The 57671-nt window shown below is 41.4% G+C and carries 46 protein-coding genes, 1 tRNA gene and 1 pseudogene (2 of these 48 cut by a window edge); 20 read left to right on the top strand and 28 right to left on the bottom strand.

The window, feature by feature from the left end; all coding sequences use genetic code 11:
- From BA1DRAFT_RS01125 to BA1DRAFT_RS01165, 9 genes are all read right to left on the bottom strand, one after another.
- Window positions 1–1214: the 5' portion of a YhfT family protein gene (locus BA1DRAFT_RS01125; RefSeq protein WP_036775451.1), read on the bottom strand. Its footprint begins 142 nt before the window's first position; 1214 of the gene's 1356 nt are visible here — the first part of the coding sequence; its start codon is at window positions 1212–1214; its stop codon lies off the left edge, out of view.
- A 10-nt stretch (window positions 1215–1224) separates the two neighbouring features.
- Window positions 1225–1584, bottom strand: coding sequence for a DUF2620 domain-containing protein (locus tag BA1DRAFT_RS01130; RefSeq protein ID WP_036775453.1), 360 nt, complete (start codon window positions 1582–1584; stop codon window positions 1225–1227).
- 11 nt (window positions 1585–1595) lie between these two features.
- Window positions 1596–2486, bottom strand: coding sequence for a phosphotriesterase-related protein (locus tag BA1DRAFT_RS01135; protein ID WP_036775454.1), 891 nt, complete (start codon window positions 2484–2486; stop codon window positions 1596–1598).
- A gap of 57 nt (window positions 2487–2543) precedes the next feature.
- Window positions 2544–3728 (bottom strand): YhfX family PLP-dependent enzyme, encoded by a 1185-nt coding sequence (locus tag BA1DRAFT_RS01140; protein ID WP_036775455.1) that lies wholly within the window; start codon window positions 3726–3728, stop codon window positions 2544–2546.
- 114 nt (window positions 3729–3842) lie between these two features.
- Window positions 3843–4202 (bottom strand): hypothetical protein, encoded by a 360-nt coding sequence (locus tag BA1DRAFT_RS01145; protein ID WP_036775457.1) that lies wholly within the window; start codon window positions 4200–4202, stop codon window positions 3843–3845.
- Between the two features lie 25 nt (window positions 4203–4227).
- Window positions 4228–5133, bottom strand: a complete 906-nt coding sequence (gene yhfZ, locus BA1DRAFT_RS01150; protein WP_036775458.1) for a GntR family transcriptional regulator YhfZ — start codon at window positions 5131–5133, stop codon at window positions 4228–4230.
- 153 nt (window positions 5134–5286) lie between these two features.
- Complete coding sequence (gene fruA / locus BA1DRAFT_RS01155) at window positions 5287–6972, bottom strand: PTS fructose transporter subunit IIBC (protein WP_036775460.1); 1686 nt, start codon at window positions 6970–6972, stop codon at window positions 5287–5289.
- Window positions 6973–7044: 72 nt separating this feature from the next.
- Window positions 7045–8172, bottom strand: a complete 1128-nt coding sequence (gene fruB / locus BA1DRAFT_RS01160; RefSeq protein ID WP_036775461.1) for a fused PTS fructose transporter subunit IIA/HPr protein — start codon at window positions 8170–8172, stop codon at window positions 7045–7047.
- A 557-nt stretch (window positions 8173–8729) separates the two neighbouring features.
- Window positions 8730–9350: a tyrosine-type DNA invertase gene (locus BA1DRAFT_RS01165; RefSeq protein WP_036775462.1), complete on the bottom strand. Its 621-nt coding sequence runs from the start codon at window positions 9348–9350 to the stop codon at window positions 8730–8732.
- Between the two features lie 835 nt (window positions 9351–10185).
- Here BA1DRAFT_RS01165 and BA1DRAFT_RS01170 point away from each other — a divergent pair.
- The 6 genes from BA1DRAFT_RS01170 (at window position 10186) to BA1DRAFT_RS01195 (ending at window position 16394) form a co-directional block, all read left to right on the top strand.
- Window positions 10186–11727 carry a PTS transporter subunit EIIC gene (locus tag BA1DRAFT_RS01170; RefSeq protein ID WP_036775465.1) on the top strand — a complete coding sequence of 514 codons (1542 nt, stop codon included), beginning with the start codon at window positions 10186–10188 and terminating at the stop codon, window positions 11725–11727.
- Between the two features lie 13 nt (window positions 11728–11740).
- Entirely contained in the window at window positions 11741–13099 is a 1359-nt protein-coding gene (locus BA1DRAFT_RS01175; protein ID WP_036775466.1) for a 6-phospho-alpha-glucosidase, read from the top strand.
- A 277-nt stretch (window positions 13100–13376) separates the two neighbouring features.
- Entirely contained in the window at window positions 13377–14153 is a 777-nt protein-coding gene (locus tag BA1DRAFT_RS01180; protein WP_036775467.1) for a MurR/RpiR family transcriptional regulator, read from the top strand.
- Window positions 14154–14478: 325 nt separating this feature from the next.
- Entirely contained in the window at window positions 14479–14952 is a 474-nt protein-coding gene (locus tag BA1DRAFT_RS21150) for a hypothetical protein (protein WP_051560613.1), read from the top strand.
- Between the two features lie 19 nt (window positions 14953–14971).
- Window positions 14972–15643, top strand: coding sequence for a helix-turn-helix transcriptional regulator (locus BA1DRAFT_RS01190; RefSeq protein ID WP_036775522.1), 672 nt, complete (start codon window positions 14972–14974; stop codon window positions 15641–15643).
- 55 nt (window positions 15644–15698) lie between these two features.
- Entirely contained in the window at window positions 15699–16394 is a 696-nt protein-coding gene (locus BA1DRAFT_RS01195; RefSeq protein ID WP_036775469.1) for a helix-turn-helix transcriptional regulator, read from the top strand.
- Window positions 16395–16703: 309 nt separating this feature from the next.
- On the opposite strand, the gene BA1DRAFT_RS01200 is transcribed toward BA1DRAFT_RS01195, so the two are convergent.
- From BA1DRAFT_RS01200 to BA1DRAFT_RS01210, 3 genes are read right to left on the bottom strand one after another with little or no spacing between them, the layout of a single operon-like run.
- Window positions 16704–17957, bottom strand: a complete 1254-nt coding sequence (locus BA1DRAFT_RS01200; RefSeq protein WP_036775470.1) for a PTS ascorbate transporter subunit IIC — start codon at window positions 17955–17957, stop codon at window positions 16704–16706.
- 13 nt (window positions 17958–17970) lie between these two features.
- Window positions 17971–18258: a PTS sugar transporter subunit IIB gene (locus BA1DRAFT_RS01205; protein WP_036775472.1), complete on the bottom strand. Its 288-nt coding sequence runs from the start codon at window positions 18256–18258 to the stop codon at window positions 17971–17973.
- Window positions 18259–18287: 29 nt separating this feature from the next.
- A complete protein-coding gene (locus BA1DRAFT_RS01210) occupies window positions 18288–18731 on the bottom strand; it encodes a PTS sugar transporter subunit IIA (RefSeq protein ID WP_036775473.1) in 444 nt (147 codons plus the stop codon).
- 327 nt (window positions 18732–19058) lie between these two features.
- On the opposite strand from BA1DRAFT_RS01210, the gene BA1DRAFT_RS01215 reads away from it, so the two are divergent.
- Window positions 19059–20099 carry a LacI family DNA-binding transcriptional regulator gene (locus BA1DRAFT_RS01215; protein ID WP_036775475.1) on the top strand — a complete coding sequence of 347 codons (1041 nt, stop codon included), beginning with the start codon at window positions 19059–19061 and terminating at the stop codon, window positions 20097–20099.
- 72 nt (window positions 20100–20171) lie between these two features.
- Here the strand turns inward: BA1DRAFT_RS01215 and BA1DRAFT_RS01220 are convergent, their stop codons facing one another.
- The 5 genes from BA1DRAFT_RS01220 to BA1DRAFT_RS01240 form a co-directional block, all read right to left on the bottom strand.
- A complete protein-coding gene (locus BA1DRAFT_RS01220) occupies window positions 20172–20636 on the bottom strand; it encodes an Rrf2 family transcriptional regulator (RefSeq protein ID WP_036775476.1) in 465 nt (154 codons plus the stop codon).
- Between the two features lie 205 nt (window positions 20637–20841).
- The gene (locus BA1DRAFT_RS01225) at window positions 20842–21243 is read right to left on the bottom strand and encodes a nuclear transport factor 2 family protein (RefSeq protein ID WP_036775477.1); all 402 of its coding nucleotides are present in this window, start codon (window positions 21241–21243) and stop codon (window positions 20842–20844) included.
- A 181-nt stretch (window positions 21244–21424) separates the two neighbouring features.
- Window positions 21425–22480: an alkene reductase gene (locus BA1DRAFT_RS01230; RefSeq protein ID WP_036775478.1), complete on the bottom strand. Its 1056-nt coding sequence runs from the start codon at window positions 22478–22480 to the stop codon at window positions 21425–21427.
- Window positions 22481–22862: 382 nt separating this feature from the next.
- Window positions 22863–23192, bottom strand: coding sequence for a type II toxin-antitoxin system RelE/ParE family toxin (locus tag BA1DRAFT_RS01235; protein WP_036775481.1), 330 nt, complete (start codon window positions 23190–23192; stop codon window positions 22863–22865).
- Window positions 23161–23397: a TA system antitoxin ParD family protein gene (locus BA1DRAFT_RS01240; RefSeq protein ID WP_036775482.1), complete on the bottom strand. Its 237-nt coding sequence runs from the start codon at window positions 23395–23397 to the stop codon at window positions 23161–23163. Before BA1DRAFT_RS01240 ends, BA1DRAFT_RS01235 begins: the two co-directional genes overlap by 32 nt.
- A 639-nt stretch (window positions 23398–24036) precedes the next feature.
- On the opposite strand from BA1DRAFT_RS01240, the gene BA1DRAFT_RS01250 reads away from it, so the two are divergent.
- Window positions 24037–25758 carry a phospholipase D-like domain-containing protein gene (locus BA1DRAFT_RS01250; RefSeq protein WP_036775485.1) on the top strand — a complete coding sequence of 574 codons (1722 nt, stop codon included), beginning with the start codon at window positions 24037–24039 and terminating at the stop codon, window positions 25756–25758.
- A 319-nt stretch (window positions 25759–26077) separates the two neighbouring features.
- Here the strand turns inward: BA1DRAFT_RS01250 and BA1DRAFT_RS01255 are convergent, their stop codons facing one another.
- Complete coding sequence (locus tag BA1DRAFT_RS01255; RefSeq protein ID WP_036775486.1) at window positions 26078–27409, bottom strand: D-serine ammonia-lyase; 1332 nt, start codon at window positions 27407–27409, stop codon at window positions 26078–26080.
- A gap of 296 nt (window positions 27410–27705) precedes the next feature.
- Window positions 27706–29043, bottom strand: a complete 1338-nt coding sequence (gene dsdX / locus BA1DRAFT_RS01260) for a D-serine transporter DsdX (protein ID WP_036775487.1) — start codon at window positions 29041–29043, stop codon at window positions 27706–27708.
- 241 nt (window positions 29044–29284) lie between these two features.
- Here dsdX and dsdC point away from each other — a divergent pair, with 241 nt between their 5' ends.
- The 4 genes from dsdC (at window position 29285) to BA1DRAFT_RS21585 (ending at window position 32840) form a co-directional block, all read left to right on the top strand.
- On the top strand, window positions 29285–30223 hold the full coding sequence (dsdC, locus tag BA1DRAFT_RS01265) for a DNA-binding transcriptional regulator DsdC (protein ID WP_036775488.1): 939 nt from the start codon (window positions 29285–29287) through the stop codon (window positions 30221–30223).
- Between the two features lie 641 nt (window positions 30224–30864).
- Complete coding sequence (locus BA1DRAFT_RS01270) at window positions 30865–31413, top strand: Ail/Lom family outer membrane beta-barrel protein (RefSeq protein WP_036775491.1); 549 nt, start codon at window positions 30865–30867, stop codon at window positions 31411–31413.
- A gap of 430 nt (window positions 31414–31843) precedes the next feature.
- The gene (locus BA1DRAFT_RS01275) at window positions 31844–32737 is read left to right on the top strand and encodes a gp53-like domain-containing protein (RefSeq protein ID WP_036775492.1); all 894 of its coding nucleotides are present in this window, start codon (window positions 31844–31846) and stop codon (window positions 32735–32737) included.
- Window positions 32738–32744: 7 nt separating this feature from the next.
- Complete coding sequence (locus tag BA1DRAFT_RS21585) at window positions 32745–32840, top strand: tail fiber assembly protein (protein ID WP_071647118.1); 96 nt, start codon at window positions 32745–32747, stop codon at window positions 32838–32840.
- A gap of 238 nt (window positions 32841–33078) precedes the next feature.
- Here BA1DRAFT_RS21585 and BA1DRAFT_RS01280 read toward each other — a convergent pair.
- A tRNA-Lys gene (locus BA1DRAFT_RS01280) sits at window positions 33079–33154 on the bottom strand.
- A gap of 252 nt (window positions 33155–33406) precedes the next feature.
- Between BA1DRAFT_RS01280 and cycA the strand changes: the two genes are divergently transcribed.
- From cycA to xylB, 4 genes are all read left to right on the top strand, one after another.
- Window positions 33407–34813, top strand: a complete 1407-nt coding sequence (cycA, locus tag BA1DRAFT_RS01285; protein WP_036775493.1) for a D-serine/D-alanine/glycine transporter — start codon at window positions 33407–33409, stop codon at window positions 34811–34813.
- Window positions 34814–35191: 378 nt separating this feature from the next.
- The gene (wrbA, locus tag BA1DRAFT_RS01290; RefSeq protein WP_036775494.1) at window positions 35192–35791 is read left to right on the top strand and encodes an NAD(P)H:quinone oxidoreductase; all 600 of its coding nucleotides are present in this window, start codon (window positions 35192–35194) and stop codon (window positions 35789–35791) included.
- A gap of 444 nt (window positions 35792–36235) precedes the next feature.
- Window positions 36236–37264 (top strand): NAD(P)-dependent alcohol dehydrogenase, encoded by a 1029-nt coding sequence (locus tag BA1DRAFT_RS01295; RefSeq protein ID WP_036775496.1) that lies wholly within the window; start codon window positions 36236–36238, stop codon window positions 37262–37264.
- A 3-nt stretch (window positions 37265–37267) separates the two neighbouring features.
- Window positions 37268–38779, top strand: a complete 1512-nt coding sequence (gene xylB / locus BA1DRAFT_RS01300) for a xylulokinase (RefSeq protein ID WP_036775497.1) — start codon at window positions 37268–37270, stop codon at window positions 38777–38779.
- A 170-nt stretch (window positions 38780–38949) separates the two neighbouring features.
- Here xylB and putP read toward each other — a convergent pair whose 3' ends face one another.
- Window positions 38950–40434, bottom strand: coding sequence for a sodium/proline symporter PutP (gene putP, locus BA1DRAFT_RS01305; RefSeq protein WP_036775499.1), 1485 nt, complete (start codon window positions 40432–40434; stop codon window positions 38950–38952).
- Window positions 40435–40921: 487 nt separating this feature from the next.
- On the opposite strand from putP, the gene putA reads away from it, so the two are divergent.
- Window positions 40922–44902 (top strand): trifunctional transcriptional regulator/proline dehydrogenase/L-glutamate gamma-semialdehyde dehydrogenase, encoded by a 3981-nt coding sequence (putA, locus tag BA1DRAFT_RS01310; protein WP_036775500.1) that lies wholly within the window; start codon window positions 40922–40924, stop codon window positions 44900–44902.
- Between the two features lie 108 nt (window positions 44903–45010).
- Here the strand turns inward: putA and BA1DRAFT_RS01315 are convergent, their stop codons facing one another.
- From BA1DRAFT_RS01315 to BA1DRAFT_RS01330, 4 genes are all read right to left on the bottom strand, one after another.
- Window positions 45011–45517, bottom strand: a complete 507-nt coding sequence (locus BA1DRAFT_RS01315) for a GNAT family N-acetyltransferase (protein WP_036775501.1) — start codon at window positions 45515–45517, stop codon at window positions 45011–45013.
- Window positions 45518–46167: 650 nt separating this feature from the next.
- Complete coding sequence (gene fliZ, locus BA1DRAFT_RS01320) at window positions 46168–46680, bottom strand: flagella biosynthesis regulatory protein FliZ (protein WP_011146218.1); 513 nt, start codon at window positions 46678–46680, stop codon at window positions 46168–46170.
- Between the two features lie 52 nt (window positions 46681–46732).
- Window positions 46733–47455 (bottom strand): RNA polymerase sigma factor FliA, encoded by a 723-nt coding sequence (locus BA1DRAFT_RS01325; RefSeq protein WP_036775524.1) that lies wholly within the window; start codon window positions 47453–47455, stop codon window positions 46733–46735.
- A gap of 247 nt (window positions 47456–47702) precedes the next feature.
- Window positions 47703–48770 carry a flagellin FliC gene (locus BA1DRAFT_RS01330; protein ID WP_036775503.1) on the bottom strand — a complete coding sequence of 356 codons (1068 nt, stop codon included), beginning with the start codon at window positions 48768–48770 and terminating at the stop codon, window positions 47703–47705.
- 274 nt (window positions 48771–49044) lie between these two features.
- On the opposite strand from BA1DRAFT_RS01330, the gene fliD reads away from it, so the two are divergent.
- From fliD to fliT, 3 genes are read left to right on the top strand one after another with little or no spacing between them, the layout of a single operon-like run.
- On the top strand, window positions 49045–50466 hold the full coding sequence (gene fliD, locus BA1DRAFT_RS01335; RefSeq protein WP_036775504.1) for a flagellar filament capping protein FliD: 1422 nt from the start codon (window positions 49045–49047) through the stop codon (window positions 50464–50466).
- Window positions 50467–50478: 12 nt separating this feature from the next.
- Complete coding sequence (gene fliS / locus BA1DRAFT_RS01340) at window positions 50479–50889, top strand: flagellar export chaperone FliS (protein WP_036775505.1); 411 nt, start codon at window positions 50479–50481, stop codon at window positions 50887–50889.
- On the top strand, window positions 50889–51266 hold the full coding sequence (fliT, locus tag BA1DRAFT_RS01345; protein ID WP_036775506.1) for a flagella biosynthesis regulatory protein FliT: 378 nt from the start codon (window positions 50889–50891) through the stop codon (window positions 51264–51266). The genes fliS and fliT overlap by 1 nt, the downstream gene beginning before the upstream one ends.
- A gap of 252 nt (window positions 51267–51518) precedes the next feature.
- On the opposite strand, the pseudogene BA1DRAFT_RS24765 reads toward fliT, so the two are convergent.
- The 3 genes and pseudogenes from BA1DRAFT_RS24765 to BA1DRAFT_RS01360 form a co-directional block, all read right to left on the bottom strand.
- A pseudogene (locus BA1DRAFT_RS24765) lies at window positions 51519–52351 on the bottom strand (DUF2829 domain-containing protein).
- Window positions 52352–52940: 589 nt separating this feature from the next.
- The gene (locus BA1DRAFT_RS21155; protein ID WP_072164748.1) at window positions 52941–53771 is read right to left on the bottom strand and encodes a non-ribosomal peptide synthetase; all 831 of its coding nucleotides are present in this window, start codon (window positions 53769–53771) and stop codon (window positions 52941–52943) included.
- Window positions 53772–53868: 97 nt separating this feature from the next.
- Window positions 53869–57671, bottom strand: partial view of a non-ribosomal peptide synthetase gene (locus BA1DRAFT_RS01360; RefSeq protein WP_082303611.1) — the 3' portion only. 2146 nt of this gene lie beyond the right edge of the window; the window shows 3803 of its 5949 coding nt (coding positions 2147–5949); its start codon lies off the right edge, out of view; the stop codon is at window positions 53869–53871.

Raw genomic sequence — 57671 nt, forward strand, 5'->3', positions numbered from 1 at the left:
CCCGGCAAAATGGCATTGGAAGCCATCATTCCCCCCACCAATAGGGCAACTTCCAACATGCGGGTAATAACGGTACGAATATGTTCACCACAAGCTTTAACGCCAGGGTATTTATCCAACCAGATAGCAATTCTTGCCAGTAGTTTGATTTCCATAAACATAATCACACTGCCAGCAATGAAGGCAATCCACAGATTATTGGTCACTAATCCCGCGACAAATACAAATTTCATGCCGACCGGGCTATAAACTCCAGTAGCAATGGCAGTCATACCAACCAACGGCACAAAGCTGATCGCTCTGGCAAGCGCCACCAGCATAGCGTTAGCCCCTTCCCCCTGCGCCATCAGTTGCAGTGATACCGGCCCTTCCGCCAGCAGACTAAGCGACATCGAAGCCGCTACAGCGGTCAATCCCCCACTGAATACCAGCAACCAGATGTTATTTTGAATACGCTGTATCCGCGTGGAAAATAATCCAACCAGCATCTCGTTCGCGCCCTTGGCCGAAGTAGATCCTTCGCCAGCTTTGGGCGCACGCTGTTTCATAGCGAAATAGAACATCACTATCATCGAAATCAGTAGCGCTATCCCGTTAGGGTCCAATTGCACCGGTTTGCTCAGGGCGCCGCCAAAACTCAATGATCCTACGGCTTTCGTCGCGATATACCCCACCAATGTCGCAATCAGCACCCATATTCCTTTGCCATATCCATATTGATAGGCCACCACAATCGCAGGAAACAGTGCAAAGCAGGCCACGATAGGATCGCCGACTTTACTCAGGTTGCCCATGAAATTAACCGGCAAATGGGCAAAGATATCGACAACAGATCGTAAACCAGTCATCAGGGCAATGGCATATAGCGCCCCCAAGATAGCGGAAAGTATGAAACCTTTTTTACTGTTTGCACACCAGGTACCAATAACATCGGTTCCCAATAATAAACTATGCACCAAAATAATCGGGGCGGTCAGCGAGAACGGAATACCAAAGCCGATAACCAGACCAAAACTTAGGGCAAAACTGGTGGCCGCCAGGGTCTTACGATTCATACGCCCTTCCAGATGTTCCGGCATTAAAGGACGTAGCCCATCATGAAATACCGCAATACCACGGTTAGCCATCATGGCAGATATCCCACCAATCACCGCCAACAAACCGGCTTTAAATGGATCAATTTCCATTAAACGGCTGAAAAATTCATATTCCATTTTCCTGCCCTCATAAAGAAAAAATAGCCTTGATAATCACCGGAATAACTGCATCCATATCCTGACCAGTAAAACCAAATGCGGTTTTCCCCGCGTTAACATGGGCAATAATTTCTTCATCAGGCAGGATCTTGCCTGGCATACTGATGGTCGCGCATTTATCAATACCAACAATAGCAATTACCATTGCCAAAGCTCCCCCACCTGTATTACAGGCCCCCAAATAGTAATCCGCATTACCACTCTTAAGCGCTATCGCGGCATCTATGTCGCCCATCACGGTAATGGATGAGACTTTATCCCCGGCCAGACGGCGTAAAGTTTCAGCAATTTTTTCTTTCTCAATTTGTCCTCCAATAACAAATCTCATATGTTTTTCCTTTAGTTGAAAAATAGCGTTGGGTTATCACGTAACATCAAATCAATATCGGTTTGCGTTAATCCAGCCTCTTTTAACATCGGCACAAAGGTGGTGATCAAATAGGCAAAACCATTGCCGCCATTAGCTCTTAAGTGAGAACGACGGGTAATATCCATCGATAACATGACGCGGTTAAGTAAGCCACGTTGGGCCAAGGTCTTTAACATAGCGATCCGCTTTTCATCCGGGTAGTAATCGTTTTTGCCAATCGTGTCGAACTGGATGTAGGCACCCTGCTCAATGATACGCAAAATATTGTCCAGATTATCTTTAAGATCACAGTGACCAATAACTACGCGTTCAGCATCTACACCGTGCTTTTTCAATAATTTCAGTTGTTCAAAACCCATCGTGCTTAATGTCGTATGCGTCGAAACAGGCCGCCCAGTTTCCAGATGGGCTATAGCCGCAGCATGGAATACTTTCTCTTCATCAGGTGTAATTACGCCTTTGCTGGAACCAATTTCCCCAATTACTCCGGCTTTCAACGTTGTACCATCGATACCCTGTTCAATCTCAGTGATCATTTCATCCGCCAGTTGTCGAGCGGTGGTATGTGCTACATGCTCAGGAAAAAAGGCAGATTGGTAATAGCCAGTAGAAACTATTACATTAATGCCGGAGTCCCGCATCAGATCCAGCATAAACTGTGGGTTACGTCCCATGTAACGATTGGTCATCTCCACAATATTGTGTACACCCAAGCTGACCAGTGTTTTCATCTCTGCACAAATCAGGTCGTACTGATCCAATCGGCAGTCAATGTTGTTTTTAAATGATGATAAATCGAGATGCAGGTGCTCATGCGCATAGGTATAGCCAGATGCGTCAATTCTGTTTTGCTGAGTCATAAGTAAGACGGTCCGAAGATAAAAAAGAGGATGAAGGTGAAGAGGATGGAAGTGCATCTATTCACAGGTCATTTTTTCTCCATTAATCAGAATAGGGTTTCCCTGGCTGTCATAAAGCCCTTCCAATACCGGGTGTCCTGACTGGATACCGCTAACCAACGCCACATCACTGCGAGTCGCAAATATCTGGGTGCGGAAGCACAACATAACAGCACAACCGACCGGAAATTCACCGCTCAGGGGAAAATGGTAATCAATACTGGCGTCATCCATCGGTAACAGGCGAGTGGAGGTGATCTGACCGTTTGGCAGGAATATCAGTGCATTATGCACCCGCCCACGACGATAATAACCGCCGCCATAACAGTAGCTGTTGCCGTTAAATCGGTGAGATATTTCTGTCAGATAGAGCATAGCAATGCGTTCTGGCTGTTCTCCCCGATAATTGGCAAGGATTGTTCCCGTTAGCGCATGTCCCGGCTCGGTATGGGTAACACCATACTTTGCCAGTAACGGCAGTGTGCTACAGCTTGACGCCGACGGCGCATTTATCTGCGTCACCTCAACCCCTGCCTGTCGTAAAATGTCCTTTGCTTTCAGTAAAGTAAATAAGTTTGGCGCCGGCAGTGTCTGCTGCTGGACGTCTTGCCACAACAAGCAAGGAAAATGTGTCAACCCTGTCAGTTTTACACCGGGCATTGCCATAATGCGCTGAACGACGGCGCTCAATTCAGATAAATGAAAACCCGCTTCCTGACCAGGATATAAATGATCATGGTCATCATAGATTTTCAGCATAATGCGTTGCACATTTCCCTCACGTTGCGCCAGACTGGAAATTTCCTCCGCTTTTTCTAACGAAAATACTGTGATCACTTCCGGATGTTGTTGCATCACTGAAGAGAGCATATTGCGAGGGATCTGTACCAGATGGCCTACATGAGTCACCGGGATCTTCCCGTTCATCAAGACTCTGGCTTCTTTAAAATCCACCGCAGTGACGCCCTGATAACCCAGTTCTAGCAGTTTACGTGCCAACCAGGCGTTACGACCAACCTGTTTGGTCATCAGATAGAGAGCAATACCATGATGCTCCGCTACCGCAAGTAATCGTCTGGCATTGTCTAAAACCTGATCAACGTCAATAACATAAGTATCTGGTAGTAAGGCTCCTTGCGCCCATAACATCTGGGCTGCCTCAATCAATACCGGATTTTGTTTGTTCAGCGCATGCATAAACATGCTGTACCTCCTGTACTTCCTCGGCGATCAATGCCACTATAAAAACCTAGATGTTAAATCATCATTTTTTTGAATATTTGATGGAAAAAAAAATTTCCCTCATCTCTGTTGGAGTTACCACTGCCCCTTAGCCGCCCAAAGGCTAAACAAATTTACCAGAAGGTACCCCTCCTCACAGGGATGTAATTGCACGTCAAAATGTGCCAACAGCGAAGCGTTAATCTCTTGCAAATGAGAAAAAACACTCGATTGACGCACTTCCATCAACAGCTCAATATCCATTGAACTGATTTGTTCTCCCCGGCGTGAGCGCATCAACGCATTAGCCATATGTGTTATTACTATTTCCCCTAGTGCATTTCTGACAGGGATTTTCCAATCATTTTCAAGCTGCGCCACAACCTGTAACATGCCATCATGGATATCCTGATCAATGACATTTCCTTGACAGAGTAGATTCAGTCGATTTTCCATTTCGTGAACCTCCCTACATGCCAAATTAATAACTTGGGTCCTGCTGGCCTGCCAATACACGTTGTTGATGGGACAACAACTCTGTTTTATTCACCATAGTACGTACAAGTTGTTGAATCAGAATGTCATCAGTTCTGGTTAAAACCACCGCCTCGGAAGCTTGGATAAAACATGCGCTTCCACGGAGCGGTACTGCAATAAGCTTCCTAGAACTAAGTTCAATTTCTCTGCTAACGTTCCAGATCACCGCGTCAATGTCACCTTTCGCCACTTTATACAGGCTCTCGTGGTAAGAGATATCCACCAACGTGATATCCTGCCCGGCAAAGTACACTTCAGTCATGATCTTCTGGTCGGCAGAACGATGATCCAGCCCAACACGACGAATATTATGTTCACCCCCTTTGCGATAAATCAGTTGGTGTGCGCCAACATAGGTCTGTGGCCCCAATTCAAGTACAACGCGAACATCACCCTGCTCCAGATAAGTCTGCGCCGCCAAATGTGATACCACCGCCAAGTCATAAATACCGCTACGCAAGCATTCCATCCTGGCATCTGAACCTCTCATATGGGCGAAATAAAACGGAATGCCCTCAAATTGTGCTTTCAAGCCGCTCGCCAATCCTTCATACAATCGGGTATAAGGCAGCGGCATCGCACAAACCACGTTACTAATGTCAGCATGGGCTAACAGCGCTTTGTGATCCACACTAACCAAATAGCTGCCATTGCGCCCCCGCCGTTCCACGTAAACCGCGCCAGAACTCTCCAGTTTTTTTAATGCAAACTGAACTAGCCCAACAGATAACCCATAGTCAGATGACAGCTCTTCAATCGTCTTCAACCGATTACCGCAATGCTCACCTAGCAGATAACGCGCCAGACACGCCTGAGCAACCCCCTCTTTTTTTAACAGACCGCGACTCATAATAATTCTTCATTTTTTTGAATGTATTTATATCTAATTTAAGCAGGCAAATAACAATCGGAAAATAGCAAAAATGCGAACGAGGTCACGAATAAGTAGATAATTTCCTGTAATTTCAATGAGTTTAATTCAATAACTAATAATTTCTGTTTTTTATGCTTTAGTTGTGGTCGTTTCTGTGCGCTTAGTTTCTGGACGCTTAAGCAATGCATAGATCAATCCTGCCAACAGGGTACCGACAATAATCGACATCAAATAACCCAATATTGGTGTGATGGCTCCTGGGATCAACAGCACAAACAGGCCACCGTGCGGCGCCATCAACTGCGCACTCACTGCCATAGAGATCGCTCCCGTCACCGCGCCGCCAACGATACAACATGGGAGCACCCGCATCGGATCGCGGACAGCAAAAGGAATCGCGCCTTCGGAAATAAAACACAGGCCCAACACCAATGCGGCTTTACCACTTTCCCGCTGAACGTTATCGAACTTCTGCCGGGCAATCAGGGTCGCCACCCCCATTGCCAACGGTGGAACCATCCCGGCAGCCATAATAGCAGCCATTGGCGCATAGGTTTGCGAACTAAGTAAGCCGACACCAAACGCATAGGCCGCTTTGTTTATCGCTCCCCCCATATCAGCACACATCATTCCACCCAAAATAGCCCCCAACAGGAGCGCGTTGGTTGTCCCCATATTAGAAAGCCAGTACGTTAGCCCCGCCATGATACCGGCGACGGGTTTACCAATAACGTAAATCATAATCAGACCGGTGATCAGGCTGGCAAATAGCGGAATAATCAAAATCGGTTTTAACGCTGCCATACTCTGCGGCAATTTCACCTTGGTACTGAGAAACTTCGCTACGTAACCGGCGAGGAAACCCGCAATAATACCGCCAAGAAATCCCGCGTTCGTGCTAGTTGCCAGCATGCCGCCAATCAAACCAGGCGTCAGACCTGGGCGATCAGCGATCGAGAAAGCAATGTAACCTGCCAGTACGGGGACCATCAGAGCAAAAGCTGAACCACCCCCGATTTGCATCAGAGCGGCTGCCAATGTACCCGGCTCTTTAAATGCAGTGATGCCAAAAGCAAATGAGAGCGCGATACACAGACCACCCGCCACCACCATCGGCAACATATAAGAGACGCCGGTCAACAAGTGACGATAGATGCCGTTACTCTCTTCTCCTGATCCGGTTTTAATACTATTCTGCCCTGTCGGCTGGAAAGGTTTAGCTTCGACCAAAGCTTTATCAAACTCCTGCGCTGTTTTCTTCAACGCCAGCCCGGTGGAAGTACGGTACATAAGTTTTCCTGCAAATTTCGCCAAATCTACGTCAATATCTGCAACGATAAGTACCAGATCCGCTTTTGCCACCTCTTCCGGTGTAATAACATTGCCCGCCCCTACCGAACCGCGGGTTTCCACCTTTACCCACCAGCCGCGCTTTTTGGCTTCGATTTCGATAGCTTCCGCGGCCATAAAGGTATGTGCCACACCAGTAGGACAGGCAGTAACCGCGACAATGCGTTTTATATCACCACCGCTGTCAGTTGCCGGTATCTGGTACGGTTGTGCATCGGTTTTTGCCTGCTGAAAGAAATCTTTCGGCGCATGCAATGCCTGTTCCGTATCGCCGAGATAAACAAGCTTACCGTTCAGTGCGTTATCGGTGGGAACGCAATTGCCGGTCACGACCACCAAATCGGCTTCGGCTGGATCTTCTGTTAGTATCAGTCCGTTTTCCTCCGCAGAGGCGCTGAGAATTGTTTTCACCAGATAACTTCCGGCAAGTCCGAGTGAAGGATCAATGATAAGCAATGTTTTCATCATGCTTCTCCTGCTATTAGCTAAAAGGGTTGTAGATCGACGCGCGCCATTTTCACAGCCAACTGGGGATTTTTACTTACACGCCCCCTCCCCCAAACCGGAAATAATCGCTTCACCAATGGCAGCTATCGCCTGCTGCGCATCATCGCCATTAGCAGTCACATGAAGCCGGTGCCCTTTTTTAGCGCCCAATGCCATGATTTTCATCAAACTGCGGCCGTTTACCGGTTGACCGGCGCCATCAAGATTGATGATGGTAATTTCACTGGAAAATTGCCGGATAACATTAACCAACACGGCGCCAGGGCGAGTATGTAAGCCATGTTCATTGCATAGGACAAATTCTCCACTGGATATCGCGCTCCGCGCCTGTACGCCACTGGTCAGTAATGCCAGCACTGTCGGCGCATCAGCTTTCAGCAAACATTCCGCTTTTTGTGCTAATAACAAGTTACTCAGGTGATGTAACACGTTTAGCGGCTGGTCGTCGGCAACCGCAACGGTCAATAACATCACCACCGGTTCGTTGTCCCGCGTGAACAATCGGCTCACTGCCACAGCGCTGGTTAAATTACCGTCGGGACTATCGCTCAACCAAATGCCCTGCCCAAGATCCAATGGCTTACTGTTAATCACTTTGCTGACAAAAGTCGTATCCACCGCCCCCACTTGCTGTAACCGCCCGGCATTTAATGCCTGTAGCGTCATCAAATCGCGGGCGTTAACATCTAGCGTAATCAGGCTGGTATCGAATTTAAACTCAGCTTGCTGAACTTCACCCATCAGCAAGCGATGCAGCGCCTGCGCCGACTTAACAGTTTTTAACTGTTCAGCAATACGATCATCGCTCAGTAGGTGTGTTAACTGACGCAGTAGTGCCAAATGCTCATCGGAACGTGCGGCGATACCAATAACCACATAACACATCGCCCCTTGATCCCATTCAACACCCTGTGAAAAGTGAAATACCTGTACATCGGTTTTCATGACCAGATCGCGAGTATCTAGCGTGCCATGTGGAATGGCGATACCGTTGCCAAGGTAGGTAGAAATTTGATTTTCACGTTGCAACATGCCGTCAACATAGGCATCGCTGACATTACCATTAGCGGCTAGCATAGCCGCTACCTGACGAATGGCATCCTCTTTACTGGTTGCAATTGCGTCAGTATGGATATTTTGCAGAGCCAACTGGAACATAATTTTCTCCCTATTACCAAAAATAGAATCGTTTCAGTTTACGCAGAGAAAAAAGCATTAAGTCCATAAAAAGAAAAAGAGATAAAAAACTGAAACGTTTCAACGAGTGTGAAACATGAATAATTTTCATTCAATACTTATGTGAAATAAAATCGCAATTTTTTGAGATTACTCACATTTTTCCTGCCATCGTTTTTTGCCTACCTCCCCTAAGGGATTTGGTACACCAATAACTTTGCCATTCACCCCCCCCTAAATTGGTACAGACCTACGTCAACACGGGTAGTTAAAGAAATAAGTTATTAAACCAAAATCGATAAGATATTAGGGAACGACTAGCAGAATGAGTTACGCCGGAGAAATATCATTTTTTCCAAGATCAGGAACAATTATTTGAAAAAACGCTGCATGAAAGGTCTGATATTATGTCAGAAATTCGTCAACACGATGCTTTATTTTTAAAGACAGAGCTTGTCATCCCTATTCTCTAGATACAATCACGCTGTTTAAGAGGGTTTTTATGTATGCGCCTTAACAGGCGCATACATCAGAATCGCTTATTCAGTTGAACAAGCATTTTCCTGTGGGACATAATCAAAGTGTAATTCTCGTTGCCGATTCCTTTTTACACCCCAAACACCGTGGAAACGCTCCGCATTACTGGCGGTATATCGTACAGTATGGCGAATATTACTGTGCCCAAGATAATCTTGTATCAACCGAGTATCTATCCCTCTATCTGCCAGCGCAAAACCACAGGCATGGCGCAACATGTGCGGATGCGAATCTATGGAAATCTTAGCCAATCGTCCGAATTGGTTAATAAGTTGATAAACGCGCTGGCGAGTCAGTGCGTTTCCGCTGCGTGACAGAAACAACCAATCACTTTCTGCCCCTCGGAAGGTTTTACGGACTTTTAACCACTCCTTGATCGCTTGGATCTCATAACCCAAAAGAGGATGAATAGTAGAAAATCCGCCTTTTAAACGCCGGATATACAAACTGCCATCATCCAAATCCAGATCAGATAACCGTAGATATCTGGCTTCACTAACACGTAAGCCATGAACAAAGCTCATGTATACCAGACAATAGTCGCGCGCCCCATTAGGACTCTTTTTCGCCACTTCCAGTATTCTTTCCACTTCGTATTGCGTTAGATGTCTTCGTTGACCCATTATGGTCTATCCCAAATATTCTTTATTTTAACGCATGTAACACACTGCGTTATCTGTAACTGATTGAGACCCAGAACCAACCCTAAATCCCCCATAATAAATAAACCTGCGCCGGAATGGCGGCAGATTATTGTATGAAACCTCTGTTTCTGTACTTGATCTATGTTCAAGCTGCGTAACGGATAGATATTCAATGTCTGTTCTCCGGTAATCCCCCCTATTCTTACCATCCCTAGGTTAAAAGAAAAATAGTGATTCAATTAACCGATTCCCACCAAATAAGGCTTTTTGGCTAGAATTACCAACAAAAATCACTGCAATAAGTTCAATAACCATTTTAACAAAAGGACGTATCAGTCGATTAATTTCTGGTTCAAATCACTAAGGAAGGATGTTGATGCAGCGATATTTGTCGGCTTTCGATAAACATTCAATCTCTCTATCTTGCCGAAGAAAACCCAGCCGACAGTAAATTTAACAAACTGGTAACATGAGTAGATGATCCTCTATGTAGAATGATTTGGTATATCAGCTAGATACAATATTCAGCTTTCCAAATCACCTCCAGATTTCAGCCATGTCACCACAATGATGTTATTTACTATCTAAACCCCGAACATTATGACTCATTATTGTCCTCTTCCGCCAATCCTTTGTAACAAAAATTGATTTGCGAATGCACTCACACGTTTAAAAGTTACATGTTACTTTTTCAGTCATTTGTTATTTAAAACAATCGGATAAGTGTCATTTTACCTTCCTGAGCTGTTATTCTTAATCTGTATCTTTAGTTTTATGTAACCAAATAATATTTCTAGCAAGGAACAGAAGTTTAATGAAAAGGATCATTAATGCGTTGCAAAACCTTGGCAAATCTTTGTACGGCCCGGTGCTAATTCTCCCTATCGTCGGGCTATTTATTGCTTTTGGCAATGTATTGGGAAACGGTAATCTTGCAGAATATTTTCCATTTTTAAGCCATTGGTTAGTTCAGCAATCTGGGAAATTGATCTCCCAATCTGCTGTTTCAATATTGAGCAATCTGGCGTTGATTTTTGCTGTTGGAATCCCTATCGGGCTGGCAAAACGCAATAAAGGTTATGCCGCATTGATCGGTCTGGTCACTTTCGTCATTTTTATCAACGCTATGCACGTTACTTTAGCATTACAGGGAAAATTGGCGCCAGAAACGCAAATGCGCAATGTTGGCCAAGGCATGGTTCTGGGTGTGCAAGTGTTGGAAATGGGCGCTTTTGCCGGGATACTGATCGGTGCATTGGCTGGTTATTGCTATAACCGCTATTCGTCAAAACAGTTTAATGGTGTGATGGCAATTTATTCCGGGCACTGTTTTGTCGCCATTCTGATGATCCCTCTGGCCGTTATATCGGGTTACTTAATGAGCGATATTTGGCCCTACGCACAACGGGGCATCGGCGCCCTTGCTCACGGTATTCATGAGTCCGGGCCATTTGGCGTCGCCATATACGGCTTTCTGGAACGCATTCTGATCCCATTAGGCTTACATCATCTGGTTTATACGCCCTTTTTGTATACCGAATTAGGGGGCGTTGCAGAGGTATGCGGCACTGTACATCAAGGAGCACGCAATATCTATTTCGCTGAAATGGCCTGCCCAACTGTACATCAACTCAGTAACAGTGTGGTATGGGATGCGCGAGGGATCAGTAAGATGTTTGGCCTGACTGCCGCTGCGCTGGCAATGTATGTGACTGCCCACCCAGCAAAGAAAAGTGCGGCAAAAGCTGTTCTCATCCCTGCCGCTATGACCACTTTTTTGTTAGGCGTAACCGAACCACTTGAATTTTCTTTCCTGTTTGTTGCTCCGCTACTGTTTGGCGTTCATGCCCTGTTAACTGGTTTAGGTTTTATGCTGTTCTATCTACTCGGCGTACATGCTATCGGCGCTAACGGTATAATCGACTTCATACTATATAACTTACCGCTCGGCACCGAAAAATCTAACTGGCCAATGTATATCGCCTTAGGGCTAATCATGTCGGTGATTTATTTTTTCGCATTCCGTTTCCTGATTTTACATTACGACCTGAAAACCCCTGGACGAGAAAGTGACGATCAAGAAACACGCCTCTATAGCAAGAAAGAGTATCAAGTTGCCGATGATGACAAACCAGGACAACAAATCATCTGCGGATTAGGCGGTACAGCGAATATTGTCGCTATCGACAACTGCTATACCCGATTGCGCATAACGGTACATGACACCACGCTCATTGACGAAAACAGGCTTAAATCGACCGGCGCAAAAGGTGTCATCTGTCAGGGAAATAACGTTCAGGTAATTTACGGTCTGCACGTCAAAAAGATACGTGAAGCTGTAGAAGAAGCACTTTAACAGGAGCATAAATATGGCTAGCGCCCCTTTCGTTTTAACTATCGCCGGCGGCGGTAGTACCTATACGCCAGGTATCGTAAAAAGCCTGATGGTACGACTAAACGACTTCCCACTAGCGGAAATTCGTTTGTATGACATCGATACTCACCGGCAAGACACCATTGCGCCGGTAGTGGAAAAAGTGATACGTGAGCATAGCCAGACGATTCGCTTTGTCGTAACAAACGAGGCAAAAACCGCTTTTAGCGGCGCCCATTTTGTCTTTGCCCAAATACGCGTTGGTCAGTACAAAATGCGAGAACAGGACGAAAAGATCCCCTTACGTCACGGCGTAATTGGTCAGGAAACCTGTGGTCTTGGCGGATTGGCTTACGGCCTGCGTACTATCATGCCAATGGTGGAACTGATCGATTTGGTGGAGCGCTATGCAGATAACGCTTGGATCGTAAATTACTCTAACCCCGCCTCTATCGTCGCTGAAGGAATACGCCGTCTACGTCCACAAGCCAGAGTACTCAACATCTGTGATATGCCAGTGGCCGCTATGCGCAATATGGCAGCAATTTTAGGTGTGGATCGTCACGATATCACCGTCGATTACTTTGGTCTGAACCATTTCGGCTGGTTTACCAAAGTGTGGGTGAACGGAAAAGATAATTTGCCTGAATTACGTCGTCATATCGCTCAGCATGGCCTGCTGACTGCTGATGCAGCACAGACAGACCCGCAACATGCTGATCCAGCATGGGTTAAAACCTGGCGTAATATCAAGCCGATCATGGACCATTTTCCTGATTATGTGCCTAATCCCTATTTACAATACTATCTGATGCCAAACCACATTGTTGAGCACCAAAATCCTGACCATACCCGTGCCAACGAAGTGATGGACGGTCGGGAAAAGAAGTTGTTTAAAGCAGCGGCTGAGTTTAAACGCACAGGCATTTTACCCGATGCTTTCCATGTCGGGGTGCACGGCGCTTTTATTGTTGACGTAGCATGCTCACTGGCTTTTGATTTGCGTCAGCGCCATCTGGTGATTACCGAGAATAGGGGCGCTATCGCTAACTTACCTTACGATGCAATGGTGGAAATACCCGCTTACATTACCGCTCAAGGTCCTGAACCGGTACGTATAGGGAACGTACCACTGTTTCATCAGGCGCTGCTAGCGCAACAACTGGCTTCAGAACAGTTGTTAGTGGAAGCCGCATTAGAAGGTAGCTATGAGAAAGTGCTGCAAGCCTTCACACTGAATCGTACCGTACCTACTATGCAACAAGCCAAAGCGATTCTCGATGAAATGATCGAAGCTAACCAAGGTTATTGGCCTACACTCAACCGAGCCTGGCACCAAGGTGAAGCAATTTAACCAATATTTAACCTATAATCTGCCTTTTTTACATAAAAAAGAAGATTTTTATGCGAGCGGGCTCACTGTCCGGCAATCATTATCTTGAGGAGATTGAGAAAATTCACCACAATTCGATTACCAAACAATAGCGGAGATATTTGATAAGCCTCTCTATTACCTTTAACTGATCGGCAAAATCAATTTTTAAGTTATTGATGCTATAAGAATCAGCAAGATCAAAAACACTTATTATATGGATATGGCAGTTTACCTGCCTGTTATCACTGGATAAATAATGGATAATCGGTTAGCACCTCTATTACAGCGCAGCGAAAGAATAACTCGCGCGGAATACCGCGTGTTATCCCATTTGACCGCACATCCATTGTTGATTGGGCAGATTACGGTACGTGAACTGGCAAAAGCCACGTTCATCTCTCCCGCCACTATTATGCGTTTATGCCAGAAACTAGGGTTCAGTGGTTATAGTGAATTTATTTGGTATTGCAAACAATTGCTATCCAGTGGAACGTCTATTTTCGAGAATGCTCAACCCCAACATAATGAGATCATTCCTGATGCATTTGAACACTTCGTGACTAATTACCGTAAAACTTTCACTTTGGTCACACCAGAAAGAATGTCGTGTTTTAGCACGCTGCTACGTGAGAAAGAGAGTTTTTTTCTCTATGGTGCTGGTTTTTCCGGGCTATTTGTCAATTATTTGACGCAAAAATTGCAAGTGCTAGGGAAAACAGCTTTTAGATCCGACCCAGGAGATAGCCGTAAAATCTTCCTAAGTAATGCGATGAAATATGAAGTTTTTATCGCTATCTCTCGCAGCGGTCAGACAGAACAGGTGTTGGATAAAGTACGCATTGCTCATAATATTGGTATGACAGTCATTGCATTCACCCGCTCATCTGCCAATCCATTGGCTTCACTGGCTGATGTGCACTTTGCATTATATGACGAGGCAATTTATTTTGATGCGGAAATCAACGAGATCACTTCATTCGAGTCTAATCTGATCATGCTCATTGATTTATTATTATTACAGGCAACGTCTTAATTCACAGAACAAAAACCATACAATATGATCTCGACAGCCAAGGAAAATAAAAATACAGGAAGGGATGTTAACTATTAAATCAAACTGGCATGAAATGATTTAAATAATTTTAGTACTAAACAATACTGATGTTTATATATTCTCATATAGAGGTATTTTTACATAAAATAATAAACTATTTGATTAACGGATTTAGGTAAAAATCGATAAATTTTATCTTTATACGAATTAATTATTGCAATCTGTTATATAATCAGGTTATTTTAGATGGAATCAATAGAAAAACTCTTCAGATAATGATTAAAATACTCATTAAGGAGTTGTCATGTTAAATATAAAAAACAAACAAAATAATATCACTCCGCAATTAGTTTACCTGAGAGAAAAAAACTATAATCTTTGGGAAGCTAAACATTGCCAGCCAAAATTTATCTATGCCAATCCGTTTTTTTACCAACAACTCAACTTATCTAAAAACTCTGATATTACCGAACTTTCAGCAAGTGAATTACCTGCACCGATTACAGAAGATAAGGATTCACAGCACTGTCTTGGTACTCTCTTTCATGTAAATAAAGCAAAAGTTTTTTCTCTAACCTGTCTGTTTTATGGAAAATTACTAGCATCCATTATGTACCAAACACCATCTGAACTTTTTACTCAAGTTAAGCATGCTATTATTTTCCTATCTTTACAAAAATACATTAGCCAAAAACTAGAGGGATATCGTTGTCTCAATGACTTTGAGCTCAACGCATCAGAGAAATTTTTGCAACAAGAAAGCATGATGTTTTCCTAAATCAAAATATTACATGAATATGACTAGAAAAAATTCCACTACTTCGCTACAAATAATCAATACCCTGGAAGTAAGCAATGAACCTTGGGGAATAAAGGATAAATCTTCCTGCTTTCTCTATGGTAATGATGCATTAATTAAACTCCAAAATATGAATGCAAACTATGATTATGAAGGTAAATACGATAGTGATATCCCCTGGAAAGGCAATGAATTTGCCAAAGATTTTATTATACATGATTTGCAGGTCATAAAAAATAGAGAAAGTATTTTATCATTAGAGACACATGTATTTGGCCGAGATAAAGTTTTATCATCTTATTTCCAAGAGAAATTTCCATTCTATGATGATAACAATGAATGCATCGGTATTCTTTTCCATGCCTGGAAAGTTCAGGATAATTCATTGACTCGGCTATTTCATAGTAAACTGCCTGCTTCTATTAGGTTTCAATCACCAACTCATCTCCTTACTGAACAGGAATGGGAAATTGTTTTTCTTTTTCTACAAAAATATAATAGAACACAAATCTGTCAATTACTCAAAATCTCAGATAAAACCATAGAGGAATATATAAGAAAGATTTATAATAAATTGAAAGTTAACTCAGATTCACAATTGGAGGAATATTGCCGACTAAATAGTTTTGATCTCTATGCACCAAAAAGGTTCTTATTGTCTTACTTATAAATATCGTCTATTTATTCAAATTTTTTATAAGGTAATAATGTTATAAAGGTCAAATATGAGTCAATCAGGATGTAAAAAAGTCCCTTTTATTACTCCTCAATTAACTAATATGTGGGATAAAAGCTCAGAACCGTGGTTTGTAAAAGATAAGGAGTTCCGCTTTATTTATGCAAATAAAATGTTTATTAGGGCTAATAAATTACCTGAAAATTTTGATATTATTGGGTATACCGATAAAGAGTTACCTTCACCCGTTAATCAATTTGCTCATCTTTTTGAGGAACATGATCACAAGGTATTGCAGGGTATGCAACGAATATCATCTCTTAGCACTTTCCCTCAAACCAAAAACGAGCAAACTACATCCTATTTCTGTGATAAATATCCATTAATGGATGAAAATAAACAGTGTATTGGCATAATTTCTCATGCCAGAGAAATACATAACTTTACCGTATCTCATTATATGGAGAACAATATTGCTATATCAATCCGATTTCAGCAACCTAACAATCTATTAAAAGAGAAAGAATGGATAATCATTTTTTTATTCTGCCGTGGAGTTAGCAATAAATATATCGCTGACGAAATGAAAATTTCATATCGCACTGTGGAAAAATATTTCGAAAGTATCTATGAGAAACTATCAGTTAACTCAGCCATTGAGCTAAGAACACTTTGCAAAGAGAATAATTATGATCTTTATATTCCCCCCAAATACCTTCAATCCATAGGCCATATTTTGCTATAAACAATAGATTTCATTGCTACATATTTCTCTCTGACCTGTTTAATTAACCTGAATTTTGCTTAAGTTCCCCTAACTGATATATGGATAACAATTTGACGAATTAAAATAAAGGGCTAAAAACGTGACTAAATAATCATTTTTTTGAAAATTTACTTTCTTATTTCTGTTGAAGACTTTATATAAAAAACGATGAAACCAAGAGATTTTTATGAGCATTGACCGATGCCTTACCACAGTCAAATGGTTTACATCAACATTTTGGCAAGAGACAGGGTGTTTTAACCCCCTGTTTCAATGCCAAATCCACAATCAACGAACAATAATACCTAACAGAATGCCCAATGCGCCAAAATCAGCATCACTGAATGTCGTGTTGGCAATACCAATATCCCCCAAAACAGGTAACAGGAACACAGGTAAGAAGGTGATCAGAAATCCCTGAGCAAAAGCCCCAAGAATAGCGCCTCTACGCCCCCCTGTCGCATTACCAAAAACTCCAGCCGCTGCACCAACAAAGAAGTGTGGCACAACTCCGGGAATAATGACTGTCATACCTAGTGCATACAGTATAAACATACCGATAACACCAGCCACAAAACTGCTCAAGAACCCTACCAATACTGCATTAGGCGCGTAAGGGAAGACAACCGGGCAATCTAATGCTGGTTTAGCATTTGGTACCAGTTTGTCAGAAATTCCTTTAAACGCGGGAACGATTTCTGCAATGACCATTCTCACACCTTGCAGAATAATGTATACACCAGCGGCAAAAGTAATAGATTGCATTAGCGAGAACATAAATCCATTTTTCCCACCACTGACTTCTCTCACAAAATCACTACCAGCGAATAAGCAACTGATCATGAAAATAATCGCCATCGTAAAAGAGATGGCAACTGGTGTATCACGCAGAAACAGCAAGCTTTTCGGAACATTCATCTCTTCTGTTGAATACGCTTTATTTCCCAGTTTACTGCCAATAAAACCAGATAGGACATAGGAAAGCGTGGAAAAATGCCCAATGGCAACATCATCAGAACCTGTTACTTTCTTCATATATGGATGGGCAATCGCCGGGAAGAAAACCATAGCAACACCGACAACCACAGAACCAATAGCCACTAGCATAGTGCCTTTAATCCCTGCTGTCGCCAAAATTACCGCGACCATCATGGACATAAATAATGTGTGGTGCCCAGTCAGAAAGATAAATTTCCACGGGGTAAAACGTGCAATCAAAATATTGATCACCATAGCAAAGAACATGATCATTGCCATTTCTTTACCAAAACTTTTCTGCGCAATGGAAACAATGGCTTCGTTATTTGGTACTACCCCCTGAATACCAAAAGCGTGTTGGAAAATTTCAGCAAAACCCCCCAGTGAAGAGACGACTAATCCAGCCCCCGCCCCCAAGATCACAAACCCCATAATGGTTTTTATAGTGCCTTTGATACATTCCGTCACCGGTTTCCTTTGCAAGATCAAACCAATAAGCGCGATAAGACCGACCAAAATCGCAGGTTCTGATAGGACACTCATCAGAAAATGGAAAAATTCCATGACGTCCTCCCAGTTACAGTGCGCCAAGTTCTGCTAATGCTGCGGACAGACGTACTTTCATTGCCGATTTATCCACCATATTGTCCAGCGCAACAATTTTGCCATCGACGGCCTGAACAACTAGTTGTTCCGTAATATCTTTAGTACCGACAAAAATATCGCTTTGAGTTGCTTTTGCTGACCCCAGATCGACGTGATCAACACTGACATCGATTCCCATCTCTTTCAGAATACTTTTGATACTCATTTCCATCATCAGACTGGTACCTAACCCATGCCCGCAAACGACTGTGATTTTCATACTGTTTCCCCATAGCAAAAAATAGCGACTTAATACTGGTTAATCACGGCAAGAATCTCTTCTTTACTTTTGGCACTCATCAACAATGCAACATCCTGTTGATTATCAAACAACTTAGCAAGCTGAGCGATCACCTCAATATGACTATGGCTGTCAGTTGCTGCTAGGACAATCAACAACTTGATCGGATCATTTTCCGCAGACCCAAACCCCACTCCATTACTAATCACGGTTAAGGCTAAAGCCAATTTATTGACCCCTTCCTCAGGTCTGGCATGTGGCATAGCGATTCCGGGACCGACAACATAATAGGGACCAATTGCCTCATGCGAACGATAAATAGCATCAATATAGCGAGAAGAAATGGCGCCATTTTCCACCAAAGGCTGACAAGCAATCGCGATTGCTTCGCGCCAATTTTCAATATCCGGTATCACTTGGATCACATCCTGGGTAAGTAACCTCTTTAGCATCAATTCCCCCTAATTAAGATCTCATCCCGCTCTACCTACTCTCTGTCCCCTGCCTTCTGTCCTCTGTCTTCTGTCTTCTGTCTTCTGTCTTCTGTCTTCTGTCTTCTGTCTTCTGTCTTCTGTCTTCTGCCAGTGATATTAGTCACAAATGATAGCGCTATCTATGATCGTAATTCATTATTGTGATAGCGCTATCATTTGTTATCTGATTAATTCACCAAAAAGCGAAAGTACATTCATGGTTTTTTCCCACGAATTGCCTGAGATCAGGTAGAATCCCATCGTCAAATTCATAGCAGTTAATTAAAAAAACAGAAAAATATTTTGATGAAAAAGACACGAAAACGCCGTAATACAGGGCGAGTAACATTACAAGATGTTGCTAAGTATGCCGGTGTCGGTTCAATGACAGTTTCACGCGCATTGAGAACACCAGAAATGGTATCGGATAAATTACGAGAAAAAATTGAACAAGCCATACAGGAATTGGGATATATCCCAAATGGCGCTGCCGGCGTACTTGCTTCAGGTCAAAGTAATATTATCGCGGTGCTTGTGCCCTCACTGACAGATAAAGCCAGCGCTACATTTATACAGTCACTGCAACAAGTGCTGAATAAACATGCTTTTCAAGTTTTGCTTGGATGTCATGAATATGACCATAATAAAGAAGCCGAAATTATCATGACACTACTGCAAAGCAATGCAGCAGCACTGGTGATTTTCAGTTCGCAATTGGCAGATAAAACCTACAGCAATATTTCTCATATCAATATTCCCATTATTAATGTTGCAGGCTCTCATCAACAACAAACAGCAATTAATATAGAAACCGATTTTTCCGCGGCCGCCTATACGTTGACTGAACATATGTTAAATAATGGCCGCAAGCATATCGGTTATATTGGCGCCCAAATGGACAGCCGTTTACGCAATCAGCAAATTAATGGCTGGCATAAAGCCATGCTGCATCACTATCAGAATGCTGACCAAAATATCACTACCTCGGATACGGCTAGCATGCAATTTGGCCGCCAGGCAGTTACTGAGATGTTATTACGTCAACCTGAACTGGAAGGTGTAATTTGCAGTCATGAAGTGATTGCCTTAGGTGTCATATTTGAATGTCAGCGACGTCTACTTAAAATACCTACTGATTTGGCTGTTGCTTGTCTGGAAGGTTCAGATAACTGTGACCATACACAACCAACACTGACATCAATTCGCATTGATTATCCCCAAATAGGCAGGGACACCGGAAAATTACTAATAAAATTACTCAATCAACAAGGTGAAGATGAAACAAAACATCAAAACAACCAATATCACCTATTTTCGTATAAGTTCGAGCCCAGGCAAAGTGCTTAACAAAAAGCGCTTAACAAAATGATAACGCCATAATGAGACATCCATTGTGATTAAAGCCTGTAATCGTGGTAACTATTTTACCTGCTGGCATAGGTCATGCGAGGTGAAAGGAAAACCCGCGCAATCCTCGACCTTATTTACTATGTCAGCCACTGTCGTTTCAGCTAAAGCGGTTTCTAGCACACAGGTAACACGCGAAAATTCATCTTCTAATACTGGCGTGATATTGTGCCCAATATAACACTTGGGATTAGGTTTAGAACGGTGCAAGGTAAAGTACTGAGGATCTTCAACTGCGCGATAAATATCTAACAATGAGATTTGCTTCGACGGCCGGGCAAGTAACGCTCCACCGCCCTGCCCCATTTGCGAATAAGTCAGACCAGCCTCCGCAAGGGCACCTAAGAGCCGACGAACAACAGTCGGGTTAGTATTCACACTTTTTGCGATATCCTCAGAACGCACAGCTTGTCCGTGGTGAAGCGCGATATCGGTGAGAATATGAATAGCAACAGCAAAACGGGTAGATGTTGGCACTGGAAAATCCTGTATACCTTAAGGATGTTACGGAAGAATAGCAAAATATGAACAAAAAGGCCGCGTAGTATGTCACTAATTTCGTCACATAACAAGAAATGAAATTCAGAATGTTAACTTGCCTGATTAACATTCCTACTCCTCCCGTTTTGCCACCGTATGCCATTGTTCGGCTCAGTTAATATTACAAGCATGGCAACCGACGTTACCGAATAGAATAATCTGCATGAGCACGTTCAATTTTAAGCGTATCGGCAGTTTGTTGTAATTTAACTAACCGTCCATCCCGCACTGTCCATATATGAACGAAACGAGCAATGAACCGCTTACCACTCTTCACTCGCCCCAAATAATTCCCCAGAACAATGACATGATCATCTGATTCAAAATATTCAGAACTGTCCACAACAAAATCATCAATATCATTTAAAAATGGCACAAAGAAATTATTTAGTATATCTTCGATTCCTTCATAAATCCCACCATATCGGGAACCTTCGGTAATATCCCAAATAACATCACTTGCCATGATCTGGCGAAGAGCATCAATATCACCCATAGAGTCATAAAAACGGCGAACAATAGATACATTTAATGAATCTGACATTATCATTCTCCTTCAAACTATCCTGCAATGAAATATGACCGGCTCTTATAAAATGAGCCGGCCGGATATCTTGGGACATTCAACCAAAAAGCGCCATTGACGCTTTAAATTAACATCCCCGGAAAACAATTCGAACATCTTTCATGTTAGGCTATCCATTGCGGGTAAGGTATCCCCTTACCTAGGTAAGTGCTGGATAATCAGTATAGCCTATAGCACCAGAAACCATAAAAGTTTCCGGTTGTTGTTCATTAAATGGCGCTGTAACTAAAAACCGGCGAGGTAAGTCTGGATTGGCGATGAACAAATGACCAAAAGCCACTGCATCAGCCCTGCCGCCAGCAAGAACTTGCTCGGCACTTTCTTTAGTAAGTTCCTCGTTAGCAATATAGGTTGATCCAAAAGCCTCTTTTATCACCTGACTTAAGTCACCATCAACAACAGCATCACGTGAGAAGATAAAAGCAATACCACGTTTACCGAGTTCACGTGCTACATATCCAAACGTCGCCACAGGATTGGAATCCGCCATAGAGTAATGACCACCACGTGGGGACAAATGCATGCCGACACGTGATGATCCCCAAACTGAAATACAAGCGTCTGTCACTTCCAGCATCAATCGAGCCCGATTTTCGACTGAACCTCCGTACTGATCTGTGCGCAGATTAGCATTATCTTGCAAGAACTGATCGAGCAAATATCCATTGGCGCCATGTATTTCTACTCCATCAAACCCTGCCGTTTTCGCATTTTCCGCTCCGCGTCTGAATGCTTCGACAATGCCGGGAATTTCGTCAAGCTCAAGCGCTCGTGGAACCACGAAACGACGTTTTGGGCGTAATAAGCTAACATGACCATCAGCCGCAATTGCACTTGGCGCCACAGGTCGTTCTCCATTAAGGAAAATAGGGTCCGATATCCGCCCCACATGCCAAAGCTGTATAAAAATACGCCCACCGGCAGCATGCACGGCATCCGTGATCAACCGCCAACCAGCAACTTGTTCATCTGACCAAATACCCGGCGTATTCTCGTAGCCAACTCCCTGCGGAGTTACTGAGGTCGCTTCACTGATAATCAAACCAGCAGAAGCGCGCTGAGCATAGTATTCCGCCATCAGCTCATTAGGAACACGTCCCTCTCCTTCTGCACGGTTACGTGTCAGAGGAGCCATAATGATGCGATTTGGCAAGTCGAGATCACCAATGCGAATTGGGTCAAAAAGTGTAGGCATATCTTTTCTCTCATATAGATTAATAAATGCACTTCGTTGCAAATCAATTAGTAGGTGCATAGCCAGGTCATACCAGAAACAAACCGCGTTAATTAGGGAATGCGAACTATTTCTCTTGATTCTGTCCCCGAGTCTTTAGTAGCAGGCTGCTTATCTGACATGAATCAATGTAACTTACACAGTTACATAATGCAACAGGATAAAAACGTCAGATGTCAGAATATCTGCAAGATGATAATGTTATGACACAATAATGACTTTGTTTGAGAATGACATAGGCGGCTTATAGCCTTTGATTTAAGTGAATAGAGATTCGTTGAATGAGTGGTATAAAAAAGGCCACGCAATACGCAGCCTTGAAACGCTCTAATAGATAGAGCCCCTATCCAATGAGTTTTAAATCCGCTTTTCTGTGTCGCTTTTGTTCCTGATAAAAATTTTCATGAGAGCCAAAGTTCAGCAGGTATAACTCTATTTTCCCTTCAACCCAACAATAACCAAGCAATGTTAACTGGTTATTTAACTGAAATTTATGAACTCGAAGGAAATTTAAATCACCTTTCTTCTGCTCACCGATTTCAGGGTTATCGATTATTTTATCAATCTCATCTTCTACTATCGTAAGAAGATCCTCAGATAACTTAGATAATGCCTTAGAGAAACGCCTTGTTTCATACACATCAATCTTTGGATCTTTTAGTCCTTCTGACATAACGCGACACCTTACCGCTATTGACTTCGCTTTTCGCCAGTAAAGAATCAAGGATAAAAGAGTACGGCAAATCAGGGTTATCCTCCGCAATGCGGCCAATCTTAGCCCAATGCTCGATTTGCTTAGGTACACTTCTACTTGAAGCTTCTGCATGAATTTTTACATCATTCACGAAGTCATTATCCAAACGTATACTGATAGCCATAGTTTAGTTTGCCCCTCTGGGATTTTGTACTACATGCGATATAAAACGCATGTGTATAGAATGAAACATTTTGTTGCATTATGCAATCATTGATTACGATTTCAACATGTCTATTCCCGTGATACACAAGGCGACCTCTCAAAATCCCCTGCTCAACGCAATAAAACACGGCAAAGCCAATTTTATTCTCACTCTCAATAAAACTGGCCTCATTGAATTGTCGATATCGCCTGAATTTCGGACTTATGATTCAGAAAAATCGATTTACCCCCCCTTTTTGGGGATTAAATGCCTGAAATCCAGCTCGATTAAGGTACAAAAAACCAGGCAATATTCAGCTTTGAAACATTCTTTAATGAATAGATGCAATAAATTAAGTTTGAAAATACGTGATCCCAGTTTTATCTTTTTTAGCCTCCTCCTATCAAAAATTGATTATGATTATATACCCTATGGATTTCAAGATGCATCGCGGCGGCAAGGGAGCGAATCCCCGGGAGCATAGAGAACTATGTAACCGGGGTGAGTGAGTGCAGCCAACAAAGAAGCAACTTGAAAGATGACGGATATAAATGGTTTGTCTGATGCTGGCAGGCTGTTGGTTGATATGTAAAAAAATTGTTGCCGGAGGATACATATATGAATTTATTGGATGGTTTACAAAAAAAACTGGACGGTTACTTTCATAAAACAAGTGAAATCAACTATGTAAAAATATTTGATACTCCCAAAATATGGGGATTTCCTTTTGGAAAAGAGATAATGCCACAGGCTATTAAAAGGGAAGCAGAATTTGAGGATGCTATTGTAAGTATTCTGGAAAAAATGCGTTATCGCTGTGATATTTCCTCCTTAAATGCCCCGGATGCAGAGTGGAGAAAAGTTATCCTATCAGCTATTGATCGCGCATTTACCAAAAAAATAAACAGGAAGGACAGAACTCAAATAAGGTTCTTATTCGCTCAAACACCGACATCTTTGTTAAACGGTGTGAATTCATACTTCGAAGGCACCCCTGAATATCTGGCATTGAAAAGTGATATTATTCAATTAATTCAGGAAAGGAGAAAGCATTGGGAGTGTATACCTGAAATATGGATTGGTCGGTTTTTCAGAATAGTAGATGGGCTTAAAGTATCATTACAGAAGAAGGTGCTACCAGAGGAAATATTTCCAGAAGATGACACCAGAATGACATGGAATCATACAAAAATTATCGCAGTTGATGGAATTGAGTCATTTGTCGGGGGCCATAATTTAAATATGGATCTCTTTAAAAATTACCCTCCAGTTCATGATGTCTCTGTCAAAGTTATAGGAACGGCATCATTAAGCTCACAATTATTTTTAAATAACATGTGGGAGTCTGATACAGACCTTCTAACTAAAGAATTCTTTGATATAGATGAAAATAAATGGGTTAATGCAAATGGTATTGTGGGAAAGCCAAAAGATCCATTAAAAAAAGAGCACATTACTAGATATATAGACAGAAAAAAAGAAGAATACCTAAAAAATCCACCTAAGGACCCAGAATATAAGAAAGCAAGCAGGATATTATCCGTAGGTAAATATTGGTCTGGGCCTGATATGCGAACAGATTATAAAAAAGGCTCTGAAATAATGAAAGAGTTTATAATAAAGAATGCAAAGAAGAAAATTCGCATGTCCCAACAGGATCTTGTCAGTGCATGGAAAAAACAGTGGCGAGATCATCATGTGTGCCGATGGTTGATCGAAGCATTACTTGCCAACCCCGAGCTGGAAGTTCAAGTTGTTGTATCGCCACTTGATGCAGCCGCAGGTGCCGCTGGTGATCAATATTCTTTTGGTTCTGGAGCCAAAAGAACGTTTGAAATATTTAAATACTATTTAACACATGATGAGCACACCGATGAGAAGCTGGAAGATCCGGATGGAATCAGGCTAGCCGCACTGAAAAGAATAGAGATTGCCCCTTTTTTCTTTACAGACAAAGTACCTGAAGAGCTTTCGATTGAAGGTACTACATACAAATGGCCAACCCCGGATGAAAATTCTTATACTGCTACGCTAAAAGAACCGCCTCTTGCTGAAAGACCTCCACAGGTAGGTTCTATAGGACGCCCATTCCGGTCTTTAATTAAAGCAAGTGGTCCGGTATATCCCAAAGTTGCCCCTGCTCCTGGGAATCATGCAAAAGTAACAATAATTGACGATGAACTCTACGTGGTTGGTTCTGATAATCTCTACCCAGGATATCTTTCAGAGTTCAACTATCTTATTGAGGGAAAAGATGCGGTAAAAACTTTCATCGAATCCTACTGGGAACCATTGTGGAAATATTCAAGAACACATTCATTTAATTATAAAAATGTTTGATGTAAGCAACCAGTGTACTGATATATTCCCGCCAACTGCTGGCGGGAATATATACCCGTCATCTTTCAAGTTGCTTCTTTGTTGGCTGCACTCTCTCACCCCGGTCACATAGTTATCTATGCTCCCGGGGATTCGCTCCCTTGCCGCCGCGATGCATCTTGAAATCCATAGGGTATAACTTGAAAAATATTAAGAAAATGACTTTTCAACGTAGGAAACCAAATCAACGCGTTTTTCAGTAATAACCTGGAGGCCAGCAGGACATTGGACCTGAGAAACCAGATGCCGATAACCGGATCGCCCCTGTGAAAGACGCCAATTAGATTTTGGCTGTCGCTAAATACTTTGTCATTTCATCATCGGGCACCATACCGCCGCCGGTTGCCCAAACCAGATGTGTAGCCTGCCTCATCTGTTCTACTGAAAGGTTTTTGTTATTCAGATAATCACGGTTTCCACTCACACGAGCGGGACCCGCCATACCAGCTAATGCCGACGGCTCTAACCGGATACCCTCATCACGATTCAGTAACCCCAACAGATTATACATTTCCTGATCTTGAATAGTATAAAATCCATCCAGCAAACGTTCCATCGCACGCCCAACAAAGCCAGAAGCCCTGCCTACCGCAAGACCATCAGCAGCAGTGATATTGTCGATACCGATGTCCTGTACACAAATATTGTCATGCAAACCAGTATATACCCCCAATAACATACTGGGAGAATGGGTAGGTTCAGCAAAAATACAGTGCACATGATCACCAAAAGCCAATTTCAGTCCAAATGCAACACCACCGGGACCACCACCAACGCCGCATGGCAAATAAACGAATAATGGATGATCTTCATCAACCACAATATTCATCTGCTCAAACTGCGCCTTTACCCGTCCACCTGCGACAGAATATCCCAGAAACAACGTTTGGGAGTTTTCGTCGTCGATAAAGAAACAGTTCGGATCAGATTCGGCTTCTTTACGCCCTCTGGCTACAGCTACCCCATAATCCAGTTCGTGTTCCACGACATTGACCCCATGCGAACGTAGCTTTTGCTTCTTCCATTCACGAGCATCGGCAGACATATGCACACTGACATTAAAACCCAGTTTCGCACTGACAATACCAATGGACAGCCCCAAATTGCCGGTAGAACCTACAGCAATGCTGTATTGATTAAAGAACCGTTTAAATTCTTCCGAGAATAGTTTGCTGTAATCATCGTTTTTAGAAAGCAGCCCCGCCTGTAATGCCAATTTTTCCGCGTGAGCTAACACTTCATAAATTCCACCACGGGCTTTAATCGAACCTGAAATTGGCAAATGGCTGTCTTTTTTAAGCAAAATTCTTCCCGTGATACCCACACCATAATATTGTTCCAGTGTTTTCTGCATCGTAGGAATAGCCACTATTTCTGATTCAATAATGCCATGTGTGACGGCTGTTTCCGGGAAAGCTTTACATAAATAAGGCGCAAAACGATCCAGGCGTGCTTTAGCATCCCTGACATCATCAGCGTCCAAACTGACAAAAGGCAATCCCTCTTTAAAGGTGGTGTTACAAGGGTTAAACCAAAAGATTTCCTCTAATTCCATTAAATTTTTTACTAACGGATATTCATTTAGTAATTGCTGAATTTCAGTACTTTTCATGTATGTATTAACCCAAGATAAGTGTTTCCCTGGTATATAAAACAACTCTTACTTACTTGCTTGATTATTAGAATTTTTATTATATTCAATATGTTATGTTTACTACAACTTCCTACAATATATCAGCACATCATACTTTGTTTATTTTTTATCTTCCCCTTATTTTAATTACTACGTTAATGTTCATTTTGTTTATTATTTTAGCTATAAAAGCTGCCTGTTTTACAGGCTTCCCTGGTATTGACACTTCGCACGTCTTATTCTTATTTTTCAAGTTGAGCTGTTACTTCTTTCCATTACACAATAGTAGAAAGAAGAAACGTCCCAACCAACGCAACTACAGACGCAATAAATGTCGCAGTTGTGTAGTACTTAAAAGTTTCACTGAGCGTTGCTCCGCAATATTGCTTAACCAACCAAAACAGTGAATCAGTCACAATAGTACAGCCGATAGCACCAGAACCAATTGCCAATGTAATGATTTCAGGGCTAATATCTGGATATAACGGCAACATAGGCGAAACAATCGCTGTTGCGCCCATCATTGCGACTGTTGCTGAACCAACCGCCGCATGCAAAATAATAGCAACCAACCAAGACAAAAGAATTGGGTGCATATCCAGACTCGACAAAATAACGGCTAACGTATCACTAAGGCCGCTTACTTTTAAAACACTATTAAATGCTCCGCCCGCGCCGATAATTAATAAGATATTGGCGATAGAGGAGAAACAATCTTCTGTTTTCGTCAACAGTGTACTCATTCCCATATTTTGCTTGATGCCCAAGGTGTAATAGGCAACAAAGGCGGCAATGAACATAGCTGTAATAGGATTACCAATAAATTCCAGCACCGCATAAAACATGGTGCCTTTTTCTATATTTAATTCAGCAATCGTTTTAATCAACATCAACCCAATTGGCAATAACACCGTACACAATGTCATGCCTAAAGAGGGTAAATTCTCTTCTTTACGAACTGCAATTTCAGAAAATTCAGCCGGAACCGATTTAAAAGGCAGACGGCTGCCGAGAAGCTTCTGAAATAATGGACCACCTACCAAAGCTGCAAATAGACCAACTATCAGCCCATAAACAATCACCGAACCAATATCCGCACCCAGTTTATTCGTCACAAATAATGCAGCCGGGTGTGGAGGAACAATACAGTGAACTGCCATCAATGCTGTACATAATGGGATCGCTAATTTCAGCAGTGACGTATTGGTTTTCCTGGCAATAGAAAATGCCAGTGGAATTAACAATACCACCCCTACTTCGACAAACAGCGTAATACCACAAACCAAACCAATTAGCACCATAATGATGTCAGGTGACAACCACCGGCATTTTTGCAATGTGATACCAATACGCTCTGCCGCGCCGGATATCTCCATCATCTTACCAAGAATGGTTCCCAAACCAATCACTACGGCCAAAAAGCCTAACGTATCTCCAACTCCCCCTTGAATGGCGTTCACCATTTCAACAGGGTTCATTCCCATTAAGACACCGACATAAAAACTGGCTAACAATAGCGCGAGAAAAGGGTGAATTTTTAATTTAATTATCGTAAATACGATTAACACAATACTTGTAAGTAACGTACCAATCACCCAAGGTTGTGAATCCACTTAATCATTCCCCACAGTCAGCCTCTGTTCGTCATACGAATTTTCATTATTGAATATGAATATTCAATTTTTGACAAATGATTAATACATAGCCATGCATGAATCAGATTGAGCCAATTCAGTGATACTGATCAAAATTTTCACTTTATTTGCGATTTAAATCACTAAAACTATCTGAAACACACCGCCTTAATGATACGGTTGCATTATCCGTCGTCGATGAATTAGAAACACTATAAATATGTACACAGATGATAATTTCATGGTTGTAAATAAGTTACTCAATGGAAGCCAGTTATCAAAGCTGCATACATTTGAGATAGCCGCTCGCCACTGCTCCTTTGTTCTGGCCGCTGACGAATTAGCTATCAGTGCCAGTGCGGTCAGCCATCGAATCAGTTCTCTGGAACAAGAGTTGGGATTCAAACTCTTCCAACGTTTTCACAGAAAAATTGAATTAACCTGTGAAGGAAAGCGTTTATTTTGGACAATTAAATCGACGCTGGAACATCTAAATCAGGAAATTCTGGAAATAAAAAATCAGGAGTTATCGGGTAATCTGACTATTTACTCCCGCCCGACCTTTACTCAATGCTGGCTAGTGCCTAAATTGGCTGATTTTAATCAGCTATATCCATCCATCAACCTGAACATCTTAGTCGGTAACGAAAATGTGAATTTCCGCGGTTATGGTATCGATCTTGCGATTTATTTTGATGATATTATATCCAACGAGTTATCACATCAATATCTGATGAGCGAATATATTACCCCGGTCTGTAGCCCGCAATATGCCGAAAAACATAACCTAATGGGAAATATCGATAACCTACAATACTGCACACTATTACACGATAAACAAGCATGGAGCTATGACTCCGATACCAAAGAGTGGAATACATGGGCAGAACATTTTAACGTTACATTGGACCCATCACACAAGTGTATTGTCTTTGATCGCTCCGATTTAGCCGCTGTTGCCGCAATACACCATGCGGGTGTTGCAATGGGCAGAAAAAATATGATTTGGGAAAAAATTGAAAACAATGAATTAGTCGCTCCCTTTCCTAACACTGAAGTATTATGTAAACAATATTACTATACCTGTACCCTGCCTCAACAACAGAATGAGAAAGTCAACGCCTTTGTCCAATGGTTAAAATCAACTATAGACGAATAAAAATATAGCCAACCATTAACGGATATAACAAACCTGCCTTGTTTTAAGTGGTGATTGAGCTTTAAGTGGCGATAGTGAATCGCCACAGAAATTTGACACCGGATTCTACCCTATTATTAGTAACAGTTATTTCATTTAGCACTGCTGCTAAAAGTCAAGTCGATATCTCAAAGATCTTTAAAAATATTAAAATTATTGAATAATTTCATGACTACAAAGTAAATATTGTTGATAATTTCCCAAACTGAAAGTCAAAATTGTCGATAATTCCTCTAACTCGCCTGAAAAATGGAAATTTATTAATTCACTTCCTGATGACAAAATTCAGTCTTCTACAAAATTCCAGTCTTATTAAGTTAATCTTAACCCCTTGGTAATGAATAAATATTGCAGCAGTAGAGATAATTCTATCGACCACAATAACCATTTATTATTGCCACATTTTTACTGGAATTTCTTTATCACTATTTCTATCCTTAAAAAACCAGCAATAATGTAATGATTTGAAAATAACGTCTAAATTTAATCAAAAAATATATACTGATGATGTAAGTTATGATATTTATCACAACTGCTAGTAAGCAAATCGTTTAAATGAGTTATAAAGTCGTTTATTTTAGAAGTATATAGAGTGTAATGAAATGCAAAAATTGTTATTAAGCTGTGGAGTTATCTTTTCTGTATCTGCGATAACTTTGCCTGTCCAAGCTGAACAGAATACAGCTTCTATCGGATACGCCTACGTGAAACCACAAGATGTAAGTGCGCTAAATGGTGCAACATTAAGTTATCGATATGAACTTGATGATCAATGGGGGCTATTATCATCATTTACCTTTGCTAAAGGCGATGATAAAGAAACAGAATATTACACAAGGGATGATTTAAAGTACTATTCTTTAATGGTTGGCCCAACCTATAGAATTAATGACTACATTAGTTTATATGGGCAACTCGGACTATCCAGAATAAATGATAAATCTACAGCCCACTATAGTGGTGGAGAAATCGAAAAGGAATCAGTAAGCAAAAACACTTTAGGTTGGGGAGCAGGTTTTATTATCAATCCGACAACCAATACCTCAATTACCGCTGGTTATGAAGGTAGCCGTTTTAGTATTAAAGACGGAAACGAGAAAGATCACTTATCTACTAACGGTTTTAATATAACTGTCGGCTATCGTTTCTAACTTAATCAATGATTAATGTATCATCACCAAGGTTGAATATTGTATTTACAACCTTGGTGGTTTTTAAAAATATTTAATATAAATAATAATTTAGAGAAAACAAACAATAACTTTATAGATGTTTTTGCACTAGTCATTTTAATCAAACTAGAATGCATTATCAGAAAAAATCATAGAAAAAATTGAATAAATGAAAGAAAAATAATTTCCAAGAAGCATTGAATATATATGATTCAAATATATCTTTATTTACAATGTTTTTTATTTTTTATTTCCATCAACAATATAAAAACAGTTAATCTTCTGATCTAATAAAAATATATCATTATTCTTTATTTGAACTAAACTATGGTTAATACAAGTGATGAGAAACCATCTGTAAAATAATTTAACATATTGATTATGAATCAACATTACTTAAGGAATATATATGAGCCTAAAAAATGATTTTAAAGCTTTTTCTATTGATAATAATGCTAATATAGTTAGCCAAGAAAGATATGAAGAAAGCCAAAGTTTGAATACCGGGTTTCAACCAGATAATGTTCCCACACACCTGTTAAATAAAGTATTACGCCAGTCGTCTTCAATATCATCCGTGGTGGCTAATTTTATCGCAACACAATCTAACAATGATATTCTGGATGACGGAAATATAACTAAACTTACTACACAATTACATAAAGCGTTAGAGCAAAAAATCACAACAGCAACGCCAAATGCCTCATTAACCCAAAAAGGCGTTGTCCAGCTTACAAATGTTGTAGGTAATGATGATACATTAGCTGTTACGCAAAAATTTGCTCAGAATATCATAAATTCATTGAATGAAAATATTAATGGTAAAATACCCAATACTCGTAAAGTCAATGGGAAGGTGTTATCCAGCGATATCAACCTAACTGCCGGGGATATAGGAAGTTACGATAAATCTGAATCAGACGGGAAATACCAACCGCGTGGTAATTATCAGCCAATAGGACAATCGTATACTAAAACTGAGTCTGATTCTCGCTATGCCAGTAAAAACACCGCTTCTTTAGTAGCTACAAATGGTTGGTGGAAGTGTGGTGATACTGGGATAATTTATCAATGGGGACAATCTCCTGAAGAAATTAATGACACATCTAATACTTATTATTTCCCTATTGCATTTCCCTCTACTTGTGCTATCGGAGTAGCAACACCCGATCATCATAAGATAGAACCTGGTGCCATTTCCGCATATTTTAAAATTATTGACAATGCGAGATTTAAATTAACCCTTGATCAAGCTTCAAATGATCAACCAGCCAGGGTTTTTTGGTTTGCTATTGGATGGTAAGGAAAACATGACTTTGCAGGCCTGGAAAAAATACCGAGTCATACTAAATCGGATTGATAATTCAAAAATACCAGAGATTGATTGGCCAAATCTACCGTTATAATTACTAAAAAGGCCGGGAACAGAATAACACCCGGCTTTAACAATTTTATTTATTTGTACTAGATGATTCATTAAGTTCCTTGGGAGATAGTCCTCATTGAGAAATTATCCCAGCATCACTACATCATCTTTTAAGATGATGTAAAAAATATTAAATCAGACTTAGTATGATTATGACACGAATAAGTTACATAGAAAAATAAGTTGTCAGTGAAATATTCACAACTCATTAATTTGATTGGTGGGTTGTCGGGGGCTCGAACCCCGGACCAATTGATTAAGAGTCAACTGCTCTGCCGACTGAGCTAACAACCCAATACGAGTAATTATTCCTCTATACAAAGCTGTCGTCAATATATTATAGCCACTTTTTTCTGAACGAATAATTCATACTCAATTCCAACAGCACTAACAAGTTAAATTGTAACCAATTTGTTTTTAAAGTGAGATCAGGCTGTTATTACTATAGTAATCTGTGTCACAATATTTTTCGCAAACATCATCATATATAAGGCCACTTAAAGAGCCGTAACAATTTACCGAAGAAAATATTGGATACTACATACTATGGCAGAAAATATACACACCTCACTTTCCGCTAAAACCGGGGAAACGCAGTTGCAACGCAATCTAAGCAACCGGCATATACAACTTATCGCTATTGGCGGCGCCATCGGCACGGGTCTGTTTATGGGATCAGGGAAAACAATCTCTCTCGCCGGACCATCGATCATATTCGTTTATATGATTATCGGTTTCATGCTGTTCTTCGTGATGCGAGCAATGGGTGAACTATTGCTTTCGAACCTGAATTATAAATCATTCAGTGATTTTTCCGCTGATTTACTCGGGCCTTGGGCAGGTTTTTTCGTCGGCTGGACTTACTGGTTCTGTTGGGTCATTACCGGTATCGCCGATGTGGTCGCGATCACGTCCTATATCAGCTATTGGCAACCGGATTTTCCACAATGGCTCACTTCCCTACTCTGCGTTTCACTATTGCTCTCCCTGAATTTGGCTACAGTGAAATTATTCGGAGAAATGGAATTCTGGTTCGCCATGATAAAAATCGTTGCCATTATCGCTTTAATCGCAACAGGTGCTGTTCTGATTGGCATGCATTTTCAATCTCCAGCCGGTCATACCGCTTCACTGGCAAATATATGGAATGATGGTGGATTCTTTCCCAAAGGGTTAAGCGGATTTTTCGCCGGATTTCAGATAGCCATATTCGCCTTTGTGGGCATTGAATTAGTGGGTACTGCCGCCGCGGAAACTAAAGATCCAATGAAATCCCTTCCCAGAGCCATTAATGCCATCCCAATTCGTATTATCACCTTCTACGTGCTGGCGCTGATGATTATTATGTCAGTCACACCGTGGCGTTCAATCATTGCAGACAAAAGTCCTTTTGTTGAGCTGTTTGTTCTCATCGGTTTACCCGCAGCCGCCAGTATCGTGAACTTTGTGGTATTAACCTCTGCCGCCTCTTCAGCCAACAGTGGTGTTTTCTCCACCAGCCGTATGTTATTTGGGTTAGCAAAAGAAGGCGATGCGCCACAGCAATTCAGCCGCCTTTCACGCCGTTCCGTACCTGCATCGGGGTTAATTTTCACCTGTTTATGTTTGTCCTGTGGTGTGGTGCTGATTTATTTAATTCCTGATGTTATGCATGTGTTTACCTTGGTAACCACCGTTTCAGCCATTCTGTTTATGTTTATCTGGAGTATGATCCTATGCTCATATCTGGTTTACCGGAAACGTCGCCCGGCATTACATAAGGCTTCAACCTATAAAATGCCATTGGGTATTATCATGTCATGGGTCTGTCTGGCATTTTTTGCATTTGTTCTGATATTACTCACTTTACGGGATGATACCCGCCAGGCATTAATCATCACGCCAATCTGGTTTATGGTTTTAATTATCGGTTTTCAAATTGTAAAAAAACGTAGAACACGTTTGTACAGTTAACTTATTCAAATCCTTAATATCTATATGACCTGTTGGAATAATACTCCGCAGGTCTTTTTTATTGCTGCAAGCTGAAAAATTCCCACTACACTTACTCTACCGGTTAAGAAAATCTTCCTTATAAAAGCATTAGGCAATTTTCATAACATGATCATTTCACCTTATTCCATCAATAATATTTACCCAATGGATTTCAAGATGGATCGCGACGGCAAGGGAGCGAATCCCCGGGAGCATAGCAAACTATGTGACCGGGGTGAGTGAGTGCAGCCAACAAAGAAGCAACTTGAAAGGTGAAGGGTATTGATGAATTTAAATAACAGGCTGCTATTATTGTAAACTTCGCAGCCACTTTTTAACCTTGTAGGAGAAAGTAATATGACTAAAATTCTTGTGCTTTATTATTCCATGTATGGTCATATTGAAGCGCTGGCATCCGCAGTAGCAGAAGGCGCTAAAAAAGTCGCTGACGTAGAAGTCACGATTAAACGCGTGCCAGAAACCATTCCACCAGAAGCATTTACCAAAGCAGGTGGTAAAGTAGATCAATCTGCTCCGATTGCATCCGTACAAGAGCTGGTTGATTATGATGCCATAATTATCGGCACCCCAACCCGCTTTGGTAATATGGCCGGCCAAATGAGAAACTTTCTAGATCAGACCGGCGGCCTGTGGGTCGAAGGTAAACTGTACGGCAAAGTCGCTAGCGTCTTCACTTCCACAGGCGTTGGCGGTGGTCAGGAGATGACGATTACTTCAACCTGGACAACACTCGCCCACCACGGCTTTATTATTGTACCGATTGGTTATGGTATTCCTGAAATTGGCGATATTTCGCAGATGCAAGGAGGAACACCCTACGGCGCCAGTACTATTGCTGACGGTGATGGTTCTCGCATCCCCAATGAAAATGAATTGAAGATCGCTCGTTATCAAGGTGAGCATGTAGCGAAAATCGCTAAAAAACTGAAAGATTAACATGATATCAAGACGAAGCGACTGAGCTGACGCGCCAGACTCTGGAGGTAAGGCTTACTGATGCGATGCATAAACCCACTTTCCGGATCGGTTGTGCTCACCTTCGTCTTTTTCTGCCGCCCCTTTATGGCTGATCTGAACATATCGAATTCAAATATCCAAGCAATTTACTCTTGAATTTAATATGCCTTTCGAAAAAAACCATTATTTTTCAATATAAGGTTGTTTATTCATACTTATATTCTTATTATTGAAATTGATATCATTATATTGTCAATATACATATTAAAATAATGACCAAGTGGACAATTCACTTTTTAATATTGACACAAAAACATCACCATTTAATAAGACCTTAACTTGAATCACATAAATATAATAATTTTCGATCTAATATCCCTCCAAATAAATGATATCGGTAATATCAAAATAAGAGGACAGATCATGAAAGCATTAGTATTAGAAAAAGCAGGTCAGATTTCAATTCAAGACTGGGAAGCCCCCGAAATAGTGGGTGAAAATGATGTTGAGATAAAAATTCATTCGGTGGGAATTTGCGGCAGCGATGTGCATTATTACCAATACGGGCGCATTGGGCCATTTATTGTCGAAAAACCGATGATCCTCGGGCACGAAGCATCAGGTGTCATCACAGCAGTAGGTAAAAATGTGACTCACTTAAAAATCGGCGATCGTGTCTGTATGGAACCTGGCATTCCTAATCTGCAATCACCACAATCACGGGCAGGTATTTATAACTTAGATCCAGAAATCCGTTTCTGGGCGACGCCCCCTATTGATGGCTGCTTACGAGAAAGAGTTATTCACCCGGCGGCATTTACGTTCAAATTACCTGATAATGTCAGTTTTGCCGAAGGTGCAATGGTTGAACCATTATCTATCGGTATGCAAGCAGCCACAAAAGCAGAAATTAAACCTGGAGATATCGCATTAGTTGTTGGCGCCGGCACGATCGGAATTGTTACCGCACTTGCTGCACTAGCCGGTGGTTGTTCTGATGTCATTATTTGTGATGTGTTCGATGAAAAACTAGAAATTGCAAAACAGTATCCAGGTTTCCACCCTGTTAATAGCAAAGTACTTGCTGAGAAAGTGAATACCTTAACCGATGGTAATGGCGTCAATATTCTCTTTGAATGTAGTGGTGCAAAACCGGTCATTGCCACTATTTCAGAGCACATTGCACCGGGAGGAATAGCTGTTCTGGTCGGTATGCCTATTGATCCGGCGCCACTTGATATTGTCTCTGCTCAAGCTAAAGAGATCACATTCAAAACTATTTTCCGCTACGCAAATATGTATCCTCGTACTATCCGTTTACTGAGTTCTGGCAAGCTCAAAGTAACCCCCTTATTATCCGCAACCTATAAATTTAAAGACAGCGTTCAAGCTTATGAACGAGCCGCAGAGGGTCGCCCGACAGATATCAAAATTATGTTGGAAATGGAGTAACACATGGCGCTCTACGCTGGTATCGATTGCGGTACACAAAGTACTAAAGTCATTATTGTCGATAGCCAAAAAACGCATATTTTGGGTGAAGGCAGCTCGCCTCACCCAATAATTAGCGACTCAAACGGCCGTCGTGAACAACAGGTTTACTGGTGGACAGAGGCATTGGAGAGTGCCTTTTCTCAAGCGATTGAGCAAGCCGGAATTTCTGGTACAGAAATTGTCGCTCTTGCCGTATCAGGTCAACAACACGGTTTTGTTCCTCTGGATGCAGAAGGCCATGTTTTAGCACCGGTAAAACTCTGGTGTGACACTGAAACTGCGGTCGAGAATCAGGAAATTATTGACGCACTCGGTGGTACCCAAGCCGCGTTAACACAACTCGGATTAATGCCGCAAACAGGTTATACCGCATCTAAAATTCTTTGGTTCAAAAAATACCATCCTGAGTTATGGGAAAAACTGAACGCTGTTTTATTACCTCATGATTATCTCAATTATTGGCTAACAGGCAGATTAGTTGCCGAATATGGTGATGCTTCAGGAACCGGATTGCTGAATATTCGTAAACGCGAATGGGATAACCAGACTGCCCAATTAATTGATCCGGATGGCCGTCTTTGGCATGCACTGCCTGAATTGGTTTCCGCTGAGACCTGTATTGGCACAGTAAGGCCCGAAATAGCAAGAAGATTAGGGCTTTCACCGACAACCAAAGTTGCGTCTGGCGGGGGCGATAATATGATGGCTGCAATTGGAACGGGCAATATCGTTCCCGGCATCACGACCATGAGTTTAGGCACCTCTGGCACCCTATTCACTTACTCTGACAAACCAATTGTCGCTGATTCTGGAATGATCGCGGGTTTCTGCTCCTCTAATAATGGATGGCTACCATTGATTTGCACGATGAATGTGACTTCAACAACAACCACTATTCAAAAGCTGTTTAATATGGATATTCAGGCTTTTAATGACACATTGAACCAGAGTAAACCCGGTGCTAATGGTTTGATGATGCTACCGTTTTTTAATGGTGAACGTGTCCCGCCACTTCCCCACGCCAAAGCGAGCCTCCATAACTTGGATACTAGCAATATGAATCAACAAAATTTCATTTTGGCGGCAGTTGAAAGCGCCACCTACGGGCTACGTTTTGGTATTGAATTATTTCGCAAGCAAGGGATTGAAATTAATGAGATCCGTTTGACCGGCGGCGGCGCTCGCAGCAAAAAATGGCGACAAATTGTGGCTGATATCATGAATACGCCGGTTATTTGTGTCACCAATCAAGAAGCTGCCGCCCTAGGTGCTGCTATTCAAGCTATGTGGTGTGATTCCTTGATAGAAAAGGAAGATAAACAAGCGCAGCTTGCCCACCTTTGCCAACGCTTTGTTCATCTTAATGAAGAAACCCGCACCGTTCCAACTCCCGAAACGGCCGCATTATATGACGTGCTTTATCAAGATTATTTATCTCTGTTGACTGCTGAATATCCAGAGGTGAAAGTATAAAACATTGACCACCGATAATTCCCCTAGTGAATGATTCAAAGTCACTGGTATTCAATAATTTTTCATGATGGAAAAAACAAACCTCGCTATTTTAAACGAGGTTTGTTAGTAGTCTGGTGAAGGCATTCCGCCTTCACGCTTTCTTACCTTTCTTTTTACCTTATTTCAATTCACTTAGTCTTATATTGCGCCTCAGCATCAACAAAACGCTGTTGCGCTGCACTGCTCGGCGCTTTGCCCAACAGACTCACAACCACGATCGCAATAGAAGCTAAGATAAAGCCAGGAATAATTTCATACAAGGCAAACCATTGGTACTTCATCCATACCAATACCGTAACGGCCCCTACCAACATCCCCGCTAATGCGCCATTACGTGTCATACGTTTCCAGATAACAGAAATCAGTACCACCGGGCCAAACGCAGCACCAAATCCAGCCCATGCATTACTAACCAGAGCCAGTACTTTATTGTCCGGATTGGTTGCTATCACCATCGCAATAACCGCCACCAGCAACACCATGAAACGCCCTACCCACACCAACTCTTTCTGACTGGCAGATTTACGGATAAAGGGTTTGTAAAGATCTTCCGTCAAAGCACTTGCACACACCAGCAACTGACAGCTTAAGGTACTCATCACCGCGGCCAAAATAGCGGAGAGTAAAATGCCTGCTATCCACGGATTAAACAGAACAACCGCCAATTCCATAAAGATACGCTCACGGTTGGCTGTGACCGGACCAGACAGTTCAGGATGCATCTCAAAATAAGCAATACCGAAGAAACCGACAGCAATAGTGCCTGCCAAACATAACACCATCCAAGTCATACTGATACGACGAGCCTTGCGGATAGTATGATGGGAATCTGCCGCCATAAAACGCGCCAGAATATGCGGCTGACCAAAATAACCCAATCCCCAACCTAACAGCGAGATAATGGCAATAAAGTTCAACCCTTTAAACATATCCATATAAGCCGGGCTTTTTGCTGCTATCAGAGCCAGAGAGGTATCAATGCCACCCACAGAGAAAATAACGATGACCGGCGTTAAGATAAGCGCAAAGATCATTAATGAAGCCTGAACTGTGTCGGTCCAACTGACCGCCAGGAAGCCGCCAAGGAAAGTATAAGCAATCGTCGCTGCGGCACCGAGCCACATAGCTTTCTGATAACTAATACCAAACGTACTTTCAAATAACAATCCTCCGGCAACCACGCCAGAAGCACAATAGAGAGTAAAGAAGATCAAAATAACCAGCGCAGAAATAATACGTAGGATCTTACTGCTATCGTCAAAACGACTGGTGAAATAGTCCGGCAATGTTAGCGCATTATTATTGACTTCGGTCTGGATTCGTAACCTGCCTGCCACCAATTTCCAGTTCAGGTAAGCGCCTAAAGCAAGACCAATGGCTATCCAGCTTTCTGAAACCCCCGCAAAATAGACTACGCCAGGCAAGCCCATTAATAACCAGCCACTCATATCCGAAGCACCGGCAGACAAAGCCGTTACCACGCTACCTAATCGCCTTCCACCCAAAATATAATCATCAAAATTTTTGGTTGAGCGATAAGCCAAAAAACCTATCAACAACATACCAATAATGTAGACAATAAAGGTGATTAGCATTGGTGTATTTACTGTCATGCAAGTTCTCCATAGTGTTATCTGTGTTTTGCAAATCCGCAGTTCTCCTGGGTACACAGAGTTTTCCCTGTCAGGTTCAGGAACGTTGCACCTGATTGCACCTAAAAATGGTCCATAATTCTAAATTGAAATAATTATTTTTGTAACCAATTAGAAAGTTACAGTGAATCCTAGATTAGCATCAGGTAATTTAACAACTAATTAACGCCATTTTTTACAAGAAACGTCTACTGAATCACATTTATTTGCTTTAAAAATTATACTTTTTAACCATTTCAGGGTTACACCCCTATATTTCGCTATAAAATAGTAAACCAATGTGTATCAATCAAATAAAGTCACAAAAATAAATATATCCACCTAATTATAATAACTAGATTAATTTCACAAAAATAAAACAAGCGCTTCTCATAAGGTTGCACAAAGTTGCAACATGTCAGATATTATCATGCAATTTTAGATAAACCTTACCTATTAAGGAGCGAGGATGGGTAGTACAACAATGGGCGTGAAGCTTGATGAAGCAACGCGCGATCGCATTAAAGCTGCGGCACAACGGATTGACCGCACTCCACATTGGCTGATTAAACAAGCTATTTTTAATTACCTTGAACGTCTTGAAAATGATGAACAGATCGCTGAACTCTCTGCTAATCAAGATATTAAAGAAGAGAAGATCATCGCAGAAGAAACGGTACCAGATTCTGCTCACCAACCTTTCCTCGACTTCGCAGAACATATCCTGCCTCAATCAGTAAAACGTTCCGCAATTACTGCGGCCTATCGCCTGCCAGAAACACAGGCAGTTCCCATGTTGCTGCAACAGGCGCAATTGCCCGAAGATCAGGCACAAGCGACTCATAAGCTGGCTTACAGCATTGCAGAAAAATTGCGGAACCAGAAAAACAGCATTGGTCGTTCAGGTCTGGTTCAAGGGTTATTGCAGGAATTCTCGCTTTCATCTCAGGAAGGCGTTGCGCTAATGTGTCTTGCGGAAGCCTTGCTCCGTATTCCTGATAAAGCTACTCGCGACGCACTAATCCGCGACAAAATCAGCAACGGCAACTGGCATTCTCACCTAGGCCAAAGTTCGTCCATGTTTGTCAATGCAGCAACCTGGGGGCTGCTGTTTACCGGCAAATTAGTTTCTACCCACAACGAAGCCAAACTCTCCAATTCGCTGAATCGCATTATCAGTAAGAGCGGCGAGCCATTAGTGCGTAAAGGCGTCGATATGGCAATGCGCCTGATGGGTGAACAGTTTGTTACCGGAGAAACCATCGCTCAAGCGCTGGCAAGTGCGCGTAAGCTGGAAGAAAAAGGGTTCCGTTACTCCTATGACATGCTAGGTGAAGCCGCTTTAACTGAAGAAGATGCTCAGAATTATATGGTTTCCTATCAACAAGCGATTCATGCTATCGGGAAAGCATCTAACGGCCGCGGCATTTATGAAGGACCTGGAATTTCCATTAAGCTTTCTGCCCTGCACCCGCGTTATAGCCGTGCTCAATATGAACGTGTCATGAACGAGTTATACCCACGCCTGCTTTCCCTGACATTACAGGCTCGCCAATATGATATTGGTATCAATATTGATGCCGAAGAAGCAGATCGCTTGGAAATTTCTCTCGATTTGCTGGAGAAACTCTGTTTTGAACCACAACTGGCTGGCTGGAATGGCATTGGTTTCGTTATTCAGGCTTATCAGAAGCGCTGCCCCTTTGTTATCGATGCAGTCATTGACTTAGCCCAACGCAGCCGCCGTCGGTTAATGGTGCGACTGGTAAAAGGCGCTTACTGGGATAGCGAAATTAAACGTGCTCAAATTGATGGATTGGAAGGTTATCCAGTTTACACCCGCAAAGTTTATACTGACGTTTCTTATCTGGCTTGCGCCCGTAAACTATTGTCAGTGCCTAATCTGATTTATCCTCAGTTCGCTACCCATAATGCCCATACTTTAGCTGCCGTTTATCATATGGCCGGACAAAACTATTATCCTGGGCAATATGAATTCCAGTGCCTGCATGGCATGGGAGAACCCTTGTATGAACAAGTGGTCGGGAAAATCGCTGATGGTAAATTAAACCGCCCATGCCGTATTTATGCGCCAGTAGGCACTCACGAAACACTGTTGGCTTATCTGGTCCGTCGCCTGTTGGAGAACGGCGCTAACACCTCTTTCGTCAACCGTATCGCCGATACCACATTACCACTAGATGAGCTGGTTGCCGATCCGGTGAACAAGGTTCAGAAGCTGGCCGAAACCGAAGGCCAAATCGGTCTTCCACATCCGAAAATTCCTCTGCCTCACAATCTGTATGGTAAAGATCGCGCAAACTCAGCCGGTCTGGATCTTGCCAACGAACATCGTCTGGCATCTCTTTCCAGTGCGCTATTAAGTTCTGCTACCGAAGTGCAGTATAGCGAGCCACTACTGGGCGGCAATTATCACCATCAAGGTGAGTTGCCGACCGCTAAACCGGTTATTAACCCGGCGGCGCCTTCGGATATTGTCGGCCATGTTCGTGAAACAACTGAACAAGAAGTCAGCCATGCGCTGGATGTCGCAGCAGAAGCCGGCGCAATCTGGTTTGCGACTCCCCCATCAGAACGAGCTGCTATTCTGGTTCGCGCTGCGGAATTGATGGAAAACCAGCTGCAACCACTATTAGGTATTTTGGTTCGAGAAGCCGGCAAAACCTTTAATAATGCGATTGCCGAGGTACGCGAGGCGGTCGATTTTCTCTATTACTATGCAGGACAAGTTCGTCATGATTTCGCTAATGATACCCATCGCCCACTGGGGCCGGTTGTCTGTATCAGCCCGTGGAATTTCCCATTAGCCATTTTTACCGGGCAGATAGCGGCTGCATTGGCTGCCGGTAACAGTGTATTAGCAAAACCTGCGGAGCAAACCCCATTAATTGCGACAACGGCAGTCAAAATACTGCATCAAGCAGGTATTCCCCACGATGCATTGCAATTATTACCTGGCCGAGGTGAAACCGTTGGTTCTCTTCTGGTGGGTGATGAGAGAGTACGCGGCGTGATGTTTACCGGCTCCACCGAAGTGGCGAGTCTATTACAACGTAACATTGCCGGAAGACTCGATGCACAAGGGCGCCCAACCCCTCTGATTGCCGAAACCGGTGGTCTGAACGCCATGATTGTTGATTCTTCCGCGCTGACAGAACAAGTTGTTACTGATGTGGTCGCCTCTGCTTTTGACAGCGCCGGTCAACGTTGTTCTGCCTTACGTATCCTTTGTATTCAAGATGATGTGGCAGAAAGAACCCTCACCATGCTGAAAGGCGCCATGTCTGAATGCCGGATGGGTAATCCTGAACGCCTGTCTACCGATATCGGCCCGGTCATTGATGCAGAAGCCAAAGCCGGCATTGATCGCCATATTCAAACAATGCGAACTAAAGGACGCACGATTTATCAGGCAGCCCAAGATAATGTGGTTGACAATCAAGAGTGGGATCAAGGCACTTTCGTTAAACCGACACTGATTGAATTGGAAAATTTCAATGAATTAAAACAAGAGATTTTCGGCCCGGTTCTGCATGTTGTCCGTTTTAAACGTAACGAGCTAGATAAATTGCTGGATCAGATTAATAACTCCAACTATGGTCTGACCTTGGGCGTCCATACCCGTATTGATGAAACGATTGCACAAGTTACCGCCAAAGCGAAAGTCGGCAATCTGTATGTCAACCGCAACATGGTAGGCGCTGTTGTTGGCGTGCAACCGTTCGGTGGTGAAGGCTTATCCGGTACCGGACCGAAAGCAGGCGGCCCGCTCTATTTGTACCGTCTGCTCTCTTGCCGTCCTCAAAACGCGATCAACCAAACGTTGGAACGTCAGGATGCTGAATATCCACTGGATGCTAATGTCCGTTCAGTACTGATGACCCCTTTTGATGCACTGACAGAATGGGCAACCAAGCAGCACAACGAAGAGCTAAATCAGTTGATTCAACAATATAAATTGTTGGCACAAGGCGGCACCACCCGCCTGTTGCCGGGGCCGACCGGCGAACGCAATACTTATACCCTGTTGCCTCGTGGTCAGGTGTTGTGTCTGGCGGATAATCAACAGGATACATTCATTCAACTGGCAGCAACATTATCTGTGGGCTGTCAGTTACTATGGCAAAATGATGAACTACATCAGCAACTGTTTCGTCAATTGCCAGATAGCGTCCGTAAATCAATCAATTTGGTTCAGGACTGGCAAAGTGAAGATACGGTATTCGAAGCGGTTATTTACCACGGCGATTCTGATCAATTGCGCCAAGTTTGCGAACAAATCGCTCAACGTAAAGGCGTTATCATTTCCGTACAAGGTTTTGCCCGTGGAGAAACTAATCTGCTGTTAGAACGTCTGCTACATGAACGCTCACTGAGCATTAACACCGCGGCGGCGGGGGGTAATGCCAGTCTGATGACTATCGGTTAATTTCGGCTGTAGCTAAGGGGAGCACATCAAAAATGTGTTCCCCAAGAATCTAAGCTTAATCACCGGTTGTTTGCCCACAGTCCATTACCGTTTCAGATATTTCTTTAGTCATATTCCTTTAGTCATATAGTATTCATCTATCAGTTCACCATTTATAAATAGTGAGCCAGTTCTGATGCCAGAAAAAATAAAACCTGATGACAAATACCGCTTTATTGCCAATGTGTTTTTTATTGCAACAGTTAATTCAAGTCTGCTAATTCCATTTTTCCGGGACCAATCTTGTGCTTTGTCGAGTAGATTTCTCGCTATACCTTTGTTTCTATATTCTTTTTTTACTCCAAGAACAATAGAACCCAGATGCCTGTTTCTATTACACACTCCTCTAGATATAACAATAAATCCAACAATACTTTTGTTATCTTCACATATTAACATTTGCCTGTCTTTTCCGAATCCTTTTATTATATCCGCCTGTTCTTCAACGCTTGTTTTTCTTTCCCCCGGCTCAAGTAACATAAATTCCGATGTGTTATCCAAATCATTTAAAAAGACAACCAGACTGTTTGCGTCTTCTACGTTAACTTCTCTAAAAATAAATATTTCTTTTTCCATAGCGAATACCATATTAATGAAATTAACATATACAATATATTGCCACATACAAAAGTCAATAAGATTTAAGATGATGTTAGGCTAATTAATAGTGAGACAACTTAAAAGATAACAAAGCAAAATAAGTTGGTACCTATCGTGATATTTAAAATAATTTCCTTCATCACCTCCAAAACCCTAACTCAATGAAATAAAAACAAAAAATCTTATGGAAAATAGGTAATCAACAACCATCATATAAAAAATAATTAAGCCTATTATCGTCCCTGTTATTAAAAGCCAAGCTTGTATTATATTATTATCTCTTCTTTTTCGCTTTTATTAAAATAAGCCCATTGACTTACTGAAAAGATTAATAAATCATTCATCATCTCATCTGTAAGAGATTTTTATTTTCACATCTGAAAGATAAAAAATATGCAAATATTCTCCAATCGAGATGATATCTCCTTTTGTTTGCCTAACGTATAAACTCTTCTACACGCCCAGACGGGCAATTAAACCGGATTAATGAAGAAAATGAGTTGCATGATTATGCATAATGAAAACAACCTCGTTATTTTTAACGTGGCTTGTCAGCGGTCTAAGGGGAACACACCAAAATGTGTTCCCCCAAAATTAATCATCTCTTTGCTGTTTATATTTCCAGCTTAGTGACCGCCCTGTTGCCAGCTCAAATACTGTTCATACTTGCGCAAAGCAATGTTGTAGTTACTGAATGCCGACTGTGACAGCTTTTCACTCAGTTTTTCCTGAATTTTCTCTGTTGTGAACTCTTTTACAGGGTAATTGCTTGAAGTGAGCAATTCATCCAAACGTCGTAAACGAACCACATACTCACGAACAGTACTATGACTCATTTCAGTCTGTTCAAACAGGTACTGTTTGAACGACATGATGTCAAAATAATCTGTCTCGCTATTGCAATAAATCTCACTGCAAAAACGACATAACGCGACAAATTTATCTTGCAGCTCATCCCAGGTCTTGTCATCAATCAACTCCGTCATCTCGGAGATGGACTCTTTGTTGATCACTTGGCCATTAAAAACCAAAGAGATACGGTCAAGAGCTTTGTGACAATGCAAGCAATGAGTTTGACTATGTTTGTAGTCTTTAATGTAACGGCTGAGCGGCCGTTTCTTTTGTGTTGTAACAGACATAAGAGATAAGCCCTGTGTGTAGTCTTAAACAAAAAACAAATAAGCAAAAAAGTTACTTTTCCGGATTTAAGCGTGCCCGCAAGCGTTTAATCGCCTGGCTGTGTAGCTGACTTATACGGGACTCCCCGACTTCAAGTACTGCGCCAATCTCTTTCAGATTAAGTTCTTCCTGATAATACAGCGTCAGAACCATTTTTTCTCGTTCAGGTAACGAATCAATAGCTTCAATTACCCGTTGACGAACGTCACTCTCCAGCAATTGTTGTAAGGGATTAGTTTCATGCCCCTCTTCAATGACAGGTTCACAGCTTTCACCATGAATTTCATGCCATTCGTCATACGAAAACAATTGACTGTTATTCGTATCTAACAGTATCTGCCGATATTCTACCAGATCAATCTTTAATTCTTTAGCAACTTCCTGCTCACTGGCTGGACGGCCTAAGTCTTGCTCAAGTTTACGGATGATTTGCGTCACTTCGCGCGCATTACGGCGCACGCTACGCGGAGCCCAATCACGGCTCCTTAACTCATCCAACATTGCACCTCTGATGCGTTGTACCGCATAAGTGGTAAACGCGGTTCCTTGTAAGGAATCAAAACGTTCCACCGCATTTAGTAAGCCGATTCCCCCGGCCTGAAGTAGATCATCCAGCTCCACACACGCGGGTAACCTAACTTGTAGCCTTAACGCTTCATGGCGAACTAATGGTACGTAGCGCTTCCAGAGGCTGTTTTTGTCCATCACGCCTTCGGCGGTATACAAATCGCTCACAACAACAGACACCTTTGGAAAAAGAGACTAACCATCATTATCCAATCCCCTAACAAGGGCAATCGTTTGAACAATGTAGTAAAAACACTTCTTTTTCACCTATGCGAAATTTATTGTCTGCCTAATAGTATCACAAATTTTAGGCTGTTCCTGATAAACTCCTAAAAAAGAAGGACCGGCGAGCCGATCCTTGATTTTATTTGGATTTTTATGTGAATCAGGTTCACATATTGCCCTAACTGAACGATTAACGCAGCAGAGACATTACATTCTGAGGCACTTGGTTAGCCTGAGCCAGAACCGCAGTACCCGCTTGTTGCAGAATTTGACCACGGCTCATGTTAGACACTTCGGTCGCGTAGTCAGCATCTTCGATACGGCTACGAGCTGCGCTCAAGTTGTTAACGGTGTTGTTCAGGTTGTTAACGGTAGATTCCAGACGGTTCTGGATAGCACCCAAAGAACTGCGCAGGCTGTCAACTTTTGCCAGAGCCTTGTCTAAAGTTTCCAGAGGCTTTTCTGATGCTTTGGCAGTGATGTCATCACCTGCTGTTAATTTACCCTCTTTAGTAATAGTGGCTTTGAAATATTTTACTTTGCCATCTGTTTCGTCAGTACCTTTGACAACATAATTGCCAGGATCAACTTCACCTTTTTCATTAACGGCTTTATAGAATTCTACATTTTTCAGGTCCTTAACTTTAGCGTCGGCAGTATGATCGATGTTTTTCTTCCCACCTGCACCATCGTCAACCTGTGTAATTACTTCTCCGTGTGGAACTTCCTTAGAAACAGTGAATTTATTCAGTCCCAGAATCTCGCTGTCAATTTTTTCCAGATTAATTTCGATAACTTCGTTATCGTTAGCACCAACCTGAATAGTCATTTCGTTCTTTTCACTTAGAACATGAACACCGTTAAATTGAGTCTGTTTAGAAATACGATCAATTTCCTTTAAACGTTCAGTAACTTCTTCCTGGATAGATTTGGTATCACTCGCAGAGTTGGTTTCGTTTGTCGCCTGAACAGCCAGTTCACGAATACGTTGTAAGTTGGTGTTAATTTCGTTCAGCGCACCTTCGGTAGTCTGTGCAATAGAGATACCGTCGTTAGCGTTACGTGCTGCCTGAGTCAAACCTCTAACATTTGCAGTGAAACGGTTAGCGATCGCTTGACCAGCCGCGTCATCCTTCGCGCTGTTGATACGCAGGCCAGAAGACAGACGCTCAATAGCGCTACCCAAAGTACCCTGGGATCTATTCAGGTTATTCTGAGTCAGCTGGGAGAGGATGTTAGTTCCGATGACTTGTGCCATAGTTAGAGTTCCTTTTTAAAATCAAGTCGATATATAAGTTTGGGGTTTACCCACGGTGTTCATCACCGCCAACAGTTTTATCGGCGCCCCTCAAAGAACCTTTAATTTTTCTTGAAAAAACTTTTTCTTTTTTATCACATTGCCTTGATAAGCCAAACAGCGTCGGTTCTTCACGACTATTCCTACCATAGAAAAATTATTTTTATTAGTAAACTTTTCCAAAAACTTACCGATAACCGGTTCAATAAAGCTTTACTAATAAAGGAGTCAATAAATGGCTAGCATTTCTTCATTAGGCGCCGGGTCGGGGATGGATCTGGGCTCTATATTGGATAAACTTCAGGCAGCAGAACAAAAACGTTTAGTACCGCTGACACAGCAACAAACCAGTTATAAAGGTAAGCTAACCGCTTTTGGTACATTAAAAGGTAGTTTAGAAAAACTGGAAACTGCGTCTGAATCACTGAAAAAGTTCGATAAACTTAATACAACCACTGCCAGCGAAAAACATGATGCATTCGTTGCCAGTACTGATTCTAAAGCCAGCCCAGGTAACTACAGTATTGAAGTTAAACAATTGGCACAGGCACAATCATTACAGACAGAAAAAGTCAGTAATATCAAAGAGCATATCGGTGAAACTTTGGGTGAAGGTAAAACCCGGACAATTACCATTACTCAACCTGGTGAAAAAAAGCCGATGAAAATCGAGCTGACAGACGGACAAACATCCATTATTGAGATCCGTGATGCGATTAATAAGCAGGAAGGTAATGTCAACGCCAGTATTATTAAAGCCAAAGATGGCGAAAACTATTTAGTGCTGACGGCCAAAAAAGCGGGCACTGAATCGGTGATGACCATCACTGTTGAAGGTGATAACAAACTCAGTCAATTTCTAGACTATCCGGGTACAACGAGTAAACTCACTCAAACCGTCGAAGCTAAGAATGCACTCTTAACCGTCAACAAAATCCCAATTGAGCGTCAGACAAACCATATTACCGATGCACCCGAAGGCGTTAAACTGGATCTGAAAAAAACGACTGAGGATAAAGATAAACCAGGGGAACATAAGCCAGAAATACTGGTTATATCCCGTGATATTGAGCCGATGAAAGAGGCGATTAAAAATTGGGTTGATGCTTATAATGAATTACAAACGACATTTGATTCACTGACCAAATTTAAGCCAGTAAAACAGGGTGAAGAACCGTCGAAAGATAATGGCGCGTTATTAGGCGACAGCACATTACGCGGAATACAGAATCAACTAAGAGGCCAGATTTTCAGCTCTCAGGCGGCTAATGATATTCCAACCCTGAATAAGCTGGGCATTAAACAAAAGCCTGACGGTAAGCTGGAAATTGATAACGAAAAACTGGAAAAAAATCTAAAAGAAAAACCAGCTAATGTGAAAGCGTTCTTTATGGGTGACGGTAAAGAAACGGGTTTTGCCACTCAGACACATAAGCTATTAAAAACTGCACTGGATAGCCATGAAGGTACCTTAGTTACCGCGACTGATGGTATTAACAAGCGTCTAAAAACCCTTGATCAACAAGTAGACAGGACTAAACAGAATATTAACGAAACAATTGAACGTTATAAACGCCAATTTTCACAACTGGATAAAATGGTCTCTTCCTTGGGAAACACCGGTAACTTCCTATCACAATTACAGAAAATAAGATAATTAAAGGAAATTATGTATCAACGTTCGGCAAGTCAATTATATGCCCAGATAGATGTGGAGAGCGAAATTATGAACGCCTCCCCCTATCAGTTGATTCAGATTTTGTTCAACGGGGCGCTTAGCGCCCTACGTCGAGCAATTATTCTGATGGAACAAGGTAATATCGCGGAAAAAGGCGCAGCTATTTCCAAAGCGATCAATATCATCGATAATGGCCTCAAACAAGGGTTAGATAATGAAAAAGGTGGAGAGCTGGCACACAATCTCGCTTCCCTTTATGACTATATGACCCAACGTTTACTCCACGCTAATTTACGCAATGATGAGCCAGCCATTACCGAAGTAATAAAGTTACTCACCGAGATTTCAGACGCTTGGCGGCAAATTGGCCCTCATTACAACGCCAGTCAGGATATTGTTTAATGGATAATAAAATGGATCTTTTGTCAGCTTACCAACAGATCCTAAGTTTAAGTGAGCAAATGCTTAATTTAGCTAAAAATGAAAAATGGGATGAACTTGTTGATATGGAAATCACCTACCTTAAAGCAGTAGAAGTGATCAGCCACTCTTCAATATCATCGACGACTTCTCTTTCGTTACAGCAAAAAATGACCAACATTTTGCAGACAATTTTAGATAATGAAAATGAGATTAAAAAACTACTACAGAAAAGACTTGATGAATTAAGTAAACTCATCAAACAAACAAGCCAACAGCAATTATTAAATGATAGCTACGGCCAATTCCCTGTTGAACCCTATCATAATACCCTTATGAACTCTACGGAACAAAAGTAATTGAGAAATAAAGGTGATGTACTCTCATCACCATTATTTACCTGTTTTGTGAGCTTGGTTTAGGATGTCTTTAAAACCTTGTAGTATTCCGATCTACAAATCAGGATTGCCCTTCACATTCCCCCCATCGTAACTAATAGGTATTAATAAGCTGTTATATGTAGCTCTGTGATTTAAGTTGATTGTGAAAAATAAAAAGACCACGCAGGAGCGCAGCCTTGAATTTAGGGTGTAGATTTGAATTATTTATTCTTATGCATCACTCCAATTTAAGTAAAAACGCGTAGTTACACCTGTTTGCTTTATAATTCTGCCTAGTTTTTCAGCATCCACTTTATGTGGATTATTGGGCGGGTTATGATGGTTATATAAAATACCGTGCGTGGAATTTGTTATATCTGGACTCATTTCTGAGCCTGTCCCAAGATTATAGGTTATATTGTCAACTTTGACATAAAGATTTTTCTTAAATAATTCTTTCACCTTTTGAGAGTTAACTTCATCAAAGGATACAGAAAAATGAATATAACCTGGGTTTTCAACAGTATGGAATATTAAAGTATTTTTAATATCTGTCTTATTTTGGGTAATAGTTAAAGTCCCTATGGGAGCGGCATCAGAGTCACTTATTTTATTTTCACTCAGATATCCATAATACCTAACTTTTTCATCAAACTCTGGTTTAAGATCGAAAACCAACATATCATCTGACTCTGGTTCAAGCTTTACCTTATCTTCAAAAAAATTCCAATACAAGCCATCATATCTTCTTGCGTTGGCTGCCACGGTACAAAGTTACCGTGCTCATTGCGTAGATCAATATGCGTCAAATAATCATATTTAGTGCCAACGGCGACACCATCAACAGCGTAAGCACTACCTTCTTCTACTGTTAAATCATTCACACGAGGAGTAATAGCCAAATACATCTTTTTATCGCGCCAAACAGAACGAGCGACAAGTTTGCGTAGTTTTAATTGAATCAAAGCCCAAGAAAAAGAACCAACTGGAGCAACAACACTATGACATTCATATTGCTTAGGATCAAACGGACATTCATTTTCAGGTTTCATAACTTCAGACATATTATTTCCTTATATCTATAAATAATTAAAAATTAAACCACATGATTTAACCTTTAATCTATTATTAAACATTCAGTAAATTTTTATGAATTAATGCAACCGGTATAAAACTAAGATTCAATTATAACAGGATGCGCCGCTCATTCTCCTTATTATTTTTTATACTTATCAATAAGTTAAAGTAAATCTCAGAAATTAGAGTTGAAAGTTATGATTCGAAACCGTGACACCTTAAATATTTTATTGACTATGAGTTTTACAATATTTAATTAAATCGCTAACTACAACAAACATTCAACTTATTAAAAGGTCACTGTGCTATATCGGTTAATGGCAATTGGCGATTAACATTTAGATTTGAAGGTGACTTTCCGACAAACAAAAGTAATAGCTCAAAACGCGCGATCACCGTCAATCTCATTGGCGTTACAAAGATATAAAGTATGCATAAGATCACACTATTTTTAAATCAGGAATGAGGTGCAAAATGACGGATAGATAAAAAATCCTGATGATTAAACTGCGTGCTGTTTTTCATTCTCAATCGAGAATGCAAATAATTATATTGCACTTACTATGAGAAATCGCCTTAAATTATCAAACCTCCTTTATTCTTTTTATTTCTTAAAAATATTTTCGGTATTTTATCCTCGATTTTTTCTCTGTTTTGAAGCATTTTAGCAATTCCAAATACATTGCGTCCAAGGAAAATATCAGACAACTCGACAGCCATATTCAAAGAATCGTTCATAGCTGCAACTAATCTGACAGCTAATATAGAATTACCCCCCAATTGAAAAAAATCATCAAATATCCCCACACGCTCTAACTTTAAATGTTGACTCAATAACTGGCATATTTTCACCTCCAGAATATTACTTGGTGCCACGTAACTACATTCGTCATTGCGATCTGGCTCTGGTAACAAAGAATAGTTTACTTTTCCATTGATAGTAAGTGGTATGAAATCAAGAAAGGTATATGTGGTTGGTACCATATACTCTGGTAAAGTATAAGATAATTTTTCTTTAATTTTTATTTTACTCCAAACATAAACGTTAGAACATACTAAATAGGCAGATAAATACTTATTATCGCCTTCTCCTCTAACAACAACAACACTTTGTAAAACTCCTTCTAATGCTGTTATCATAGTTTCAATTTCTTTTAGTTCAATACGGAAACCTCTTAACTGTATCTGCCGATCGTTACGACCAAAGTACTCAATATTTCCATCATTCAAATAACAAGCTATATCACCTGTGCGATACATTATCTCATCAGTCGATGAAAATGGATTCCGTATAAATCTTTCTTGTGTTAATTCTGGCCTATTTAAATATCCACGAACTACTCCAGGCCCAGCGATATATATCTCTCCCTTCACACCGATCGGAACAGGTCTAAGGTAGGTATCCAATATATATACTCAAAATACTTCAAATTGCATGTTTGAAAAACGATTATGTTGTTGAATTTAAATGTTTTTATGTCTGGCGGCTCAAGCATCTTGAAGTTCATTCGGTATAAATACATAGATCTTTCAAACGTTTCCCTATTAATTTACAAGAAGATTCTATATCGGACATCTGAATGATATGATAAGTTGCATGCACAGTAATTTCAGTAATTCCATACATATTGACGAATTGTGTTTTAGGTGAAGAAGGTTCAAAATACCACCCAGAAAGCATTGATGGAGATAATTCTTCTCCACCAAAAATAACATATCTTAAATCATTCGGTAATCTTCTTTTTCCCTGCTCATCAATAAAAAGCTCAAAAGCACTAGGAGTTTGATTTAAAATAGTAACTCTCTTTCTACAAACCAACTCATAAAATTCCTTCGTGTCTTTAACGGACTGTTCTGGAACAATAATCAGCTTTCCTCCGTAAAGCAAAGCCCCCCATATTTCCCAAACAGAGAAATCAAATGCATAGGAATGAAAAAGGCACCATATATCCTTTTCGTTAAATTTATAAATAGAGTAAGTTGACTGAAACAATCTCACTACCTGAACATGCTCGACCATCACTCCTTTGGGCTTGCCTGTTGAGCCGGAGGTATAGATAACATAAGCTAAGTGCTTTTCACATACTCTTGTTACATTAGGATCCGGATTATCTTCACTAAAATTATCCCACTTATCTTGCCATGTGCAAAGTTCCAGTTCTGGCAACTTGTTAGGCTTATACCCATCCAACCGCCGGTGACCCTCTTCATCAGTAAGCAACAGCATTGGCGAAGCATCCTCCAACTGTTGAAACAGACGCTGTGCCGGACTACTAGGATCTAGAGGCAAATAGGCACCACCTGCTTTCAGAACAGCCAACAAACAAATAACCATTGCTGGGCTACGTTTGACACAAAGGGCAACCAGAGAATCAGGTATAATACCCATCTCAATAAGACAATGAGCCAGTTGGTTAGACTGACGATTTAAAGTGTCATAGGTGAGTTCCGTCTCATTATAGACAAGTGCTATTGCATCAGGGTGACGTATCACCTGATCTTCAAATAATTGGTGCAGACAGAGATTATTTGGATAACATTTTTCTGTTTGATTCCACGTTTCCAGTAAAAGTTTTCGCTCCTCTTCCCCAATCATATTATATGTAAAAACAGGGAGGTAGATACCTTCTACCATAGATTGCAATATACTTAACAGATATATGCGAAATCTCTCGATTGTATCAACATCAAAAACCGCACAAGCATATCGAATTTGCCCAGTAATTATTCCATGTTCATTCTCACTGAAAATAAACTCTAAGTCTGTTTTCACTCTATTTAAAAAAATTTCTTTCGTATGTATCCTAAATCCAGGAAATTCGTGTTTAACATTCTCTTCCCATGAAAACATAACTTGATATAAAGGCGTATAAGCCATACTACGCGGCGGGTTAACAATTTCCACAATCTTCTCAAACGGTAACTCTTGGTGATCCTGCGCTTCAAGTACAGTCTGTTTCACACGAGCAAGCAATGTTGCTCCATCAGGCCCATCCGAGAGATCAATCCGCAATACTAACGTATTAACAAAAAAACCAATTAACGACTCCAATTCATACCTACCACGATTAGCAACTGGAATTGCAACAATGACATCATCCAAACCCGACAAACGGGCAAGAACAATCACTATGGCCGAAAGCAAAGTAGTGGATAATGTTGTCTCATGGCGTTGACTTAATTGTTTTAATTGCAAGGAAAGTAATGACCCAACTTCAATAGGTAAAGCTGAACCCATAAAGTTCTGTTGTTTTGCCCTTGGCCTGTCAATCGGAAGTGGTAGCAATGGAGTAACCCCAGAAAGTTTTTCCTGCCAATACATTGCATGCATTTTAAGATATTCATCGGTTAACCACAGTGATTGCCAAAGTGCATAATCGATGTACTGAATATCTAATTCCGGCAACTGTGCCTCCAGACTATTACATTCTGCTTGATATAATATATTAAGTTCATTTAACAGAATATTGACAGACCAACCATCGAATATAATATGATGAAAAGTTAATAGAAGATAATTTTCTTCACTATCCACCCGATACAAATGTCCCCTAAACAATGGACCTTGGCCCATATCGAATAATTGACAAGCTTCAAACTGAAACAGTTTATTTAATCGCTGCTTAGATATACTTCTTTGGTGACTAAGATTACTTTCAGTAAACGGTATGCAAGAGTCAGCAGGTAATAACTGGATATAAGGTTCTCCATTTTCTACGGAAAAGATTGTCCGTAATACTTCGTGACGTTCGAAAAGCTTACCTAATGTAATACGTAGTGCCTCAATGTTAACCCGACCACATATTTCTAAAAGCAGAGGAACATTATAAGAATATTCCTTCGGATCCATTTGCATTAAAAACCACAACCGCTGCTGAGAAGCGGATAGAGGTAATTTATTTACGCGAGGAAAGCGTACTACAGGAGGCAGTTTCACTAACACATCTTCTTGCCCCTGTAATTTGACTAACATATCTGCTTGGTCAGCCAAAGTACGATGTTTATAAAGACGTTCAAGAGTTAAAGAAATACAAAATAACTGATTAATTCTATTAAGCAAGCGTACAGCAAGCAACGAATGTCCTCCAATTTCAAAAAAATCATCTTGCCGTCCAATTTGAGCCACATCTAAAAGCTCTGACCAAAGTAACGATAAACGCTGTTCAACCTCACCTTTCGGTTCCTCAAAAGTGATAAAGCGCATCGCCTCTATATCCGGTTTAGGCAAAGCTTGCCGGTTGATTTTTCCATTAGAAGTCAAAGGAAATGATTCCAGCAACACATAGGCAGAAGGCAACATATAGTCTGGCAATGTTTGTGAAAGAAAATTACGCAACATCCTGTTTAATAAATTTTTCCCCATTTTTTGCTGTTCTTTTATAGGAATAAAATAGGCAACTAACCGTTTATCACCTACGATATCTTCCCTGAGCACAACAACACTATCACTGATAGCAGAATGTTGATTCAGTCCTTTTTCAATTTCTCCAAGTTCAATCCGGTAACCTCGTAATTTTATTTGTTGATCATCGCGGCCAACATATTCAATTCGACCATCTGGAAGATAGCGTGCAAGATCTCCACTACGATACATACGTGCACCTAATATAGGACTAAAAGGATCCACCATAAAACGCTCTATGGTCAGTTTAGTATTTTTAAGGTAACCTCTTGCCACCCCAACACCACCAATATAAATTTCCCCGACACAACCCAGTGGTACTGGCTCCCTGTATTCATTCAATAAATAAATACGTGCATTGGCTACCGGACGACCAATGTGAACAACATGATCATTGTGACTAAGCTCACCAGCAGTCACCAATACCGTGGTTTCTGTCGGGCCATAACTATTAATCAACGTTAATTGAGAGGGAAGCGATACAAGAGGGAACGTAAAACGATCGCCCCCAATTAGCAAATAGCGTAAATGACGATTTAATTTACCTTTCTCAATCGCCAAAGTTGCAATTGGGCTAGCTAAAACGGCGATATCCAATACTTGATTGTTCAACCATTCAAGCAAAGCAGGTACATTGTTGGCAAGCTGGTTGAGTGAAAGTACTAACGTTCCACCACAGGATAACACTGGCCATATATCACAAGCACTAGCATCAAAAGACAGATTTTTCGTCATAGCACTACGGCTACCTAAACCCAATCGAAATCGAAAAATATGCCAGTGGACAATATTAACAATTTGAGCATGTTCAACCATCACCCCTTTCGGTTTCCCTGTTGAACCCGAAGTATAGATAACATAAGCTAAATGCTTCTCGCATACCCTGGTTATATAAGGATCTAGAT

The sequence above is a fragment of the Photorhabdus aegyptia genome (genome assembly GCF_000612035.1).
Taxonomy (GTDB): Bacteria; Pseudomonadota; Gammaproteobacteria; order Enterobacterales; family Enterobacteriaceae; genus Photorhabdus; species Photorhabdus akhurstii.

Coding starts and splice junctions, on each gene's coding strand:
- BA1DRAFT_RS01130 (WP_036775453.1), bottom strand. CDS start 1,584: ATGAGATTTGTTATTGGAGGACAAATTGAGAAAGAAAAAATTGCTGAA.
- BA1DRAFT_RS01135 (WP_036775454.1), bottom strand. CDS start 2,486: ATGACTCAGCAAAACAGAATTGACGCATCTGGCTATACCTATGCGCAT.
- BA1DRAFT_RS01140 (WP_036775455.1), bottom strand. CDS start 3,728: ATGTTTATGCATGCGCTGAACAAACAAAATCCGGTATTGATTGAGGCA.
- BA1DRAFT_RS01145 (WP_036775457.1), bottom strand. CDS start 4,202: ATGGAAAATCGACTGAATCTACTCTGTCAAGGAAATGTCATTGATCAG.
- yhfZ (WP_036775458.1), bottom strand. CDS start 5,133: ATGAGTCGCGGTCTGTTAAAAAAAGAGGGGGTTGCTCAGGCGTGTCTG.
- fruA (WP_036775460.1), bottom strand. CDS start 6,972: ATGAAAACATTGCTTATCATTGATCCTTCACTCGGACTTGCCGGAAGT.
- fruB (WP_036775461.1), bottom strand. CDS start 8,172: ATGTTCCAGTTGGCTCTGCAAAATATCCATACTGACGCAATTGCAACC.
- BA1DRAFT_RS01165 (WP_036775462.1), bottom strand. CDS start 9,350: ATGGGTCAACGAAGACATCTAACGCAATACGAAGTGGAAAGAATACTG.
- BA1DRAFT_RS01170 (WP_036775465.1), top strand. CDS start 10,186: ATGAAAAGGATCATTAATGCGTTGCAAAACCTTGGCAAATCTTTGTAC.
- BA1DRAFT_RS01175 (WP_036775466.1), top strand. CDS start 11,741: ATGGCTAGCGCCCCTTTCGTTTTAACTATCGCCGGCGGCGGTAGTACC.
- BA1DRAFT_RS01180 (WP_036775467.1), top strand. CDS start 13,377: ATGGATAATCGGTTAGCACCTCTATTACAGCGCAGCGAAAGAATAACT.
- BA1DRAFT_RS21150 (WP_051560613.1), top strand. CDS start 14,479: ATGTTAAATATAAAAAACAAACAAAATAATATCACTCCGCAATTAGTT.
- BA1DRAFT_RS01190 (WP_036775522.1), top strand. CDS start 14,972: ATGACTAGAAAAAATTCCACTACTTCGCTACAAATAATCAATACCCTG.
- BA1DRAFT_RS01195 (WP_036775469.1), top strand. CDS start 15,699: ATGAGTCAATCAGGATGTAAAAAAGTCCCTTTTATTACTCCTCAATTA.
- BA1DRAFT_RS01200 (WP_036775470.1), bottom strand. CDS start 17,957: ATGGAATTTTTCCATTTTCTGATGAGTGTCCTATCAGAACCTGCGATT.
- BA1DRAFT_RS01205 (WP_036775472.1), bottom strand. CDS start 18,258: ATGAAAATCACAGTCGTTTGCGGGCATGGGTTAGGTACCAGTCTGATG.
- BA1DRAFT_RS01210 (WP_036775473.1), bottom strand. CDS start 18,731: ATGCTAAAGAGGTTACTTACCCAGGATGTGATCCAAGTGATACCGGAT.
- BA1DRAFT_RS01215 (WP_036775475.1), top strand. CDS start 19,059: ATGAAAAAGACACGAAAACGCCGTAATACAGGGCGAGTAACATTACAA.
- BA1DRAFT_RS01225 (WP_036775477.1), bottom strand. CDS start 21,243: ATGTCAGATTCATTAAATGTATCTATTGTTCGCCGTTTTTATGACTCT.
- BA1DRAFT_RS01230 (WP_036775478.1), bottom strand. CDS start 22,480: ATGCCTACACTTTTTGACCCAATTCGCATTGGTGATCTCGACTTGCCA.
- BA1DRAFT_RS01235 (WP_036775481.1), bottom strand. CDS start 23,192: ATGTCAGAAGGACTAAAAGATCCAAAGATTGATGTGTATGAAACAAGG.
- BA1DRAFT_RS01240 (WP_036775482.1), bottom strand. CDS start 23,397: ATGGCTATCAGTATACGTTTGGATAATGACTTCGTGAATGATGTAAAA.
- BA1DRAFT_RS01250 (WP_036775485.1), top strand. CDS start 24,037: ATGAATTTATTGGATGGTTTACAAAAAAAACTGGACGGTTACTTTCAT.
- BA1DRAFT_RS01255 (WP_036775486.1), bottom strand. CDS start 27,409: ATGAAAAGTACTGAAATTCAGCAATTACTAAATGAATATCCGTTAGTA.
- dsdC (WP_036775488.1), top strand. CDS start 29,285: ATGTACACAGATGATAATTTCATGGTTGTAAATAAGTTACTCAATGGA.
- BA1DRAFT_RS01270 (WP_036775491.1), top strand. CDS start 30,865: ATGCAAAAATTGTTATTAAGCTGTGGAGTTATCTTTTCTGTATCTGCG.
- BA1DRAFT_RS01275 (WP_036775492.1), top strand. CDS start 31,844: ATGAGCCTAAAAAATGATTTTAAAGCTTTTTCTATTGATAATAATGCT.
- BA1DRAFT_RS21585 (WP_071647118.1), top strand. CDS start 32,745: ATGACTTTGCAGGCCTGGAAAAAATACCGAGTCATACTAAATCGGATT.
- cycA (WP_036775493.1), top strand. CDS start 33,407: ATGGCAGAAAATATACACACCTCACTTTCCGCTAAAACCGGGGAAACG.
- wrbA (WP_036775494.1), top strand. CDS start 35,192: ATGACTAAAATTCTTGTGCTTTATTATTCCATGTATGGTCATATTGAA.
- BA1DRAFT_RS01295 (WP_036775496.1), top strand. CDS start 36,236: ATGAAAGCATTAGTATTAGAAAAAGCAGGTCAGATTTCAATTCAAGAC.
- xylB (WP_036775497.1), top strand. CDS start 37,268: ATGGCGCTCTACGCTGGTATCGATTGCGGTACACAAAGTACTAAAGTC.
- putP (WP_036775499.1), bottom strand. CDS start 40,434: ATGACAGTAAATACACCAATGCTAATCACCTTTATTGTCTACATTATT.
- putA (WP_036775500.1), top strand. CDS start 40,922: ATGGGTAGTACAACAATGGGCGTGAAGCTTGATGAAGCAACGCGCGAT.
- BA1DRAFT_RS01315 (WP_036775501.1), bottom strand. CDS start 45,517: ATGGAAAAAGAAATATTTATTTTTAGAGAAGTTAACGTAGAAGACGCA.
- fliZ (WP_011146218.1), bottom strand. CDS start 46,680: ATGTCTGTTACAACACAAAAGAAACGGCCGCTCAGCCGTTACATTAAA.
- BA1DRAFT_RS01330 (WP_036775503.1), bottom strand. CDS start 48,770: ATGGCACAAGTCATCGGAACTAACATCCTCTCCCAGCTGACTCAGAAT.
- fliD (WP_036775504.1), top strand. CDS start 49,045: ATGGCTAGCATTTCTTCATTAGGCGCCGGGTCGGGGATGGATCTGGGC.
- fliS (WP_036775505.1), top strand. CDS start 50,479: ATGTATCAACGTTCGGCAAGTCAATTATATGCCCAGATAGATGTGGAG.
- fliT (WP_036775506.1), top strand. CDS start 50,889: ATGGATAATAAAATGGATCTTTTGTCAGCTTACCAACAGATCCTAAGT.